The 57,671-nt window shown below is 69.2% G+C and carries 50 protein-coding genes (2 of these 50 running past the window's edge); 27 read left to right on the plus strand and 23 right to left on the minus strand.

Going from position 1 to position 57,671, the window contains the following annotated elements; genetic code table 11:
* From ACFXKA_RS08980 to ACFXKA_RS08990, 3 genes are all read left to right on the plus strand, one after another.
* Positions 1-538 carry the end of an SPFH domain-containing protein gene (locus ACFXKA_RS08980; RefSeq protein WP_379426732.1) on the plus strand. 635 nt of this gene lie to the left of the window's left edge, so the window shows 538 of its 1,173 coding nt (coding positions 636-1,173); its start codon lies off the left edge, out of view; its stop codon occupies positions 536-538.
* Between the two features lie 1,356 nt (positions 539-1,894).
* Entirely contained in the window at positions 1,895-2,920 is a 1,026-nt protein-coding gene (locus ACFXKA_RS08985) for a hypothetical protein (RefSeq protein ID WP_379426733.1), read from the plus strand.
* 24 nt (positions 2,921-2,944) lie between these two features.
* Entirely contained in the window at positions 2,945-3,445 is a 501-nt protein-coding gene (locus ACFXKA_RS08990) for a hypothetical protein (RefSeq protein ID WP_379426734.1), read from the plus strand.
* Between the two features lie 5 nt (positions 3,446-3,450).
* Here ACFXKA_RS08990 and ACFXKA_RS08995 read toward each other — a convergent pair whose 3' ends face one another.
* The 3 genes from ACFXKA_RS08995 to ACFXKA_RS09005 are packed head-to-tail and all read right to left on the minus strand — an operon-like array spanning position 3,451 to position 6,020.
* Positions 3,451-4,146: an HAD family hydrolase gene (locus ACFXKA_RS08995; RefSeq protein WP_379426735.1), complete on the minus strand. Its 696-nt coding sequence runs from the start codon at positions 4,144-4,146 to the stop codon at positions 3,451-3,453.
* Entirely contained in the window at positions 4,143-5,099 is a 957-nt protein-coding gene (locus ACFXKA_RS09000; protein ID WP_379426736.1) for a methyltransferase, read from the minus strand. The genes ACFXKA_RS08995 and ACFXKA_RS09000 overlap by 4 nt, the downstream gene beginning before the upstream one ends.
* Positions 5,100-5,159: 60 nt before the next feature.
* The gene (locus ACFXKA_RS09005; RefSeq protein WP_379426737.1) at positions 5,160-6,020 is read right to left on the minus strand and encodes a YdcF family protein; all 861 of its coding nucleotides are present in this window, start codon (positions 6,018-6,020) and stop codon (positions 5,160-5,162) included.
* A gap of 261 nt (positions 6,021-6,281) precedes the next feature.
* Between ACFXKA_RS09005 and ACFXKA_RS09010 the strand changes: the two genes are divergently transcribed.
* Positions 6,282-7,130 carry a bifunctional 5,10-methylenetetrahydrofolate dehydrogenase/5,10-methenyltetrahydrofolate cyclohydrolase gene (locus ACFXKA_RS09010; RefSeq protein ID WP_379426738.1) on the plus strand — a complete coding sequence of 283 codons (849 nt, stop codon included), beginning with the start codon at positions 6,282-6,284 and terminating at the stop codon, positions 7,128-7,130.
* A 101-nt stretch (positions 7,131-7,231) separates the two neighbouring features.
* On the opposite strand, the gene ACFXKA_RS09015 is transcribed toward ACFXKA_RS09010, so the two are convergent.
* On the minus strand, positions 7,232-7,978 hold the full coding sequence (locus ACFXKA_RS09015; RefSeq protein WP_379426739.1) for a L,D-transpeptidase: 747 nt from the start codon (positions 7,976-7,978) through the stop codon (positions 7,232-7,234).
* 203 nt (positions 7,979-8,181) lie between these two features.
* Complete coding sequence (locus ACFXKA_RS09020) at positions 8,182-8,820, minus strand: cyclodeaminase/cyclohydrolase family protein (protein WP_364618078.1); 639 nt, start codon at positions 8,818-8,820, stop codon at positions 8,182-8,184.
* A 126-nt stretch (positions 8,821-8,946) separates the two neighbouring features.
* Here ACFXKA_RS09020 and ACFXKA_RS09025 point away from each other — a divergent pair, with 126 nt between their 5' ends.
* The gene (locus ACFXKA_RS09025; protein ID WP_354832004.1) at positions 8,947-9,984 is read left to right on the plus strand and encodes an LLM class F420-dependent oxidoreductase; all 1,038 of its coding nucleotides are present in this window, start codon (positions 8,947-8,949) and stop codon (positions 9,982-9,984) included.
* Between the two features lie 93 nt (positions 9,985-10,077).
* On the opposite strand, the gene ACFXKA_RS09030 is transcribed toward ACFXKA_RS09025, so the two are convergent.
* From ACFXKA_RS09030 to ACFXKA_RS09060, 7 genes are all read right to left on the minus strand, one after another.
* Positions 10,078-10,407 carry an STAS domain-containing protein gene (locus ACFXKA_RS09030; RefSeq protein WP_354833096.1) on the minus strand — a complete coding sequence of 110 codons (330 nt, stop codon included), beginning with the start codon at positions 10,405-10,407 and terminating at the stop codon, positions 10,078-10,080.
* A gap of 197 nt (positions 10,408-10,604) precedes the next feature.
* On the minus strand, positions 10,605-12,908 hold the full coding sequence (locus ACFXKA_RS09035; protein WP_379426740.1) for a SpoIIE family protein phosphatase: 2,304 nt from the start codon (positions 12,906-12,908) through the stop codon (positions 10,605-10,607).
* An 87-nt stretch (positions 12,909-12,995) separates the two neighbouring features.
* Positions 12,996-13,649: a SpoIIE family protein phosphatase gene (locus ACFXKA_RS09040; RefSeq protein ID WP_354832009.1), complete on the minus strand. Its 654-nt coding sequence runs from the start codon at positions 13,647-13,649 to the stop codon at positions 12,996-12,998.
* Entirely contained in the window at positions 13,642-14,055 is a 414-nt protein-coding gene (locus ACFXKA_RS09045; RefSeq protein WP_354833098.1) for an ATP-binding protein, read from the minus strand. The genes ACFXKA_RS09040 and ACFXKA_RS09045 overlap by 8 nt, the downstream gene beginning before the upstream one ends.
* A complete protein-coding gene (locus ACFXKA_RS09050; protein ID WP_354832012.1) occupies positions 14,045-14,434 on the minus strand; it encodes an STAS domain-containing protein in 390 nt (129 codons plus the stop codon). Before ACFXKA_RS09050 ends, ACFXKA_RS09045 begins: the two co-directional genes overlap by 11 nt.
* A gap of 14 nt (positions 14,435-14,448) precedes the next feature.
* A complete protein-coding gene (locus tag ACFXKA_RS09055) occupies positions 14,449-15,342 on the minus strand; it encodes an STAS domain-containing protein (protein WP_354832015.1) in 894 nt (297 codons plus the stop codon).
* 166 nt (positions 15,343-15,508) lie between these two features.
* Positions 15,509-16,015 (minus strand): MarR family winged helix-turn-helix transcriptional regulator, encoded by a 507-nt coding sequence (locus tag ACFXKA_RS09060; protein WP_364618088.1) that lies wholly within the window; start codon positions 16,013-16,015, stop codon positions 15,509-15,511.
* Between the two features lie 269 nt (positions 16,016-16,284).
* Here ACFXKA_RS09060 and ACFXKA_RS09065 point away from each other — a divergent pair, with 269 nt between their 5' ends.
* The 7 genes from ACFXKA_RS09065 (at position 16,285) to ACFXKA_RS09095 (ending at position 22,923) form a co-directional block, all read left to right on the plus strand.
* Positions 16,285-17,961: a fumarate hydratase gene (locus ACFXKA_RS09065; RefSeq protein ID WP_379426741.1), complete on the plus strand. Its 1,677-nt coding sequence runs from the start codon at positions 16,285-16,287 to the stop codon at positions 17,959-17,961.
* Positions 17,962-18,087: 126 nt separating this feature from the next.
* Complete coding sequence (locus tag ACFXKA_RS09070; RefSeq protein WP_379426919.1) at positions 18,088-18,549, plus strand: M15 family metallopeptidase; 462 nt, start codon at positions 18,088-18,090, stop codon at positions 18,547-18,549.
* Between the two features lie 98 nt (positions 18,550-18,647).
* Positions 18,648-19,151 carry a M15 family metallopeptidase gene (locus tag ACFXKA_RS09075; RefSeq protein WP_379426742.1) on the plus strand — a complete coding sequence of 168 codons (504 nt, stop codon included), beginning with the start codon at positions 18,648-18,650 and terminating at the stop codon, positions 19,149-19,151.
* A 610-nt stretch (positions 19,152-19,761) separates the two neighbouring features.
* Positions 19,762-20,370, plus strand: coding sequence for a carbonic anhydrase (locus tag ACFXKA_RS09080; RefSeq protein ID WP_354832027.1), 609 nt, complete (start codon positions 19,762-19,764; stop codon positions 20,368-20,370).
* Positions 20,371-20,442: 72 nt separating this feature from the next.
* Positions 20,443-20,913 (plus strand): cyanase, encoded by a 471-nt coding sequence (cynS, locus tag ACFXKA_RS09085; protein WP_364618095.1) that lies wholly within the window; start codon positions 20,443-20,445, stop codon positions 20,911-20,913.
* 127 nt (positions 20,914-21,040) lie between these two features.
* A complete protein-coding gene (locus tag ACFXKA_RS09090) occupies positions 21,041-22,438 on the plus strand; it encodes a metallophosphoesterase family protein (RefSeq protein WP_379426743.1) in 1,398 nt (465 codons plus the stop codon).
* Positions 22,439-22,650: 212 nt separating this feature from the next.
* The gene (locus ACFXKA_RS09095) at positions 22,651-22,923 is read left to right on the plus strand and encodes a hypothetical protein (protein WP_379426744.1); all 273 of its coding nucleotides are present in this window, start codon (positions 22,651-22,653) and stop codon (positions 22,921-22,923) included.
* 304 nt (positions 22,924-23,227) lie between these two features.
* Here ACFXKA_RS09095 and ACFXKA_RS09100 read toward each other — a convergent pair whose 3' ends face one another.
* The 5 genes from ACFXKA_RS09100 to ACFXKA_RS09120 form a co-directional block, all read right to left on the minus strand.
* The gene (locus ACFXKA_RS09100; RefSeq protein WP_379426745.1) at positions 23,228-24,421 is read right to left on the minus strand and encodes a hypothetical protein; all 1,194 of its coding nucleotides are present in this window, start codon (positions 24,419-24,421) and stop codon (positions 23,228-23,230) included.
* Positions 24,422-24,753: 332 nt separating this feature from the next.
* Positions 24,754-29,217 carry an SbcC/MukB-like Walker B domain-containing protein gene (locus ACFXKA_RS09105; protein ID WP_379426746.1) on the minus strand — a complete coding sequence of 1,488 codons (4,464 nt, stop codon included), beginning with the start codon at positions 29,215-29,217 and terminating at the stop codon, positions 24,754-24,756.
* Positions 29,217-30,656: a TIGR02678 family protein gene (locus ACFXKA_RS09110; protein ID WP_379426747.1), complete on the minus strand. Its 1,440-nt coding sequence runs from the start codon at positions 30,654-30,656 to the stop codon at positions 29,217-29,219. The genes ACFXKA_RS09105 and ACFXKA_RS09110 overlap by 1 nt, the downstream gene beginning before the upstream one ends.
* Positions 30,656-32,206, minus strand: coding sequence for a TIGR02677 family protein (locus ACFXKA_RS09115; RefSeq protein ID WP_379426920.1), 1,551 nt, complete (start codon positions 32,204-32,206; stop codon positions 30,656-30,658). The genes ACFXKA_RS09110 and ACFXKA_RS09115 overlap by 1 nt, the downstream gene beginning before the upstream one ends.
* Before the next feature lie 196 nt (positions 32,207-32,402).
* Entirely contained in the window at positions 32,403-32,975 is a 573-nt protein-coding gene (locus ACFXKA_RS09120) for a heme-binding protein (RefSeq protein WP_379426748.1), read from the minus strand.
* A gap of 232 nt (positions 32,976-33,207) precedes the next feature.
* Here ACFXKA_RS09120 and ACFXKA_RS09125 point away from each other — a divergent pair, with 232 nt between their 5' ends.
* The 5 genes from ACFXKA_RS09125 to ACFXKA_RS09145 all read left to right on the plus strand — a co-directional run bounded on the left by ACFXKA_RS09125 (position 33,208) and on the right by ACFXKA_RS09145 (position 37,919).
* Complete coding sequence (locus ACFXKA_RS09125; protein WP_379426749.1) at positions 33,208-34,383, plus strand: sensor histidine kinase; 1,176 nt, start codon at positions 33,208-33,210, stop codon at positions 34,381-34,383.
* Positions 34,380-35,021, plus strand: coding sequence for a response regulator (locus ACFXKA_RS09130; RefSeq protein WP_379426750.1), 642 nt, complete (start codon positions 34,380-34,382; stop codon positions 35,019-35,021). Before ACFXKA_RS09125 ends, ACFXKA_RS09130 begins: the two co-directional genes overlap by 4 nt.
* Positions 35,022-35,284: 263 nt before the next feature.
* Positions 35,285-35,653 (plus strand): YidH family protein, encoded by a 369-nt coding sequence (locus tag ACFXKA_RS09135; protein WP_379426751.1) that lies wholly within the window; start codon positions 35,285-35,287, stop codon positions 35,651-35,653.
* Positions 35,650-36,021: a DUF202 domain-containing protein gene (locus ACFXKA_RS09140; protein WP_379426752.1), complete on the plus strand. Its 372-nt coding sequence runs from the start codon at positions 35,650-35,652 to the stop codon at positions 36,019-36,021. The genes ACFXKA_RS09135 and ACFXKA_RS09140 overlap by 4 nt, the downstream gene beginning before the upstream one ends.
* Complete coding sequence (locus ACFXKA_RS09145) at positions 36,018-37,919, plus strand: alkyl/aryl-sulfatase (RefSeq protein WP_379426753.1); 1,902 nt, start codon at positions 36,018-36,020, stop codon at positions 37,917-37,919. The genes ACFXKA_RS09140 and ACFXKA_RS09145 overlap by 4 nt, the downstream gene beginning before the upstream one ends.
* Positions 37,920-38,048: 129 nt before the next feature.
* On the opposite strand, the gene ACFXKA_RS09150 is transcribed toward ACFXKA_RS09145, so the two are convergent.
* Positions 38,049-38,642 carry a TetR/AcrR family transcriptional regulator gene (locus ACFXKA_RS09150; protein WP_354832058.1) on the minus strand — a complete coding sequence of 198 codons (594 nt, stop codon included), beginning with the start codon at positions 38,640-38,642 and terminating at the stop codon, positions 38,049-38,051.
* A gap of 205 nt (positions 38,643-38,847) precedes the next feature.
* On the opposite strand from ACFXKA_RS09150, the gene ACFXKA_RS09155 reads away from it, so the two are divergent.
* Complete coding sequence (locus ACFXKA_RS09155) at positions 38,848-40,923, plus strand: alkyl/aryl-sulfatase (protein WP_379426754.1); 2,076 nt, start codon at positions 38,848-38,850, stop codon at positions 40,921-40,923.
* Positions 40,924-41,094: 171 nt separating this feature from the next.
* On the opposite strand, the gene ACFXKA_RS09160 is transcribed toward ACFXKA_RS09155, so the two are convergent.
* Positions 41,095-41,895 (minus strand): DUF2127 domain-containing protein, encoded by an 801-nt coding sequence (locus ACFXKA_RS09160; protein WP_379426755.1) that lies wholly within the window; start codon positions 41,893-41,895, stop codon positions 41,095-41,097.
* A gap of 84 nt (positions 41,896-41,979) precedes the next feature.
* On the minus strand, positions 41,980-43,095 hold the full coding sequence (locus ACFXKA_RS09165; protein ID WP_379426756.1) for an XRE family transcriptional regulator: 1,116 nt from the start codon (positions 43,093-43,095) through the stop codon (positions 41,980-41,982).
* A gap of 269 nt (positions 43,096-43,364) precedes the next feature.
* Between ACFXKA_RS09165 and ACFXKA_RS09170 the strand changes: the two genes are divergently transcribed.
* Positions 43,365-43,670 (plus strand): hypothetical protein, encoded by a 306-nt coding sequence (locus tag ACFXKA_RS09170; protein WP_379426757.1) that lies wholly within the window; start codon positions 43,365-43,367, stop codon positions 43,668-43,670.
* Between the two features lie 71 nt (positions 43,671-43,741).
* Here ACFXKA_RS09170 and ACFXKA_RS09175 read toward each other — a convergent pair whose 3' ends face one another.
* The gene (locus ACFXKA_RS09175) at positions 43,742-44,635 is read right to left on the minus strand and encodes a PAC2 family protein (protein WP_040857388.1); all 894 of its coding nucleotides are present in this window, start codon (positions 44,633-44,635) and stop codon (positions 43,742-43,744) included.
* Between the two features lie 116 nt (positions 44,636-44,751).
* Between ACFXKA_RS09175 and metH the strand changes: the two genes are divergently transcribed.
* The 4 genes from metH to ACFXKA_RS09195 all read left to right on the plus strand — a co-directional run bounded on the left by metH (position 44,752) and on the right by ACFXKA_RS09195 (position 51,321).
* On the plus strand, positions 44,752-48,330 hold the full coding sequence (gene metH / locus ACFXKA_RS09180; protein ID WP_379426758.1) for a methionine synthase: 3,579 nt from the start codon (positions 44,752-44,754) through the stop codon (positions 48,328-48,330).
* Between the two features lie 81 nt (positions 48,331-48,411).
* Complete coding sequence (locus tag ACFXKA_RS09185) at positions 48,412-50,121, plus strand: serine/threonine-protein kinase (RefSeq protein ID WP_379426759.1); 1,710 nt, start codon at positions 48,412-48,414, stop codon at positions 50,119-50,121.
* Between the two features lie 82 nt (positions 50,122-50,203).
* Entirely contained in the window at positions 50,204-50,875 is a 672-nt protein-coding gene (locus tag ACFXKA_RS09190; RefSeq protein ID WP_379426760.1) for an HAD family hydrolase, read from the plus strand.
* 74 nt (positions 50,876-50,949) lie between these two features.
* Entirely contained in the window at positions 50,950-51,321 is a 372-nt protein-coding gene (locus ACFXKA_RS09195; protein ID WP_354832078.1) for an MmcQ/YjbR family DNA-binding protein, read from the plus strand.
* A 48-nt stretch (positions 51,322-51,369) separates the two neighbouring features.
* Here ACFXKA_RS09195 and ACFXKA_RS09200 read toward each other — a convergent pair whose 3' ends face one another.
* Positions 51,370-52,494, minus strand: a complete 1,125-nt coding sequence (locus ACFXKA_RS09200) for an epoxide hydrolase family protein (RefSeq protein ID WP_379426761.1) — start codon at positions 52,492-52,494, stop codon at positions 51,370-51,372.
* 117 nt (positions 52,495-52,611) lie between these two features.
* Between ACFXKA_RS09200 and ACFXKA_RS09205 the strand changes: the two genes are divergently transcribed.
* The gene (locus ACFXKA_RS09205; RefSeq protein ID WP_379426762.1) at positions 52,612-53,613 is read left to right on the plus strand and encodes a helix-turn-helix transcriptional regulator; all 1,002 of its coding nucleotides are present in this window, start codon (positions 52,612-52,614) and stop codon (positions 53,611-53,613) included.
* On the opposite strand, the gene ACFXKA_RS09210 is transcribed toward ACFXKA_RS09205, so the two are convergent.
* Entirely contained in the window at positions 53,541-54,563 is a 1,023-nt protein-coding gene (locus ACFXKA_RS09210; protein WP_379426763.1) for a toprim domain-containing protein, read from the minus strand. The genes ACFXKA_RS09205 and ACFXKA_RS09210 overlap by 73 nt on opposite strands.
* 303 nt (positions 54,564-54,866) lie before the next feature.
* Here ACFXKA_RS09210 and ACFXKA_RS09215 point away from each other — a divergent pair, with 303 nt between their 5' ends.
* The 3 genes from ACFXKA_RS09215 to ACFXKA_RS09225 all read left to right on the plus strand — a co-directional run.
* Positions 54,867-55,766, plus strand: coding sequence for an arpA protein (locus ACFXKA_RS09215; RefSeq protein WP_379426764.1), 900 nt, complete (start codon positions 54,867-54,869; stop codon positions 55,764-55,766).
* Between the two features lie 13 nt (positions 55,767-55,779).
* A complete protein-coding gene (locus ACFXKA_RS09220) occupies positions 55,780-56,610 on the plus strand; it encodes a class I SAM-dependent methyltransferase (RefSeq protein WP_379426765.1) in 831 nt (276 codons plus the stop codon).
* A gap of 69 nt (positions 56,611-56,679) precedes the next feature.
* On the plus strand, positions 56,680-57,671 hold the 5' portion of the coding sequence (locus ACFXKA_RS09225) for an NAD(P)/FAD-dependent oxidoreductase (RefSeq protein WP_379426766.1). The gene runs 370 nt beyond the window's last position; the window shows 992 of its 1,362 coding nt (coding positions 1-992); the start codon lies at positions 56,680-56,682; the stop codon falls past the right edge of the window.

Consider the following 57,671-nt stretch of genomic DNA (forward strand, 5'->3'; position numbering starts at 1 on the left):
CGTCACCATGACCATCTCCCTGCCGGAGGAGATCCAGCAGGCCATGACCCGCGGCGTGGCGCGCGGTGTCGAAGCGGGCGGCTTCATGAACAATGTCGACCTCAACCGCTACCAGCAGATGCAGGCCGCCGACGCCATGCTCGCCGCCGCCCAGAACCCCGGCGGCGGAATGGGAGCCGCCATGCAGGCCGGTATGGGCGTGGTCCTCGGCGGGCAGATGGCCGGCGCCATGCAGGGCAGCATCGCCCAGCCCCAGCAGGGTGGCTACGCCCAGCCCGCCGCGCCTCAGCAGGCGGCACCGCCGCCGCTCCCGGGCCAGCAGCAGTTCCACTTCGACAACGCCGGCCAGGCCGCGGGCCCCTTCCCCATCGAGCAACTACGCCAGTACGTCTCGTCCGGTCAGCTGACCCGCGACACCAACGTCTGGACCGAGGGCATGCCCGGCTGGCAACCCGCCGGCTCCGTCCCCGCCCTCCAGCCCCTCTTCGCCACCCCGCCCCCGCTCCCGGGCACCCCGCCGCCCCTGCCCCCGCAGTAGCGGCCTCCCGCCCAGCCCGGCCGACCCGGCCAGCTGCACCCGTCGGCACTTTCGACCGCCGACGGGACCGCCGCCGTACCCCGCTGGAACCCAACGCCCGACAACTCGGTGCGTCCCGAAAGCCCTTCCACCGCAATGCGCGACCCTCGAGTCCGCCGCACCGAGTGAGCCCAGATGAACGACAACCAGCCCCCACACCCCTCCGGCCCGCCGCCGCTCCCGGGCAGCGACCCGGCCACCCCACACCCGGCCGACCCTCAACCCTGGACGCCCCCGCTCGCGGGTCATGATTCGAGCCAGAGCGGTCTCCCGCCGGCGCACGGGATGACGCCGCCCCCACCAGGGCCGAATGCACCCACTGGTGCGCCGCAGTTCGCTCCCGGCGCGGGATCGCCTGTGCCGCCGCAGAATTTCGGGCAGGCTCCGGCCGGTCCGCCTCCGCTGCCGACCTCCGGGCCCGGCGAGGGCGGTGTCCCGCCCACGCCGCAACGCGGGGCGGTCCCGCCTCCGCTGCCAGGTGGCAGAGCCGGACAGCAACAATGGGGGACGCCGGCCGCTTCCGATGCACCGCCGGGACTTCCGCCCGCGCCAGGTGGGCCCGGCGGAGTCCCGCCCATGCCGCAGGCCGCCCCGCCGCAGAACTTCGGTCCGCCACCGGTCGCTGCTGCCGGGCCGGGAACCGTTGCGCCGCCTCCGCTTCCGGGGTCCGGGGCTCCAGCACGAACGTCGGCTCCCATGCCGCCGCCGATCGCCACCGCTGGATCAGGGGTTGCTGCGCCGCCTTCGTCGGGGGCAGGTGGGTTTGGCGGGCCGCCGCCGCTGCCCGGTGGTCCGGGCGAGCAGCAGGGCAGATGGCCGTCGGCGTCCGTTGCGGCGCCTTCGTCTGCTGCGGGGCCGGGAACCGTTGCGCCGCCGCCACTTCCGCACTCAGGGACTCCTCTGCCGTTGCCTGGAACCACGACGCCCGCGGCAGCTGGGCCGGGACCGGTTGCGCCGCCGCCACTTCCGGGCGCCGGAGTAACGGCGGGGCCGCCCTCGCTGCCGGGTGGGTACGGTCATGGGCAGCCGCTGCAAGCGCCCGCGGGTGCACTGCCGCCGCAGGTGATCGTCGCGCCGGTGATCGTGCCGGGTGCCGGGAGTATGGCGCCGGCCGAGGCGGAAAGTCCGGTAGCGCAGCCGGAGGCGGGGGTGCCGGATCGGGCGATGTTGCATCAGACGGAGTTGACTCGGACGTATCCGTGTTCCTCGTGTGGGGCGCAGTTGGTGTTCGATCCGGTGGGGCAGGATCTGCTGTGTCCCAGTTGCGGGAATCGGTCTCCGGTGACGGCGCCGGATGTGGCGGTTCAGGCTCGGGAGTTGGGGCCTGCGATGGCGGCGTTGCGGGAGTTGCAGGCGCATGCGGCGGGGCCGCAGGTGACGGGGGAGTGGGAGGTGAAGTGCCAGAACTGCGGTGGGACGACCGGGTTCAACGGGAGTCTCACCGCTACTCGGTGCCCGTACTGCGCCACGCCCATTCAGCGCGATGATGTGCACAATGCGCCGGCCCGGCTGCCGGTGGACGGTGTGGTGCCGTTCCTGGTGGGGGAGAAGCAGGCTCGGGAACTGGTCGAGAAGTGGGTGTCGGGGCGGTGGTTCGCGCCGTCGAACTTCCGCAAATATCGGCGGATCGGGGCGTTCTCCAGCCTGTACACCGCGTATTTCACCTACGACGCCGATACCCAGAGCTGGTATCAGGGCGAGCGCGGCGACGACTATCAGGTGCGGGTCGGGACGGATTCGGACGGGGATCCGATCTACGAGACCCGGACCCGGTGGTATCCGGTGGCGGGCGAGGTCGCCAATGAATTCGCGGATCTGCCGGTGCTGGCCAATGACAACATGAACCGCGACCGGATTCGGGCGCTGGAACCGTGGCCGGTGGAGCAGGCGCGCGCCTATTCACCGGAATTCGTGGCCGGGCACCTGTGCCGCACCTACGACAATGATGCCGAGCAGTCGCTCCCGGAAGCGCGGCAGCGGATGGAGTCGGCGATCGAATCCACCGTGCGCGGCGATATCGGCGGTGACCATCAGCGCATCGACCAGCTCAACACCAACTGGAACTGGCTGGCGTACAAGCATCTGCTGCTGCCGATCTGGCTGCTGACGGTCGTCTACATGGACAAGACCTACCAGGTGTACATCAACGGCCTCACCGGCCAGGTGTCCGGCGACCGCCCGTGGAGCAAGGTGAAGATCATCGCCGCGATCCTGGCGGTGCTCGCGATCATCCTCACGGTGATCCTGGTGTACAGCAAGGTGCACGGCCATCACACCCCGGCCCATCCGACCGGGCCGAGCCACTCGACCGTCGCCCCGCCGCGCCCCACCACCCATCGCTGACCGACCGACGAAAGTGAGCGGACCATGTTGATTGTCGTGCTGATCGTGCTGATCGCGATCGGGGCCGCCGTGGGTGGTGTGATGCTGGTGTCCTCCCGTCAGAAGACCGCGATCGCGGCCGCCAACCAGGTCGTCCCCGGCACCCCCACCCGCGCCCCCGCCTCCTGGGCGGGCTCGCACGACCCGGAACCGCGCCTGCACCGCCGCCTGCGCGACGCCATGACGGCCCTGCACACCGCCGATGCCCTCGACGACGCCACCACCATCGTGCTGCGCGCCGAACTCGAGCAGGCCGCCCTGGCCTGGGACGACCGCCTGGTCGCCATGGCCGCCCTGCCCGCCGCCGCCCGCGGCGACCAGCTGGCGACCGCGACCACGGCGGTGGAATCGATCGAAGCGGCGGTGGCACAGTACGTTTCGGCCGCCACCCAGCGCACCGCCGCCGACGTGAACGCGGGTCTGACCGCGGCCCGGGCGCAGCTCGAGATCCAGGCCGAGATCCGGAAATCGCTCGAGGCGGGCTGAGCGATTCACCCGGCCGGCGAATCCAGTTCCGCCAGTGAGCGAATGACTGTGATCCCGTCGTCCGGGGCGACTCCCGGACCGCTGCGGACCAGCCAATAGGCCCGCAGCCCCGCATTTCTGGCGCCCAGTGCGTCCCAGTCGTACCGATCGCCGACGTACGCCACCTGCTCCGGCGGCAGCCCGAGCATCTCGCAGCCCGCAAGAAAGATCGCCGGATCGGGTTTGGCCGAACCGAATTCGTCCGAGCACAGGATGGCGTCCCCGAAGTGGTGCAGCAGCCCGACCGTGCGCAGCTTCCCGGTCTGGTACGGCTGGGAGGCGTTCGACACCACGCCGAGCGACCTCCGCCCGGTGAACCGCTCCAGTACCGGCGCGGCATCCGGGAACGCCGACCACGCCGAATCCCGGTGTACCGCATAGCGGGCGAACCACGCGACCGGATCGTCGGCCGTCACACCCAGGTGCGCGAGAAATCGCTCGGTCCGCACCCGCTGCTGTCCCTTGAAGGTGTGCTCACCGGCCAGGAACCGCAGATACTCTTCCTCCTCGATCGCCCGCCACAGCGCCAACGCCGCCTCGGGCGACTCGAAGCGGTCCAGGAGCTGTTCCACCGCGAGATGTCGCAGGAATCCGATCCGCACCGTCGCCGAATAGTCGATGAGCGTGTCATCGACATCGAACAGCACACCGCGAATACTCATGCGCGCGTACCGATCACCACGGTCGCCCCCATGTCCTCACACTCCACGATCCGAGCCGACAGTCCGTACTCCCGCATGATCCCGGCGGCGACCGGAGCCTGCTCCTCGCTCTCCTCCACGAGCAGATGCCCACCGGCACAGAGCCATTCGCCTGCCACGGCGGCAATCCGCCGCAGCACGTCCAACCCATCCGCGCCGCCGTCGAGCGCCCGCCGAGGCTCGTGATCGCGCGCTTCGGGCGGCATCCACGCAATGTCCTCCGACGGCACATAAGGCGTATTCGCCAGCAGAATGTCCACGCGCCCGCGCAGATCCGCGGGCACAGGGTCGAAGAGATCGCCCTCGACGACCCGAGCCCCCGCGGTGCCGAGATTCCTCCGCGCACAAGCCACCGCCGCGGGTTCGATATCGGCCGCAGTCAGCTCGACCCGAATACCCTCCTCCGCCATTTCTTTCGCGAATGCCAATCCCAGAGCACCACAGCCGCAACACATATCGAGCGCGACCAGTGTCGAATCCGCGTGAGCGCCGATGGTCTCGGCCGGGTCGGTCAGCGTCCGTGGCCGGACGGGCTGATGCGCACCGGCACCGGTACGGGCAGCAGCGATGGTGGTGCCGGCAGCAGCGCTGGTGGCCGCGCCGTCGTGTGCGATACCAGCGGACACGGGCGGCCGGATCATGCTGCGGCCCAGGGCAATAGCCTGTTCGACCAGAAAGCTCGTGCGTTGTCGTGGGACGAAAACGCCCGGCCCGACGGCCACCCTGAGGCCGCGGAACTCCGCCCACCCCAGCAGATGTTCCAGCGGGAACCCGTCGATGCGCTGTGTGACAAGCGATTCCAGGTGGTCGGCGTCGGTGGCCGCATCCAGCAGTAGCGCGGCCTCGTCCTCCGCGAACACGCAACCGGCCGCGCGGAGCCGTGCGACCAGCGTTTCGGTGGCGGAAAGAGTCACCACGTCATTGTGCACGCCCGGACGGCCGCCCCGTTCGAGCGGGGGTCCGAGCGTGGGGGATCAGCGTTCGGCGGGGAGCCGCAAGGTGCGGATGGTGTCGAGGTAGATGCCGCGCTGGCTGCTGCGTGCGGGCGGCGGCAGCTGCGAGACGAGCTGCTCGAGGGAGGTGGTCGCGCCGATGACCGGCATTCCGGCGACGATGAAGTCGGCCACCGCGCGGCGAATGTGGTTGGGGGAGGTCACCACAATGGCGCTGGTCGCACCCGCTTCCCTCAGCATCTGCGCGCCGAACAGCGCGTTCTGCACGGTCGACCCGGCACGGTGGTCGGCCACGATGCGGCCGGCGGGAATGCCGTGCCCGATCAGCCAGCCCTGCATGGCCGCCGCCTCGGTGATCCCGTTCTGCGGATTACCGCCGGTCACCAGGATCGGCGACAGGGGCGAGGCGATCGCCTGCAGCCAGGCCGCCTGCATCCGGTTCACCAGCTCGGGCCGCATGGAGCCGTCGGGGAGCAGGCCGTAGCCGAGCACCGCGATGCCGGTCTGCGGTCCCGCGATCGCCGGAATCGGATTGGGCAGCGTGCCCACCGCGGCGCCGATGGCCCGGAACAGCGTCCGGGTGTCATCCGCGAGCCGTCCGTCGATGCCGTCGAGGCGGTTCAGCGCCACCTCGCGGGTGATGATGTCGCCGGTGTAATCCGACCAGATCGCCTGTAGCGCCAGCGCCTGCGCGTCATCCGGTGACTCACTGAGCAATTGGCGCAGGTCGGCCAGCCCGGCCGCCTCATTGCCAGCGGTGAAATTGTCCTGCGCGGAGTTGTACAGCGCTGCGGGGTTCGCGTGCGCGGCGCCGCTGCCGAGGATGGTGAGGGCGGCGGCCGCCGCCGCGAGCATGATGGAAAAACGCCTGGCGATCTGCACTGCTGTCGACCTTTCGGGGGTGTCACGCATTGCTTGGTTGCTGGCTATCCATGGAATTAGCTGGCTATTGGCTCCTATCGAATGGAGACACGATACGACTGACCACCCTGGTTGTCGGGTATTTGCCGAACTGATTTCGCCGTTTTGCCCGAAGTCATGGTGAGAACGCGCCGCGTCACGTGTCGTCGCCGGAACACATCGCCCGCCCGGGCCTCCGGTGTGCGCGGGGAGCGGCCGGGACTCGGGATAAGCTGTGCACCCGTGGATACGACTTCGCTCATCGGCAAGGAACTCGCCGCCGCCATCAACGCCGACACCAAGCAGCGCGCCGCCGCCCTCACCGAGCAGGGCGCCGCCCCCCGCCTGGCCCTCGTGATCCCGAACGACGACCCCGCCAGCGCCTGGTACGTGAAGTCCCTCAACCGTGCCGCCGAGCGCAATGGAATCGCTTGCGAGAACGTCGATCTCGGTGTCGACGCCACTGCCGAGCAGATCCGCGCCAAGCTCACCGAGCTGTCGCAGGACGCGTCGGTTGACGCCATCATGCTGCAGACCCCGCTGCCCAAGGGTGTCGGCCTCGACGACGTCAGCTCCGCCATCGCCGCCGAGAAGGATGTGGACGGCGTCAGCCCGCTTTCACTGGGCCTGCTCGCCGCCGGTCTGCCGGGCTTCCCGCCCGCCACCTCCGAGGCGGTCGTGGAACTGGCCAAGTTCCACGAGATCCCGCTCGCCGGTCGGCATGTTGCGGTCGTCGGCCGCTCCAATGTGGTCGGCAAGCCCCTGCTTCAGCTGCTGCTCGCCGAGAACGCGACCGTCACCATCGCCCACTCCCGTACCACCGACCTGCCCGCGGTGACCTCGGCCGCCGACGTCGTCGTCGCCGCGGTCGGCCGCGCGGGCCTCATCACCGCCGACCACGTGCGCGAGGGCGCGGTCGTCATCGATGTCGGCACCAACGAGGACGAGAACGGCAACATCACCGGCGACGTGAACGCGGCCTCGGTCACGGGCAAGGCCGCGGCCCTGAGCCCCGTCCCCGGCGGCGTCGGGCCCGTCACCACCGCACTGCTCATGCGCCACGTGGTCCAGGCCGCCGAGAACGGCCGCTGACAAGAGCGAATCAGGGAGCTCTCAGCGCGGGAATCCGTCCGATTCCCCGTGCCGGGAGCTCCCTGATCTTGTCATGACCGGTAATGGTCACCCGGTAATGGTCACCAGTGCGTGGTGACGGGGTCGCCGACGGAGACGTTGTCGAAGTACCACTCGGCGTCGGCGGGGGCGAGGTTGATGCAGCCGTGGCTGACGTTCGAGTTGCCCTGGGAATCCACGGACCAGGGTGCGGAGTGGACGTAGACGCCACCCCAGGTCAGGCGCTCGGCGAACTCGCCGGTGAGCAGGTAGCCCTCCGGATCGTTGAGCGGGATGCCGATGGTCCGGGAGTCGAAGGTGACCGAGCGCTCGCGGGACAGCACCGGGAAGGTTCCGACCGGCGTTTCGCGCCCCGGCTTACCCATCGACGCGGGCATGGTGTGGGCGACGCCGTCCACCCAGACCGTGAACGTGTGCGCCGACATGTCCGCATCGGCGGTGGTGCCGCCATTGGTCTGGAACTTGGCCTGCTCGCGTCCGGCGACGACCGTGATCGGCGAGCGGGAGGGCAGGAAGTTCGTGGGTTGCCACATCAGCTGCCGGTCGTCGATCCAGGTGAAGTGGCCGGCGAGGGAGTCCTGCGCGCGGACGTCGACGGAGCGTTCGGCGGCGGCGCGATCGGCGACCGCGTCGGCGAACCGGACGGTCACGGGCGCGGCGACGCCCACCACCTGACCTGAGGCCGGCGTAATGGCTTGGACGGCTGGGAGATTGGGTGTTTCGAGGGCCGCACCCGCGGCTCCGGTTCCGAACGCGGCCGCCGCGGCGACGAAGCTTGCGACGAACAGAGAGCGAATCGGTTTCCGCATTCTTCCATCCCTTCGAGAGGGTGTGGGGCAGGGTTTCTCAGACTATGACTTGGTCATCAGTCCCATCTGGAAATGTACCCGGTTCGTAACCATTGTCCCGGCGTGGGGGTTATGCGAAGTTCGTATCACCAGGTAGAGGGCCGGAAAATGACTGTGCCCCGTTCCATAACGGAACGGGGCACAGTGCAGGCTAATTTGCGCGGTCAGCGGGTGATGGCCGCGACCACATCGTTGTGCAGGGCATCGGCGCGGGCGATGACCTCCTCGATCTGCTTCAACACCGGCGCGAACTCGGCCGCGGCCGTGCCGTCCAGCGATGTCACATTGATGGCGATGTTCAGCTGCGAGCTGGCCGCCGCGGACCGGGCGCAGTCGGCCGCCGCGCCGATGTCGGTCACCACGTTGGGGTTGCCGATGGGCAGCAGTTCCGTTGCCAGGGAGACGATTTCGTCGGCCTCGGCGACCACGGCGGCGGGCACCCGGGCGGCCTGCAGCAGCGCGGCGGTGATGGCCTCGCCGCGGGCGGCCTGCTCGGCCTCGGACTCCTTGGGCAGCTTGTAGGCCGCGCCGACCGCGGTGAAGGCGGCGGCGTCGGCGTCGGCCAGGGCCAGGGAGCGCTCGCGGGCCACGTCCGCGGCGGCAATGATGCGGTCGATGACCGGGCGATTCTCGGCATCCTTGGCCCGGGTGGTGTACCGCGCGACCATGGCGACCAGGGCCGCGCCCTGGGCCGCGTGCAGCGCCGCGACCGCGCCGCCGCCGGGGGCGGGCACCTTGGCGGCCAGTTCACCCAGGTACCCCCGCAGTGTCGAATCACCGAAGGTGGTGGTGTCCTGAGTCATGAGGGGTGGCCTCCCTTGGCAGTACGGCGAATTCAGGTGATTTCGCCGCCTACCGTACCGGTCGCGGGGCCATGTGCGGCAACCCGCCCGCTGTCGGTGTGCCGACCGGTGAGTAAGGTCCCGGACATGCGTATCGGACTGTCGATCAATTACACCGACGGCTTCAAGGAGACCGCCGCCGAGGTCGCCGACCTCGAACGGGCGGGCCTCGACATCGTGTTCGTGCCCGAGGCGTACTCGTTCGACGCGGTGAGCGCGCTCGGATACCTGGCCGCGAAGACCGACCGGGTGCAGCTGGCCTCGGGCATCCTGCAGCTCTACACCCGCACGCCCACGTTGACCGCCATGACCGCGGCGGGCCTGGACTACGTCTCGGACGGCCGCTTCATCCTGGGCCTGGGCGCCTCCGGCCCGCAGGTCATCGAGGGCTTCCACGGCGTGAACTACGACGCCCCCATCGGCCGCACCCGCGAGGTGCTCGAGATCTGCCGCAAGGTCTGGAAGCGCGAACGCCTCGAGCACAGCGGCAAGTACTACAACATCCCGCTGCCCGAGGGGCAGGGCACCGGCCTGGGCAAGCCGCTCAAGCTCATCAATCACCCTGTGCGCGAGAACATTCCGGTGCTGCTGGCCGCGCTCGGCCCGAAGAACGTGGAGCTGGCGGCCGAGATCGCCGAGGGCTGGCAGCCCATCTTCTTCCTGCCCGAGAAGGCCGACCTGGTGTGGGGCGACTCGCTGAAAGCCGGTCTGGCCAAGCGTGATCCGGCGCTGGGCGACCTCGAGGTGTTCGCCGGCCCCGCGCTGGCCATCGGTGACAATGTCGACAGCTGGCGCGACGGGGTCAAGCCGCACCTGGCCCTCTACATCGGCGGCATGGGCGCCAAGGGCAAGAACTTCTACCACGCGCTGGCCACCAAGTACGGCTACGGCGCCGAGGCGGACCGGATCCAGGAGCTGTACCTGGCGGGCCGCAAGGAAGAGGCCGCCAAGGTGGTTCCGGACGATCTGGTCCGCGACATCAACCTGATCGGTTCGGCCGGATTCGTGAAGGAGCGGATCGCGGCCTTCCGCGAGGCCGGTGTCACCGTGCTGAACGTGGTCCCGATGGCCGGCACCGCGGCCGAGCGCGTGAAGCTGATCGAGCAGCTGCGCGAGCTCCTCTGACCGAGCCGTGAACGCCGCGAAGCCGAGTCCGGAATCAACCGGACTCGGCTTCGTCGTTCACGGGCGGCCCGCAGCGGCGTGCGGGCAATACCCTCAGCGCAGCGCGCTGAGCGCTTCGTCCAGGGTGGAATGCAGCGAGAACACCTGGTCCAGGCTGGTCATCTTCAACTGGCGGCCGGTGGCGGGCCCGTCGGCCACCACCACCAGGCGGGTGGCCCCGGCACGCTTGTGGACGCCCACCAGCACGGCCATGCCCGCCGAGGCCAGGAAGCTGACCGCGGACAGGTCGATCACCAGTGCGGCGGGCTTGCCCGCGAGGGCCGCGTCGATCGCGCTCTCGAGGGCGGGGGCGGTCGCCAGATCGACTTCGCCGGTCACGGTGAGCACGATGGCCTCAGCGTGCGGGGTGACCGAGGTGGTCATCGTTTCGGCGAAGGGATAGCCGTCTCCGGAAGTAGTGGTCACATTTGTTAAATCTGCCATGATCCGTCCGTTCGTGCTGCATCGTCTACCACATCGGTACTGGTTCGGTAGCGGGCGTTATAGCGAAAACCGCAGCTACCGCACTCTTTCGGAGTCCTCCGAAACCGCCCGCCGAATTTGTGCCTGCGGGCCCAGATTCACATGCGCCCGGCCGCCGAAAATGAAACGGCCATTAGTCGCACCGACATCCGCACCCGGGTGCCCGGACCGGAATTGTCGATGTCGAGCTCATCGGTGAGCGCACGCATCATGGCGATGCCGCGGCCCCGGTGACCGGGATCCGCGGGCAGCGGCCGCCATACACCGGTATCGGACACCTCGATGGTGAGGGTGTCCACGCCGCAGTCCGCGCTGAGCCGCACCCGGCCGGGCTCGCCGCCCAGATACGCGTGCTCGATGCTGTTGCTACAGGCTTCGTTCGCCGCCGCGACCAGATCGACCGCCGTATCGTGCGGGACCGCGGCGGCGGTGAGCCAGGAACGCAGCGCGCGCCGGATGCCGGACAGCTCACGTGCTTCGGCGGGCACGTCCAGGCGCAACGGCCCGGGCGGCTGCCGGTAGACGACCATGGCCACGTCATCGTCGTAGCCGGCGGCGGGCCGCAGCCGCGACAGCACCGAATCGGCCACCTCACGCGGCAATTGCCCGGCCACGCGCGACAATTCGTCGGCGAGTTCGACGAAGCGATCATCGATGTCGACCCCGCGCTGCTCGACCAGGCCGTCGGTGAACAGGACCAGGGTGGAGCCCGGGGCCATGGCCGTCGTGGCCTCCGGGCGGCGCGGAATATCGAAGGTGGCCAACGGGACTGCGCGACCGCCCTCCAGCAGCCGGCCGCGCTTGGCGGGCTCGGCCAGCACCGGTGGCATGTGCCCGGCATTGGAGTAGCGCACCAGCCCGCGCACCGGGTCCAGGATGGCGGCGCACACGGTCGTGCACATGGCCCCCGGAATGCGGGAGGCCACCGTATCCAGTTCGGCCAGCAGCTGGGCCGGGCCCGCACCGCGCAGCAGCAGAGCCCGTGCGGCCGTACGCAATTGGCCCATCACCACCGCCGCGGAGAGACCACGGCCGACGCAGTCGCCGACCACGACGCCGATGGTGCCGTCCTCGAGCCGCACCACGTCGTACCAGTCGCCGCCGATCTCCAGCGGGGGGAGGGCGGGCTCGTAGTGCACCGAGAAGCGCGGCGGCAGTTCGATCGGGCCGAGCATGGCGCGCTGCAGGGTGAGCGAGGTGGAACGGGCCTGGTCGAAGTTGCGCGCCCGCTGCACGGCCAGGCTCAGATGCCCGACCAGCAGTGAGAACAGGGCCCAGTCGCCGGGTGTGATCACCCGTGGCGCGGCGAAGCGCAGCCACAGCGCCGAGTCGCCACTCTCGCCGAGCGGCGCCACGATGCCCTCCGAACTCGACGCCCCCTCGGGGATGGCGAACATGGTGCGGCCGGGCTGCAATCGGGCGCGGTCGAGCAGGGCGCGGGCCCGGGCGTCCAGGACGCGCCGGGATTCGCCGCCCTCGGCCGGCTCGGCCTCTCCACGTCGGCGGATGGGCTGGGTGTCGTGCGGGGCCAGGCCCGCGCCGGTGTACGGATTGTCCTCGGAGACATACAGTTCCGGGCCGGTGTGATGGTTGGGCCAGACCGAGACCACCGCGGCCTCCGCGCCGATGGCGCGCCGCAGCTCCTCCAGGCCGACGGTGAGCACCTCGACCACGCTGGTGGCCGCACCGACCGCCGTGGCCAGCCGGGAGACCGCCTGGTCGCGGGCCTGGGCGTCGTGCTCGGCGGTCACATCGCGCAGTGTGCCGACGAAGATCCGTTCCCCGTTCTCGGGTTTCACCAGCGAGGACGTCGATACCGCGAGCCACAGCTGCCGCCCGTCGCGGTGGCGGATGGGCATCACGAAGCGGGCCGCGTCGGTGCCCAGATCCGGGTAGCGCGGCGCCTCGGGCACGGTCCAGGGGTGGGGGAGCGGATACGGAATCCCGTCGGGCCCATAGCCGGTGAGCGCGCCGAACGCCGAGTTGACCTCGACCAGCGTGCCCTGGGCGTCGACGACGAAGAACCCGTCCTGCAGCGACTCCACCAGCGCCGTGCGGAAGGCGTCGCGGCCCGCGAGATCGTCGGCGCGCGAACGCTGTTGCTCGTAGCGCCTGGTCCCGTCCAGGAAGCCGCGGGTGGCGACGTCCAGCGCCGCCATGGTCTGCAGCAGGAACTCCAGCGCCGCCTCGGTGCGGTCGGTGCCGTCGGGCGCGGGCCCGAGGCCCTCGAGTTCGAGCAGCCGGAAGTGGTGCTCGGTGAGGTCGAGGATGCTCACGCCCTCCACCAGCGCCCGCCGCCCGAGCTCGTAGCCCTCGGCCAGGGTGTTCTGATTGGGGGCGCGCAGGTGCAGCCGCAGCGCGGCGGCGTACGCCTCGCGAAACGCGGCCAGTACCGTACTCACGCTGTGCTCCATGGGCGTGAGCGCAGGCCCTGCGTGGTTACGCAAGTTGTCGCCTCCGGGCCTCGACCGCTCATGCCGGGTTCTCGCTCATGGCTTCACACTCGGAATGGGTTGGGAGGGATGGGATTGCCCGCGATGGCGGGCCGCGAGCACGAGCGCGTCGTCGGTGTCCTTGGCGTGGCGGGCCAGGATCTCGGCGGTGATCTCCGCGGTCGGCTTGGACAGGTCGACGGTGTCGGAGAAGTGGCTGGTGATGCCGTCGGTGGACATGAGCAGCAGGTCGCCGGGGCGCACGGCCACGGTCTGCGGCTGCAGGTTCGGCGGCAGCAGGTAGCCGACGATGCCGCCCGAGAGCAGGGCCGTGGCGCGGATGGCCGGTTTGCCGGGAGCCGCTGCGACGATGCGGGATTCGACATTGCCGACGCCCAGCCAGTGCACCCGGTCGCGAGAGTCGAACAGCGCCAGCGAGACCGCCGCGCCGCGGGTGTCGGACATGGCGCGATGGCACAGCAGCAACAGCACATCCAGTGGCTCGGCGCGGTTCTCGGCCAGCACCTGCGCCGCCCGATCGGACGCGTCGGCAGCCGCCGCGCCGTGGCCGAGACCGTCCAGCACGGCGAAGAGCACCGAGCCCCCGCCCGCGTCGAGCACGACCGATCGGTCGCCCGAAACCCGTTGCCCGGGCAGTGCGCGACCGGCGACGGCCCACTCGACCGCGCCGATGAAACCGTCCTCACGCACCGGTGGGCACCCACTTCCACATTTCGACGAGGGTGCCGTGTCCCGGCCTGGAATTGATGACCATGCCGTCCATCAGTCGCTTGGCGCCCGGAAGACCCAGTCCCAGACCGCGTCCGGTGGAGAACCCGTCCTCCATCGCGCGCGGAATGTCGGGAATGCCGGGCCCACTGTCCTTGGCCTGCACCACCATCGAGCGCCGGCCGTCCCGATCCTGCACGGCCAGCCGGATCTCCCCGGTGCCCGCGTAGCTCGTGATATTGCGCGCCACTTCGGAAATGGCGGTCGCGATCATGGTGCGATCGGAGAGCGAGAAGCCGAGTTTGGCAGCCAACTCCAGCCCCGCTTGCCGAGCGGTCACGATGTCGTTCGACACGTTCACCGCGATCACCACGTCGTCAGCGGCCACGTTCACGACCGTCTCGTTGGCCTCGGCTCTGCGTCTTCTTGTTCAGCCAGGACAGGCCCTCCTCGAGGTCCAGCGCCGTGTGCATGTCCTCGAAGGTGAGCCCCAATTGCACCATGGCGAAAGCGACTTCGGGCTGTAGGCCCACGATGACCGTTTCCGCGCCCCGCAGCTTGGTCATGTGGGCGATGGTACGCAGCGATCTAGCGGCAAAGGAGTCCATTACGTCGATTGCGGTGACATCGACGATGATGCCCTGGGCTCGGTATCTGCTGACGTAGGTCATCAGATCGTCCTGCAGGCGTTCGGTATCCGCGTCGGTGAGCGCTGACTGCACCGACGCAATGAGATAGGTGCCCTGCTTCAGAATGGGAACCGGCATCTGACCCGCCCTGATTACCGTCCGTCGCGATCGGTGACGCGCGACACCTCGTAGCCGAGCAGCCGCTCCGCTTCCTCGATGCCACCCTGGAGGTCACCGACGGCATTCATCTTCGACAGATCCAGGCCGATGGTCACCAGGGTAAGCGCGATCTCCGACGACAGGCCGGTAATGATGACATTGGCGCCCATGAGGCCCGACGCGTCGACCGTCTGCACCAGGTGGTTGGCGACCGTGGAGTCGATCGCGGGCACACCGGTGATGTCGATGACGACGACCTTGGCGCGGTTCGCGCGAATGGCGCGCAGCAGCTGCTCGGTGAGCTGACGCGCGCGCTGCGAGTCCAGCACGCCGATGATGGGGAGGATCAGCAGCTGCTCACGCACCTGGAGAACGGGCGTGGACAGCTCGCGAATCGCCTCCTGCTGCTGGCGGATGACGCGCTCGCGCTCCTGCACGAAGGACACGGCCACGGTGTTGGCGATGCGGTTCGCGGCCGGTTCGTAGGCGTCGAGCACCAGCTTCAGCAGCTCGAAGTCGGACTGGTACTTCTCGAAGAGGCTGCGCGCCAGCACGTCTCGCAGCAGGAGCACGATGCCGACGACCTCGTCGGTCTCGACTCCTCTGGGGATGATGCGCTCGGACAGGTCGCGCGCGTAGGCCTGCAGGGCTTCGACGCTACCGGTCTCGAGCACCTCGACGTAGTTGTCGTAGACGGAGGTGGCCTCGGAGAAGATTTCCTCGGGCGTCATGGCGGTGAGCAGCTGGGCATCGGTGATGCGACGGGCCCACTCCTCGCGCAGTTCGGTGCGGTTCTGCCGCAGGTGCTCGACGAGCTGCGGAAGCAGGTTGTCGACGGAACCCGCGGGCAGCGAATCCGCCGAGAGACCGATGGACACGTCGGACATGAAAACTCCTGCCCCTTTCGCTAAGGCCAGGTCGGGTGCTCACTTCTACGACCGATAACCGGCCGTGTGCTCGGTGCCGACCGCCGTCGGAAGCCGGTGCCGAGCCTAGTCTTACCCAGTACCCGATGGGTGCCAAACCAAACGCTGGTGGTCTGGGAATTCGGTGTCAGGTGTGCTCGTCGCGGGTTTCCGGTCTGCGGTGATGGGCCAGCAGTGTGTCGTAGATATCTGCCAGCGCCGTGAGCTGGCCACGATCGAGCACATCCACCATGTGACGCCGCACACTCTCGACATGCGAGGGCGCGGCGGAATCGAGCACCTGCGCGCCCTTTTCGGTGAGGACCGCGGCGGTGCGGCGGGCGTCATCGGGAATGGATTCGCGGGCGACCAGGCCGCGCTTCTCCATCCGGGTGATCTGATGCGAGAGCCGGCTCTGCGACCACTCGAGCACGGCCGCGAGTTCGGCGAAACTGCGCCGGTGGTCCGGGGCGTCGGCGAGACGGGCCAGCACGGTGTATTCCACGTAGGTCAGATTGGATTCGCGGAGGGAGTCCCGCCCGACCGCGGCGGCGATGAGGTCGCGGGTGAACACGAATCCCAGCCAGGCGCGCATCTCGACATCATCGAGCCAGCGGGGTTCGGCCACAGTTCCACTCCCGGGTTCCGTTGTCATGCTAAATCCTCCCCGCCGCCGACAAGCGCATCATGCACAGGTAACACCTGCTCGGTTGAAGGTGCAACATGTACCTGTTCGCGGCATCCTGTCGCGGATTGCGGTGTCCTCGACCACGACCCATGGTGTCCGTCGCCGCGTCGTGCGCAGCGTCGAACACACCGAACATGGCCGGGCCTGGTCATCGGCAGGCACGCACGGGTCGGTACAGTCACTCTGCTTGAACCGTCGGCTGACCAGCCCCCAGCCCTGCTCGAGGAGTCCGATTCGTGACCGCGCCTGATTTCCTGTACTCGGATCTGCTGCCCATCGGTACGGACGAGACGCCGTACCGGCTGCTCACCACCGAGGGCGTGAGCACGTTCGAGGCGGGCGGGCGGACCTTCCTGCAGGTGGAGCCCGAGGTGCTGCGCATGCTCACCGCGGAGGCGATGCACGACATCAGCCACTACCTGCGGCCGGCGCACCTGGCGCAGCTGCGCAAGATCATCGACGATCCGGAGTCCAGCGGCAACGACCGGTTCGTGGCGCTGGATCTGCTCAAGAACGTCAATATCTCCGCGGGCGGGATCCTGCCCATGTGCCAGGACACCGGCACCGCCATCGTGATGGGCAAGAAGTCCGAGGGCGTGCTCACCGGAGCCGATGACGCGGAATGGATTTCGCGCGGTGTGTTCGACGCGTACACCAAGCTGAACCTGCGCTACTCGCAGCTCGCCCCGATCACCATGTGGGACGAGAAGAACACCGGCAACAACCTGCCCGCGCAGGTCGAGTTGTACTCGCAGGCAGGCGATCCCGCGCACCCGTCCTACAAGTTCCTGTACATGGCCAAGGGCGGTGGCTCGGCCAACAAGTCGTTCCTGTACCAGGAGACCAAGGCGATCCTGAACCCCGATCGCATGCTGGAGTTCCTGGACGAGAAGATCCGTTCCCTGGGCACCGCGGCCTGCCCGCCGTACCACCTGGCGGTCGTCATCGGCGGCACGTCGGCCGAATTCGCCCTGAAGACGGCCAAGTACGCCTCGGCGCACTACCTGGACAACATGCCGACCGAGGGTTCGATGGCCGCGCACGGCTTCCGCGACCTCGAGCTGGAGGAGCAGGTCTTCAAGCTGACCCAGTCCTTCGGCATCGGTGCGCAGTTCGGCGGCAAGTACTTCTGCCACGACGTGCGCGTGATCCGCCTGCCGCGCCACGGCGCGTCCTGCCCGGTCGCCATCGCGGTGTCCTGCTCGGCCGACCGCCAGGCGCTGGCCAAGATCACCCCCGAGGGCGTGTTCCTCGAGCAGCTGGAACGTGAACCGGCGCAGTACCTTCCGGAGCAGACCGACGCCATCCTCGGTGGCGACGTCGTCGAGATCGACCTGAACCGGCCGATGTCGGAGATCCGCAACGAGCTGTCGAAGTACCCGGTGAAGACCCGGCTCTCGCTGACCGGCCCGCTGGTGGTGGCGCGCGACATCGCGCACGCCAAGATCAAGGAGCGCCTCGACGCGGGCGAGCCGATGCCGCAGTACATGCGCGACATGGCCGTCTACTACGCCGGTCCCGCCAAGACCCCCGACGGCTACGCCTCGGGTTCCTTCGGTCCCACCACCGCCGGTCGCATGGACTCCTACGTCGACCAGTTCCAGGCGGCGGGCGGCTCGCACGTCATGCTGGCCAAGGGCAACCGCTCCGCGCAGGTCACCAGGGCGTGCAAGGAGCACGGCGGCTTCTACCTCGGGTCGATCGGCGGTCCCGCCGCGCGGCTCGCGCTGGACTGCATCAAGTCCGTGGAGGTCCTCGAATACCCTGAACTCGGCATGGAAGCCGTGTGGAAGATCGAGGTCGAGGACTTCCCCGCCTTCATCGTCGTCGACGACAAGGGCAACGACTTCTTCGCCGAGACCTCGAAGCCGATCGCCCTGCGCGTGCGCGAGCGGTCCAAGGAACGCGTCTGACGCCAGGAGGCATGCGAAATGCGGAGGGCTCACCGGATCGAAACTCGGCACCACCCCGATCCGGTGCCTTCCGCCCGGCGTCGCGGCGGCCGCTACGCGGTCCTCGCGCTGGCCGCCGGGGCCGGAATGCTCTGCGGCGCACTGCCCCTCGCGCACGCCGCACCCGCGCCCGCCGTGAGCAGCGGCCCGCTCGCCAGCCCGGTCGCGAGCGAAACCGATGGTCTGGACCCGTGGCTGGCGCTGGCCTACAAATTCGCGCTCGCCGAGGCGCAGGGTCAGGGTGTGTCGTTGTCGATCGTCTCGGGCTATCGCACTCCCGCCGAGCAGGAAGCCCTGTGGGAGGACGGAATTCGCACCTACGGCAGCCCCGACGCCGCTCGTCGGTGGGTGCTGCCGCCCAGCGAATCCACCCACGTCACCGGCCAGGCCATCGACGTCGGCCCGCGTGAGGGCGCGGCCTGGCTGGAGGCGAACGGCAACCGCTGGGGCCTGTGCCGCATGTACGACAACGAATGGTGGCACTTCGAACTGGCCACCCTCCCGGGCTTCGCCTGCCCGTCCCGCCTGCCCGACGCGAGCAGCCGGTGACCGTGACCGTCGAGCCAGGAGGCAAGTGGATGCGCGCGCAGAGCCCTGACCTATCGAGCGCCCGTCGGCGACCGCCGGGAACCCGCAGGGCGGCCGCCGTGGCCGTCCTGGCCGGCGCCGGTCTGATGGGCGGCTCACTCACCGCGGCACACGCTGCCGCCCACCAGCTTTCGGACGCGGCACCCACCGCCGACGGCCTGCCCGCAGCCAAGGCCATCGCCGCCGGCACCGATGGCCTGGCACCCCGCCTCGCCGCCGCCTACAACGCTGCCGCCACCGAAGCCCACAATGCCGGTGTCTCCCTGTGGATCACCTCCGGCTACCGCACCCCCGCCGAACAGGAAGCCCTGTGGGAGGACGGCCTCCGGACCTACGGCAGCCCCGAGGCCGCCCGCCGCTGGGTGCTCCCCCCGAACGAATCCACCCATGTCACCGGCGAAGCCATCGACGTAGGCCCCCGCGAGGGCGCACAGTGGCTGGAGGACAACGGCTCCCACTGGGGCCTGTGCCGCATGTACGACAACGAATGGTGGCACTATGAACTCGCCACCACCCCCGACGGCCCCTGCCCGTCCCGCCTCCCCGACGCCAGCGACCGCTGACCCCCTCGTCCCACGGGGCATAGGACGCAGGCACCGAGGGTGGGGCCGATGCCCTCCCAGCAGTTTTCGACTGTGCGACAACCAATTGCGTTGTGCCCGTGAATCGTTGCGCGCGATCCCGGCACCCGCTCGCGTCGGCGATCACGTAGGTGAGTGCGACGCTGTCGTGCATCGTCCATGCGCCACCTGACAGCACACTGTGCGGCATTGAGGGTGGCCCGTCGGGTGAAGGCGGGCCCTGCGCCGGTCTCGTTCCCCGGCCGGAGGGCAGGTCGAGGCGGGGCGCAGGCGGCGGCGAATTGATGGCGGCTCCCATGGCGATCGGCCGAGGATGGGTAGGGACCCGTGAAAGGCTGCTGACGCCATCGGGCCGTCCCGGCGGCCCAGACCATGGAGTCGCAGGCGAATCGGCTGCTCAGGGTTGGGCTCGGGTGTTCCGCTCCGGAATTCGCGGGGGTGGCAGCGACGATGCGGTTCGGACGTCACGCTCCAGCTATAGATTGCAGTGATCGGCATGATCGATATCAAGTCTTGGACACTATAGCTACAGCTCAGGCACAGTGGAGCAGGTCGGCCCACATGGGTCGTCGAGCCTCGGAGAGGAGTTCCCATGCCGAATCTCGCAGCCGGTCTCGGGCGGTTCCAGCGCGATGTCTTCCCCGCCAAGGCCGGGCTGTTCGCCCGTCTCGCCGGTGATCACCGGCCGGGCGCGCTGTTCGTCGGGTGCTCCGATGCCCGCGTGGTGCCGGAACTGATCACCTCCGCCGAGGCCGGGGAACTCTTCGTCATCCGCACCGCCGGCAATCTGGTGCCGCCGCACACCCCGGGCGCGGCGGACGGTGTGGTGGCGAGCATCGAGTACGCGGTGGGTGTCCTCGGCGTCACCGACATCGTGGTGTGCGGGCACTCGGCCTGCGGCGCCATGACGGCGCTGTCCGAGGGGCAGGACCTGTCGACCCTGCCCGCGGTCGCAGGCTGGCTGGGCCACGCCGACGCCGCCCGGGCGCTGGTCGACCCCGACCTCACCGGTGCCGCAGCGGTATCCGCGCTGGTTCGCCACAATGTGGTGGCACAGCTGGCCAACCTCGCCACCCATCCCGCGGTGGCCCGGGCGCTGTCCCGGCGGACCCTCACCCTGCACGGCTGGGTGTACGACATCGGCACCGGCCGCGTCGAGGCGCTCGGTGCCGGGGGCGAGTTCAGCACTCTCGCCGCCTGATTCCCCGTTCTCCCCGAAATCCGACCTCCGGTTTCGCGTCCGCGAAACGGTTTCCCGAAAGGAGGCACCGCCATGGTGCACGCACAGTTCGATCCGACCGCCCGCGAGGCGCTGGCCGATGCCGCCGTCGCCGCCAAGATCGCCAAGGACCTGACCTGGCAGCAGATCGCCGACGCGGCCGGCCTGTCGGTCGCCTTCGTCACCGCAGCGGTGCTCGGGCAGCACCCGCTGCCGGAGAAGTCCGCGCTCGCGGTGGCCGAACTGCTCGAGCTCGACGACGACGCCGCCCGGCTGCTGCAGACCATCCCGCTGCGCGGCTCGATTCCCGGCGGCGTGCCGACCGATCCGACCATCTACCGCTTCTACGAGATGCTGCAGGTCTACGGCACCACGCTGAAGGCCCTGGTGCACGAGCAGTTCGGGGACGGCATCATCTCCGCCATCAACTTCAAGCTCGACGTCAAGAAGGTCGCCGATCCGGAAGGCGGCGAGCGCGCGGTCATCACCCTGGACGGCAAGTACCTGCCGACCAAGCCGTTCTGAGGCCCGGCCGCCCGGATATGACCTGAATTGTCCGGAACCGGAAGCTGATCGGTCATGTCCGGGCACCTGGCGGTTCAACTGGTGACCGTACCGTCGCGGCTGAGGGATCACGGCGGACGGAGATGTGATGCTGGAACCGCGACTTCGGACCATGTGGCTGGCCAACGCGGCGAGCGGGGCGGCGGCTGTCGCCGTGCGCACGCCGCGCCCGGTGTTCGCCGCCCAGGCCCGGCGGGCGCAGCGCGAGGCCGTGGTGGCCTCGGATCTGGAAGTCGTGACGGTGACCGATCATTCGGCCGTCATCACCTGGACGACCCGGACGCGGAACCGGGCGGGGCGACTGCGGCCCGCGCCCGCCGACACCGAGCTGCGCATCGCTCCCGCCGACGGGCGCGGTGTGCCCCGTGTCCTGGTCTTCGAGGGCATGCGAACGGCGTACCACTATGCCGAGGTCCGGGATCTGGAACCGGGGCGCGCCTATCGATTCGAGGCGTACTCCGACGGGCAGCGCGCCGTGCCCGCCCGGACACTGGTGACGCGACGGTCCGGAACACCTGAATCCACTGGCATTTTCACCACCTTGACGCCGCCGCCGGGGCGGCTGCTGCGGACCCTCGCCCTGGCCAACGACCTGCATTACGGCGAACCGGCCAGTGGGCTGTTCGCGGGACTCTTCGAAGGGCTGCGGCACAGTACCGACGAGTATCCGGAGTTCATGCTGCAGGCCATGCTGGAGGATCTGCGCCTGCCGGATCGTGAGGCGGACCATCTGGTGGTCGCGGGCGATCTGACCGATTCGGGAACGGCCGAGCAGTCGCGCGGAGTCCGGCACAGTCTGGACCAGTGGGGCAATCTGGGCCGGGATTACTTCGTGTGCAGGGGAAATCACGATGTCCGGCCACCGGAGGAGACCGACCACTGGGGTCAGGTGTTCCACGCCCGGGACCGGCTCGTCGAATACTTCGTGGGCGGCCTGCGGCTCATCGGGCTCGACACCACCCGGGCGCGCGGCGCCGGCGGCACCCTCGACCCGGCACAGCTGGCCCACCTGCGCGAACTGCTGCGCGGCGAACCCGACCGGCCGACACTGATCTTCGGTCACCACCCGGTGACCAGGCATGCGGCGGTGAGCAATCCGGGCGGGCCCGGCTTCGTGCTGGATAGGTTCAACGCGGCCGCGCTGCACGCCCTCTACGCCACCGCGCCCGGGGTGTTCCTGCACCACAGCGGCCACACGCACCGGAATCGGCTGAGCCGCCCCGATTCCGGGATCGGTGTGGAATTCCTCGAGGTGGGGGCGGTCAAGGAGTATCCGGGCGGGTACACCCTGGTGCGGATCTACGAGGGCGGCTACATGGTGAACTTCTGCAAGACCCGGTCCGAGGCGGCGCGGCGCTGGAGCACGCGCACCCGCAGCCAGTACCTGGGCATGCACCCCGATCACGCACTGGGCAGTTTTGTCGATCGCAATCACGTCGTCCGGCGTGATTTCTCCGGCCTGTGCGCGGAGCCCAGGGCGAGTTGACCAGCAACACACCGGTTGACGCACCGGTAGGTCCGGTCAATACGCCCACAATTCCCGTGCTGTTCGGCATACTGCCTGATGCGAGTGCGCGCCGCCCCACCTGGATCACCTACCCAGGCCCGATCGGATAATCGCGATGTCCCTTCGTTCACCGCTGTGCGCGCGCCGCGGTTTCGGCATCCCGGGTTCGGCACTTCTCTAGCAACGGAGGCATGGTGGGCAGGCAGGGCGGGCAGTACCGTACGATTCACGGCACACTCCAGCACCAGCGCCCACCCGTTCGCGTCACCCGGCGCCCCGCCCAACCTGCCCGAGATGCCGTATTCGCTACCAGCTGGCTGATTTTCGAACTGCCCACCGCGGTCCTGCTGGCCGTGTTCGTCGGCACCGGCTGGCTCGGCTACCTCCAGCACGCAGGCACCCCGGCCCAGCCGCGCTCTGCCGTAGTGGTGCCCGCCGATACCGCCCGCCCGGGCGCTCACTGAGTCGGTTCGGTACCAGACCCGGCGATCCGACCGGCAGCTCGCGGCCGCGGCGACCAACCGCGAGACCGATTGCGCCACTGAGCGTCCGGGTCGTATTCACCAGCCCGGACGCCGATACCAGCGACGGCACGATCACCGCGCGTCGCGTCACGGCGGCCGCGGTGTGCTCCAGCGGAATGCTGCAGCGGTGGATCAGGCCCGGAAGACGACGCCACCCCGGTGCCGCTGGCTGCGGGTCACCGGGGTGCTGGCGGGCGGATCGGCCGAAGCTGGTGCAGCGGCGGCCGATTCGGCGCGAAGGGTGTCAGTCGTCGAGGGAGCTGCCGTTGCGGGAGCGCGACGCGGCGCGGGCGCGGCGGCGGGCGGCCTGCAGTTCGGCGAGTTCCTGCTCGAGGGTCTCGGCGATCCGGAACTGGCCGGTGTCATAGACATTCAGCGGCGGGACCGGATCGGTGAGATCGGCGAGCGGGGAACGGTCGTCCTCTTCTTCGGTCTTGCGGCTCTTGCCGGTGGCGGAGCGGCGCTCCTTGTCGGCGGGTTTCGCGGTGTCCGACTGGCTTTCGGCCCGGGCAGGTCGCGGCTCGACCACCTGGGCTTCGGCATCGACGGTCTTCTCGGGCTCAGCGGGAGCCGCGGGAAGGGCCGGGGTGGGAGTCGGCACCGCCGAGGGGGAAGGGCGGCCGGGCCAGGAGACGACGGTGGGCATGGAGCGGCGGATTTGTTCGCCCGGGTCCGGCAGATCCCGGATCTGGTCCGTGGCACGCACGATGGCCAGACCGTACCGACCGGCCGCGGCATTGTGGATCAGCAGCGCCACACCGATCATCACCGGTGCGATGGCGTGCACGGCCACTTCATACCAGCTGCCGTTCTTCAGGTACGGGTAGGTGTTGAGCATGACGGTCAGGCCCAGCAGCGCGAACTCGGCCACCACGACCTGCCGGCGGCTGTCGATCACACCCCACTCGGCGACCTTGTTGGTGCCGATCATGATGATCACGAGGCAGACGCTGATCATGCCTTCGAGCAGGTAGCTGAACCAGTAGAGCGGATCGCTCGCCCCGCCCGGGGCGATGTTGTGCTGCACGTTGACCGCGGACCAGAGCATGCCGGCCGCGACCACACCGGCGAGCGCGCGCTGACTCCACGCCCGATGCTTGTACAGGGACGCCAGTTTGGCGTGCGGGCTCGATTCCCGCCGCTGAGCAGCGATCGCCTTGCGCGCCAGCAGCAAGTCGCGAATGTCGGCCTTCTCAATCTCTATGGTGGTCTGTCGGGCCCGATCGGCCGCTGATGCCGCGGCCTCGGCCTGTTTCCAGCGCTGCGCCCGCTCCTGCTCGCGGATGCGCTCGGCCAGCTCGCGCTCGGCGACGAGCTCGGTCTCCGACAGCGCATCGGTGAGAGCGGGATCGTATTGGTATGCCAGCCGTCCCCGGGCCTTCTCGACCCGTTGCGCCAGCTGGGTGACCTCGTCCTCGCGCGGATGTTCGATCGTCAATTGGTCCCCCGTTCAGGGAGTCCCGATGGCTGACAGGTGATTCCGGTAGGCACGGAGAACATTTCTAGTCGATACACGCCCAACCGCGAAACTGTTGATTTGCCGATGGTCCAATCCTTACGGCGCGCCGCGCTGCGACACGCGGAATTGAGTGGGAGTCAGGGCAGTACGAAGACGTCGTCCGATCGGCTGTCCAGAGGGGTTGCCGACCGAAGTTCGGCACCACCATATAGGACCCGGTCGCATCGCGCAGGAACCGCGACCCGCACGGGTGAAGCTGCGTGGGCGAAGGATCGAAAGACGGGCGGACGGTGGGAGATTCGGCGCGGGGGTCAGCTGATCGTCTCGAGTTCCTCGTCCAGCGGGATCGCGCCCTCCAGGCCGTGGGGGAGGCGGCGGCGGTTGGGGGAGCCGAGGGCGGTGGTGAGGTCGGTGCCGTCGTGTTCGGCCAGGAGATCGTCGGAGTCCCAGACCAGCAGGGTTGCGCTGACGGTGTTCTCGGCGGCGGAGTGGGCCAGATCGTAGTGGGCGCAGGCCGGGACGTGGGGGTAGGTGATCCAGAGGTCGTAGCCGGTCATGAAGAGGTCGAGATCGAATTGGACGGACAGGCCGAGGAGTTCGCTGCGGCCGTTGTCGTCGACACCGGCGAAGGCCTCGTCCAGAGCCAGCAGGCGAGGGGCCTGGGGGTCGGCCGAATCGAGCATGACGTGGGCGGCGGCGAAGAGCGGAAGGTGCAGGGACACCGACTGTTCGCCGCCGGAGAGGGCGCTGTGCCGGGCGACGGTGAGGCGGTCCTCGGCGCCGTCGGCGGTGACGATGGTGAACGAGAAGACGCGCCAGGTGCGGTAATCGAGGGTGGCCGCGAGGATCTCGGGGAACGAGCGCTCCGGGTGGGCGGCACGCGCGGTGCGGATCTCCGCGGCGAAATAGGCGCGGATGGTGGACAGGTCCTCGGGGGTGAGCTCGGCGGAGTCGCGGTCCAGGAGCTTGCAGACCGCGCGGGCCGGCTCGGCGAGATTGTCGGCCAGCACCCAGTGCACGCCGATGGTGTTGCCGGAGGACATCCGGCGCTGCCTCATCTCCGCGCCCATGCGGGAGATGAGATCGCGGGCGTCGCAGGTGCGTTCGTGGATCTGCTGGGCCAGCCCGGTCAGCAACGCGTCCTCCAGGATGCGGCGCTCGGCGTCGGTGAGCAGCAGCTCCTGATCGCGGCGGGCCGCGCCGATGCGCTCGGCGAAATCGGCCAGCGCGGACAGGCCGTGGTCGTCGTGCACCTGCACCACGGTGAGGCCGTCGGCGGCATCCCAGTGCAGGCGATAGTCCTGGCGGGCCGCGGTCAGCGCGGCGTCGAACTCCTGCAGGGCGGTGGTGACCGCGCTGCGGGTCGACTTGCGGGCCGCCTCGCCCGCGCGCACCGAAGCGGTTGCGGCGGCGAGATTCTCGAACAGGGCGGACACCTCGGCGGGCAGCACCGTGGGCTCCTGCTCCGGATCGCCGTTCTCGATCCGGTACAGCAGCTGCTCCGGCGTCGACCACGCGGCATCACTGCTGGGCCAGCGGCTGTCGGCGGGGGCGCCCAGCAGGCTCAGCAGATCCGGGCGCGCGTACGGGGCCAGATGACGGACGTCGGCGAGCAATTCGGTGAGCGCGGTGCCCAATGTGTCGTGGGCGGCGCGGTGCGCGCCCTCGGCCGTGCCCACCGCCTCGATGGCCTCGGCCGCGGCCTTGCGGGCCGCCTTCTGCTCCGCCCGCGCCGCCTCGATCTTCTCCCGGGCCGCGTCCAGCTCGCGATCGATATCCGCGGCGCCGGCGCCGAGCGCCTCGCGCAGCGTCTCCAGTTTGCGCAGCTGCTCCTCGTACCCGGCCCGCGCGGCCTCGGCCTCTTCCGCGAATGCCTCGGCCAGGTCCTTGGATTCCTCGAGCCGGTCCCCCGCCTCCCGGGCCCGCTCGTGCTCGCGCTGATGATCGCCGCGCAAGCGCAGCAGCGCCGTCCCGGCGTTCTCGAAATGGCGGACAGCGGCCGCCAGCGCATCCAACTCGGCAGGATCGCGCGGTGCGCGATGATCGGCCGCGATGGCCCGGACCTTCTTGTCCGCGTTGGTGTATTCCGCCACGGCCTGATCCAGATCCCGTTCGGCCTGGCCAGCCGCTTCCGAGCGCGAGCGCAGCATGCCCGCCGCCTCGGCGACGCTCCGCAGCGCGGCGGTGACCGCGGTGGTCCGCGGCAGCGCCTTGGCCGCCGCCGAAATCCGCCCCAGCTCCGCGGTGGCGGCCTGTTCGTCGGCTTCGGCGGTATCGGCCTCGCCCACAGCCGTTTCGATGGCAGCGGCCAGCTCAGCCAGCCGCAACTCGCGCCGGCGCGCGCGGGCGGTGGTGCCGATGAACTCGGCGTCGGATTTGACGTGCCGGCCGACCTGCACCCCCTGCCGGAACCGGCCGTCGGTGGCGATGGTGAGCTGCCCCTCCGCGCCGACAGGGTGTGCCTCGGCCCCGGTGGCAGTGCGCCCCTTGCCATCCGCGCCGGCGGCCGTGATCGACCCGGCGACCTCGTGCAGCGCGATGGACGCCAGAATGCCGGAAACGATCTGGCGCGGCACGGTCAGCGTGCCCGAATCATCCTCGGCGACAAGCACATCGGCGAGCGTGCGGCCGGTGGGGCGCAACTGCGGCGGCAGCGGCGTCAGGAACTGGTCCGAAGTATGGTCCGGCAGTTCGGCATCCGCGCATACCCAGGCGTCGAGCAGGTTGGCGGCCTGTAGCGCCGCCTCGATCCCAGCTGCCTCGTGCGCACCGACGCCGTCGGCGAAACGCACCAATCGCCACAGCGGCGCGCCGGCCCGATCGGGTCGAGCATCGGTACGCGCGGCGAAGGCCGGTGGCGCGTCGTCGCGTTCGGCCGCGACCCGCTCCCGCTCGGCGCGCAGTTCGCCCGCCCGTGCGGTCGCCCGGGCCGCCCGCGCCCGCGCCTCCTGCCGCCGCGCCCGGATCTCCTCGGTCAGCGGTTCGGTGCGTTCGGCGAGCACTTCGGCCGGTGTGGCCGGAACGGAGCCGTCGTCGAACACGTCGACCGGTCCCCGGCCGGTCGCAGCCGTGTCGACGGGTCCGCCGCCATCCGGTCCTGTCGCCGAACGCTTTCCGCCCGCCTTTCCGGTTCCGTCCTGGGCCGCCGAGTCACCGCCGGTGCGAGACCCGGCCCCCATCGCGGCCTTCGTGCCGCCGGCCGGTCGCGGGGGGTGCTCGGTGCCGACGTGCCCGAAGGCGCCGTCGAGCGCCTCGAACAGGCCGTTGCGAATCGGCGCATATACGTCGCGGTGGGTGTCCCACCAATCGCGCAGGGACACAGCGGTGTTCGACCGGGCCAGGGCCACTCCGGCTTCGGCCTCGGCCAGTTCGGCGGCGGCGGATTCGCGCAGCTCCACCGCGCGCTGTGCGGCGCGTTCGGCCCGGGTGCGTTCGGTGACGGCCTGGTCGACCAGGGTGAGGGCGCGGCGGACGGCACGGACGTCGGCATCGCGCTCCTCGGCGTGGGAGCGGACGGTGGTGGTGAGGTGCTCGGCGCGGGCCGATTCGGGCAGGGCCGACCAGCAGATGCCGGCTTCCTCCGCGGCGGTACGGAGTTCGTCCTCGCCGCGGGACAGTGCCGAGGCGGCGTTGGTGACGGCGGCCTGGGCGCGTTCGGATTCCTCGAGCCGCTGGTCCACGGTCTGACGGGATTTGAGGGCCTTGTCGCTGTGTACGGCGGCGGAGGTTTCCAGCCGGCGGACGGCGCCGGCGAGATCGTCGAGCTGCTGCTTGCCCTCGTAAGCGCTGGAACGCTGGAGGGTTTCCCGGTCGGCGAGGGCCTGCTCGTAGGCGCGGTCGGCGTCCTCGGCGCGGGTCTCGGCGGCCGCGCGCTCGGTGTCGCGGCGCTTGCGCAGGGCGGCGGCCGCGTGCAGGGCGGTGCTGGAGTGGGTGACCGCGTCCAGGCGCACCCGCACCTGGTCGATGTCCGTCTTCGCCTGCACGGCAAGGTATTTGCGGTAGACGTTGACGAAATCGCGGGTCGCGGTGTCGGCCTGGACCAGGCCCTCGAGGGTGCGCCCGACCTCCTCCATATCGCTGAAGGAGCGGGCGGCGTCCAGGATCAGCTGCTCGTCCAGCGGGCGCAGACCATCGGTGAGCGCCTGCGAGAGGCCGCGCGGGTCCAGGTTCTTGGCCAGCTGCGGGCGGCGCAGCGTCAGGATCAGATTGATGAGCTGGTCGTAGCGCTGCTGCCCGAGCCCGAACATGCGGGCGTCGATGGCCGCCCGGTACTCGACCGGCCGGTCCACGATGGCGTCGGAGCCGATCTGCTCGGCCAGCTGCTTACGGGTCAGCGGCCGGTCGTCGGGGCCCAGCAGCGAGAAGTCCACGCCCACCCGGCCGTCGGCGACGAAATACCAGCGGGTCACCTTGTCGTTGGAGCGGGTGGCGCGCATGCCGATGCCGATGGTGACCGTCTCCGGCCCGGTCCAGCTGCCGCGCGCGAACTCCATCCACACGTACGAGTAGGCCGATTCCTGCTTGCGGTACAGCAGGTTCGACTTCATGGTGCGTTCTTCACCCGCGAACGGATTGAGCCGCCGCGGCTCGATCCGCCCGTCCAGCACGAACGGGAACAGCACCTCGAGGGCCTTGGTCTTGCCCGAGCCGTTGGGCCCGCGCAGCACCAGCCGCCCGTCGGCGAAGCAGAACTCCTGGTCGCGGTAGTCCCACAGGTTGATGATGCCCGCCCGGGTGGGGACGAAGCGCACTCCACCGTGAATGTGGTCGGCCATCAGTTCCCGGATCCCTTCTCTGTCGAGCTGTCCGCGGGCGCTGTCCTGCTGTCCGCGGGCACGGCGTTCGCGCCGAGTTGTGTGGGGGAGATGAACAATTCGGTCTCCGCGCGGGTGCGGACGGTGACGATCGCGCCCCGGTACCGGGCCAGCGCGGGCAGGATGAGCAGGCCGCCGTCGACCGGCTCCACCAGCCGCAGCCGCTCCAGCAGTGAGACCGCCTCGGCGGTCAGGCCCGGCACATCGGCCTGCCACTGGGCGGCGAAGGTGTTGCCGTACCGGTCGGTCAGCATCTGCACGGTGTCGCGGATCCACGACGACTCGAGGAACGGGAAGTCGGGGATCTCGGGCTCGGCCGCTTCCACGTCCGAATCCTCGTGCGGCCCGAAGACATCCGTCGGATCCGCGAGCGGAGCGAACACGGTACTCGACGGAATGGCGGTGTCGAGCTGCTCCACCAGATCCAGCAGCGGGCGGTCCGGCCGCGGCCGGCGTAGGACCGGATTGTCGATGTCCAGCACCAGATCCGCGATCTCACCCGCCAGCAGCAGCGCCACCTGCGCGAGCGTGCCCGTGCCCGGGAACCGCACATCCGACAGCCGCCCCGAACTGTCGATCAGCGCAACGCCTTCCGCGCGCCGCTCGGCCCGCAGCCCGGTGAGGTACTCGACCTCGGCGACCAGCTTCTCCTGCCCCAGCAGCGAGCGCTGCGGCTCGTCGAGCTCGTCGGCGTAGACCACGGGCTGCTCGACCAGGGCCCGCCGGACCTCGCGCGCCGCCAACGCCAGTGCGGGGGAACGGGTATCGGATCCGCCCGCCTCCTCGCCGAGCAGTCCGGTGACGCTCTGGAGATGCTGCAGCGCCCGCGGCGGCCGGAACAGCGCGAAGACCACCGATCGGTCGATGTCGTAGAGCGCCTCACCGGCCTCCGGGTCGCTCGCCCAGCCCCCGGCGTCGCCGTCGGCGAGGGTGACCGCGCCGCGCGCCGCCAGCCAGCCGACCGCGTCGACGAACGCATCCCGATCCGCGGCCCGATCCGGCGCGAGTTCCAGGCCCTCCACCCGTTCGGTGTAGGCGGCCACCTGATCGGCCAACTCCGACAACGTGATCTGATCCCCGGCGCGACCCAGCGCGGCCAGGGCCAGGGCGAGGTAGGCGTAGCGGCGGCGATCGAACAGCCGGTCACCGGTGGTCCGCGCGGGCCGTCCGGCGTCGAGCCGATCCAGCACCGGGAACAGCCGCGCCGTGGTCTCGGTGACCTCCAGCCGATACCCGAACAGCTCGGCCAGATCCTCCCGCAGCTCCGTCGCCCACCGCCGTAGCAGCGGCAGCGCAATGCGATCCGGATACGTGCGGGTGACCAGGTGATTGGCCAGAATCACCCGCGCCGCACGCTGATAACTGTCCAGCGCGAGCGAATCGATACTTCGCGCGTGCATCAGCCCACCTCCCCGCCGCCGACAGCGCCGCCCGCGGGCGTGACCGACGGATCCGGCCGATTCGACTGCGCGGCAGGGAATTTGCGACCACGCAGGGCAGTGGTCTCGCGGACCTCGAGTCGCCGGTTGTTGAGGTGCAACACGCCCTTGGACGTACGGACGAGTGTGGACCCCTCGTGCTCGGACACGGTGAGTGTCACGCCGTTGTCGGAGCCGGAGGTGCCCGGTACCCGCCCGCTCACCGGCACCCACGCGGTGGAGGCGGCGTCGAGCAGTTTGAGCAGCACCTCGGTCTCGCCCTCGTCGAGCTCCCGCTCGTAGAGGTCGGCGGCGGCCAGCGAGCGTGCGGCCTCCGCGCGGGTGCGCTGGGCATCGAGCTGTACCTGGCGCAGGCGGCGAATCCCCGCGTCATTGCGCTGCAGCCGGGCGGGCGCACCCGGCGTCGGCGGCCGCCCGGTCTCGGCGAGGGTGCGGGCGATCTCCAAAGGTGGTGCGTCCCACCAGGATCGGATGGCCGGAATCACATCGGCGTCCGGGTGCAGCATGGCCAGATGGCGGGGACGGCCCAATCCGAAGACGGCGTCATACAGTGCGTGCGCGGCCTCGGCGGTCGGGGCGGCGGTGAACCATCCGGCGAGGTGTCGCAGCGCCGATTCCCGGCTGACTCCGCCCTTGCGGGTCTCGGTGACTCGGCGCAGCAGCGAGAGCACGGCCGCGATGGCGCTCATGGTCGCTTCGCGCAGCCGCTCGCATTCGGTGAGCCCGCCCTCGTCGTCACTGATGAACCAGCCTCGCAGCCCCTGCCAGCGCGCCCGCCAATCCGCTTGGCGCTCAGCGGTATTCAGCAGCACCCGCTCGTCACAGCGGGCCGCGCGTTCGACGAGATCCTCGACCCCGGTGTGCTCCACCTCACGGATGGCGGTGGCCAGCCGCGGCGCGAAACGCGCCAGGTCCATGGAGAATTCGCGCATGTGCGCCAGCAGTGCGTCCTTGTGCGCGAGGAAGGCTTCGGGGGTGGCCTCGGTGGTCCGCACCAGATCGCCGAGCGTGAGATAGAAGTGCGCCGCCCGCTCGGCCAGATCCGACAGCGCCCGGTCCAGCCGGTTCAGCACCCGGTAGACGCGCGGCGCGTCCGCGCTCTTGTTGGCCTCGGCGAGGGTGTGCAGATCCGCCAGCAGCTCCGGCAGCACCAGCCGCGAGAGCGCGGCCTCGTCCAGCCGCGCCGCCAGCACATCCGAAACCGCCCGATATGCCTGATAACCCGCCTGCGAGAACTGATAGACGAAATGCCGGTTCCGATACTCGGCCAGCGTCGCCGCCCGGGTCCCGTCGTAACTGCGCTCCAGCACACCCCACTGGTGCAGCTGCTCCAGCAGCGGACCCACCTCGGTGGCGGTCAGCGCGGGCGCGCCCGGGCAACGATCGAGCGAGTCGGCGACATCGGAGGCGTGCAACAGCACCACGTAGGCGGCGCGGGCGGTGTCGAAGGCCCGCAACACCCACAGGTAATCGGCCCGTTTCTCGGCGGTGGCGAAGGAGAACAGACGCAGCCGGTCGGCGTCGCTCCGCCTCTCCGCGCTTGGAATCTCCTCGGACCCGACCCCCCTCGGGTCGGGCAGCAATCCGTCAGCGGACTCGGTCACCGGGAGAAGGTTAGTACTCCCTCCCGACCGGTTCGGAATCGTGCCGAGTGTCGGCGCGCCCGATCGGCTCCCCGATGACCGATTCCGGGTCCGCGATCGCCGGTCAGTTACCGAGCGCGGCCACGCCCGCCTGCGCGAGCTTCTCGTCCTGATCACCGCTCGGCGCACCCGCGACCCCGATGCCCGCGATCGGCGCGCCGCCCTTGGCGGCCACCGGGGCGCCGCCCGCGAGGAACAGGGTGCCCTGGATGTCGGCCAGATGCGGCGCACTGTCGAGGCGCTTGGCCAGCTGCGAGGTCGGCGCGTTCCAGGAGACCGCGGTGAAAGCCTTCTGCTGCGCGGACGAGTAGGACTGCGGCCCGGCGCCGTCGCCGCGCAACGTGACGACGGTATTGCCGTCGCGATCCACCACGGCAACCGTCACGTGCTGGTTCTCCTTCACCGCGGCATCCAGCGCGGCCTGCGCGGCCTTGGTGGCGGCCGCAATGGTCAGATGGGTGCTCTGCTGCAGGTTGCCATTGGCGACATCTGCCGCCACCGGGGCCTTGCTGCCCGGATCGGGGTCCTGCGCGTTGACCGACACCACGCCGATCACCCCGGCGGCCACGACCGCCGCGGCCGCGCCGCCGATGACGAGGCGCTTGCGGTTGGAGCTGGACTGCTGCGGGGTGGTCATGATGTCCTCCACGGATTCTCGGGTGAAAGCTGTTCGCTCTGTTCGCATTCCAGCTTGCTGCCCAGACCGGCCGGGCACATCGGCGCAGCGGCTGCGAATTCGCGCGCGGTCCGGCTGATCCCCGTGTCAACCGATCGGATGACCCCGGGAGCGGTGGGGCACGGCAGAATGAGGGTGTTTGTCCATGTCACTGAGTGTTTACCCACGTCACTGCCGCCGAGGAGGTGCCCGCATGCCGTCTCCGGACCGGGTGGGCGTGCAGCCCCGTGACGACACCCGGTTACTGGGCACCATCGTGCACAGCGCCTTCTACGTCCTGCTGGCCGCGTCGATGCTGCGGTTCGTGCTCCGCCACCCCGACAGTGCCCGCATGCCGTGGGTGATCGGACTCTCGCTCGGACTGGCCGTGCTCTATGTGCTGAGCGAACTGCGTGCCTCCCGTCGTGTGCTGCTGTTCGCGCTACTGGTGACCGCGTGGGCGGTATTGGTCGTCCTCGCACCGAGTTTCGCCTGGTGCGCGGTGCCGCTGCTCTACACCGGCCTGCGGATCCTCCCGCTGCGTGTCGCCCTCGCGCTGGTCGCCGGGCTGACCGCGCTCGTGGTCCTCGCTCAGTCGAAGCTCGCGGGCTGGGCCGATCCCAACCTGCTGCTGGCCCCGCCCGCCGTCGCCGCCCTCAGCACCGCGCTGTTCGTCGGCCTGATCCGCCAGACCGAACGGCAGGCCGCACTCATCGACGACCTGCGCGCCACCCGCCGGGAACTCGCGGCCACCGAACGCCGCGAAGGCACCCTCGCCGAGCGGCAGCGTCTCGCCATGGAGATCCACGACACCCTGGCCCAAGGACTTTCGAGCCAGCGCATGCTGCTGCAGGCGGCCGACCGGATCTGGGACAGCGAACCGGACCAGGCCCGCGAGCACGTGCGCAGCGCGGCGGCCGTCGCGGAACACAACCTCGCCGAGGCGCGGCGCTTCGTGCACGACCTCGCGCCCACGGATCTGGCCGCGGGCGGATCGCTGGTCGCGGCGCTGGAGGCGATGGCCGAACGGGAGCGCGGCGACTCGCTCAGCGTGCGCATCCACGTGGAGGGCGCGCCGGTGGGACTGCCCGCGGGCGTGGCGGCGGCGGTCCTGCGAATCGCGCAGGGGGCGTTGGCGAATGCGCGCGAGCACGCCGCCGCGACCGCGGTCACCATCACCCTGACCGACCTCGGTGACCGGCTCGTCCTCGACATCGCCGACGACGGACGGGGTTTCGACCCCGCCGCGACCGCCACCACCGCCGACCGCGGCCACGGCCTGCCCGCCATGCGTGCCCGCCTGCGCCAGCTGGGCGGCACCCTCACCGTCGAATCGGCGCCCGGAGACGGCACCGTCGTCTCCGCCGAAGTCCCCCTGGAGCGGTCGTGACCGAAGCCGAAACCCCTGTCCGCCTGGTGATCTGCGACGACCACGTGGTCGTCCGCGCCGGCCTGCGCGCCCTGCTGGGCAGCACACCCGGCATCGACGTCGTCGGCGAAGCGGGCAGCGGCCCGGAGGTGGTCGCCCTCGCCGAGCGTCTGCAGCCGGACGTCGTGCTCATGGATCTCCAGCTCGGCGGCGACATGGACGGCATCGAGGCCACCCGCCGCATCACCGCGGGCGCTGGTGCGACCCCGCACGTGCTGGTGCTCACCACCTACGACACCGACGCCGACATCACCCGCGCCATCGCCGCCGGCGCGACGGGCTACCTGCTCAAGGCCGAACGCCCCGAGGAGCTGTTCGCGGCGATTCACGCGGCCGCGCAAGGACGTACGGCATTGTCCCCGCCCATCGCGGACCGGGTGCTCAACCGCATGCGAAACCCGCAGCCCGCGTTGACGGCCCGGGAACTGGATATTCTCGGCCAGCTGTCGCAGGGGCTGGGGAATCGGGAAATCGCCCGGGCGCTGCATGTCAGTGAGGCGACCGTGAAGACGCACCTGGGACGAATCTACGACAAGCTGGGCGTCGACAATCGCGCCGCGGCAGTCGCCGTCGTGAACGAGCAACGGCTCCTGAAGTGAGTTCCAGCCCCTTGGGCGCAGCCTGCTGCATGAAACCGAAGAGGTAACCGGCCACGCGCGGCATCTGAATCTCCTCGCTGCGCCGTGAATTGCGGGCGAATGCCCGCAGTTGCGGGTCGGCCCCGCCGGTCGGACTGCGGGGCATGCGTCACTTGCCGTGCCCGTCGTGTGTCGAGTATCGAACCCTGTCGCCGATTCGTGGAATGATCGCCCTTACTGATCATTTGCTGTAGTCGGACCGCGATCGCGACACCGGACAGGTGGTGACAGTGGAGAACCAACCCCAGGACAGCGGCGACACGGAACACCCGGAGCTCGACTACCGGTTCACCCTGGCGAACGAACGAACCTTTCTCGCCTGGATCCGCACCGCGCTCGGTCTGCTGGCCGCCGGTGTCGCGGTGCACACGCTGGTGCAGCCGTTCCATCACGCCGGGGTGCGGCGGCTGCTCTCGCTCAGCTGCATCGTGCTGGCGGTCGTGCTGGCCGCCGGCGCGTACACGCACTGGCGCGATGTCCAGGACCGGATGGTGCGCGGCGAGCCGCTGGGGAACACGATGCTCGTCCCGATTCTCGCGGGCGGCATCGCGATCGTCTCGATCTTCGCGGCGATCGCGACGGTGTGGCCGTGACCGCGCCGCCCACCTATGCCGCCGAGCGCACCGCGCTGGCCTGGCGGCGCACCGCGATCGCCGCGATGGGGACCGGGGTGCTGTTCGTCAATCATGCGGCGACCAGCGGCTGGCATCCGGCCGCTATCGCGCCCGCCCTCGCGGCGGTCGGACTCATGTTCGTCGCGGGGCTCAGCGTCCTGCGCAACAACTCGCTGCATCGCGGGCACTGGGCGCACGGGCAGCGGGTCATCGCCCTCGCGACGGTCGCGGTGCTGGTGGTGTGCGGGGTGGCGCTCGTCATCGGTCTCACCGATCCCGGTAAGCGGCAAGCCTTTTCGATCCCATCGACGCCGGAGATCCCGGCAGTGACAGGAGGCGGACAGTGAGTGCGGTCACCGAACCGAGCACGTTCATCATCGAGCAGAACCAGCGTGCCCGGAAAGAGCTTCCGTTCGACAACACCGCCGACCAGCAGGACGCCGATCGAGGCTTCATCGCCAAGCTGGAACCCGGAATCGTCGAGGACGACAAGGGGACTGTGGTCTGGGACGACGACTCCTACAGCTTCCTGCAGGGCTCCTGCCCCGACTCGGTGCACCCGTCGCTGTGGCGGCAGTCGGGCCTGGTGGTGAAACAGGGCCTGTACGAGGTGGTTCCGGGCATCTACCAGATCCGCGGCCTGGATCTGTCGAATATGACGATCATCGAGGGCGACACCGGTGTCATCGTCATCGACCCGTTGATCTCGGCCGAGACCGCGAAGGCGGGCATGGACCTGTATTTCGCGCATCGCGGCCGGAAGCCGGTGACGGGCATGATCTACACCCATTCGCACGTCGATCATTTCGGCGGTGCGATGGGTGTGATGACCGTGGCGGATGCCGAGTCCGGGCGGGTGCCGGTGGTGGCTCCGGCCGGATTCCTCGAACACGCTGTCGCCGAGAACGTCTACGCGGGCACCGCCATGGCCCGGCGCGCGGCCTACATGTACGGCGCGGCGCTGCCGCGCGGTCCGAAGGGCCAGGTCGGTGCGGGGCTGGGGCAGACCACCTCGACGGGCGTCGTCACGCTGATCGCTCCGACCCTCGACATCACCTACACGGGGCAGGAGCAGACGATCGACGGCGTGCGCATCGTCTTCCAGATCACTCCCGGCACCGAGGCGCCGTCGGAGATGAACTTCCACTTCCCGGGCTTCCGCGCACTCTGCATGGCGGAGAACGCGACCCACACGCTGCACAACCTGCTGACGCTGCGCGGTGCGCTGGTGCGTGACCCGCACGTGTGGTCCACGTACCTCACCGAGTCGATCAACCTGTACGGCCGCGAGAGCGACGTCGTGTTCGCCTCGCACCACTGGCCCACCTGGGGCACCGAGCGGCTGGTCGAGTACCTGGAGTTGCAGCGCGACCTGTACGCCTACCTGCACGATCAGACCCTGCGCCGGCTCAACCAGGGCTACGTGGGCAGCGAGATCGCCGAGATGATGGAAATGCCTCCGGCGCTGGTCGATTCGTGGGCCGCGCACGGTTACTACGGGTCGGTCAGCCACAATGTGAAGGCCATCTACCACCGGTACATGGGCTGGTTCGACGGCAATCCGGCCCACCTGTGGGAGCACCCGCCGGTCGAGGGGGCCAAGCGGCACGTGGAGTTCATGGGCGGCGCGGACGAGGTGCTGCGCAAGGCGCGCAAGTCCTTCGACGAGGGCGACTACCGGTGGGTCGTGCAGGCGGTCAACTACGTGATCTTCGCCGACCCATCCAACCGGGCCGCCAAGGCGCTGCAGGCCGACGCCTTCGAACAGCTCGCCTTCGGCGCGGAGAACGGTCCGTGGCGCAATTTCTTCCTCTCGGGCGCCTACGAGCTCCGCAACGGCACCTTCGGTACGCCCACCAAGGCCGGCTCGCCGTCGATGATGGCGGCGCTCACCGTGGACCAGGTCTTCGACGGCATGGCGCTGCGGCTCGACGGTCCCAAGGCCTGGCACGAAAAGGCCACCAGCGACTGGGTTTTCACCGACGAGAACCGCACCGTCCGGCTGCAGCTGCGCAACGGCGTGCTGTTGCACTGGGATCGGCGCGACGGTGACAAGCTGCCGGCCCCCGACGTCACCTTCACCCTGACCCGGCCCACCCTGATCGGCGTGCTGCTCGCGGGCGAGGACCTGCAGGCGGCCGTGCAGGCCGGACGGCTCAGGATCGACGGTGATGTCCAGTCCTTCGCCAAACTGGTGGGCCTCTTCGACCAGCCCGACCCGGACTTCGACATCGTGACTCCGTAGTCGCGGCGTCATCAGCAACGTAGCGGCAACGCGTGAGGGTTTGCTGAATTCCGGACCCCCGAGTCACCCGCGACGGGTGCGGCGGGGGTCCGTGTGCGGTGCGGCGGTCGCCAACGGTGCTCGGCCGGTTCAGCGTTCGAGGGTGAGCATGGCGGTGAGCGCGCGGCCGACCGCCTCGGAGGCGGCGCGTTTGGACAGGCCGCGCCGGTCCATCAGATGGTGGCGGTACGGCCAGCCCACGGTGGCGTCGACGAGATCGAGCAGCTGCTCGCCCTCGGCGTAGTCCAGTTCCGGTGCGAAGGCGCGGGTGAGCGCGTCCCGAATCCGCTTGTCGGTCAACCGCATCCGGGTGTCCACCGCCGGGGTGCGTAGGGATTCGATGAGCCCGAGCACCCGGGGCTCGCGCTGCAGCGTGAAGATGGCCTCGCTCTGGCGCACCACCGCCTCGATGCGCTGGGCCAGTGGCAGTTCCGGGTCGATCTCGGTCAGTAGCGACTCGACCTGCTCGGACTGCTGATCCACCGCCGCGGTGATCAGCGCTGTCCGGGTCGGGAAGTGCACGAAGATACTGCGTTCCGACACCCCGGCGCGCTCGGCGATGCTACGGGTGGTGGGGTCGAACTCACCGTCGTGGACCGCGGACAGCAGGCCCTCGATGATCGCCCTGCGGGTCTGTTCCGGGTTGCGCCGCCGCCGTGGGCCGTCGCCTTTGCCCTCGCTCATGACGAGAATCCGATCACATCTGGCCGGAGCGCGTGCACGCAGGTCCGGTGGAGAGTTCGCGGGGTCAGGGGTGGTGTCACACAGCCATCGTATTGCAGCATCACTGCAATAGTGATGTACTGTGGCAGCGACGGCAGAACGACAGCGAATGATCGGCTACTCCTGCTGTCCGGCATATCGACCGCATGCAGACAGGAGAGCGCTGATGACCGACGCGGACCTCACGAACAACGGCGACGACCGCGGGCCGGGCGGCTTCACGGTGTCGCGGCGGGGGGTGTTCGGGGTGGGCGCGGCCGCACTGGTGGCCGCCGGTGTCGGAGCCGCGGTCGCCGGATGTGACAGCAACGGCGACAACGGTTCCGCCGCCGAGCGGGCCGGCAAGGATCCGGTCGACCCGAGCGGCCACATCGTCGACCAGCAGCATCGGGCGCAATCCGCATTGCCCTTCGCCGACGAGCAGGACTTCACCGACACCGACAGGGGCTTCATCGCCGGGCTCGAGCCGGACGTGGTGCGGGATGCCACTGGAAAGGTGGTGTGGGACAACGATTCCTACGGATTCATCCAGGGCGCCTGCCCCAACTCTGTGCACCCCTCGCTGTGGCGGCAGTCGCAGCTGGTGGTGAAACAGGGCCTCTACGAAGTGGTTCCGGGCATCTACCAGATCCGCGGTCTCGACCTGTCGAACATGACGATCATCGAGGGCAGAACCGGCATCATCGTCATCGACCCGCTGATCTCGACCGAGACCGCGAAGGCGGGCATGGACCTGTACTTCGCGCACCGCGGTCGGAGGCCGGTGACCGGCATGATCTACACCCACTCCCACGTCGACCACTTCGGCGGCGCCCTGGGTGTCATCAGCCCGGAAGACGCTGCCTCGGGCCGGATTCCGGTGATCGCGCCGCAGGGCTTCGTGGACCACGCGGTCGAGGAGAACGTCTTCGCCGGCACCGCCATGGCCCGCCGCTCGGCCTACATGTACGGCGCGGCGCTGCCGCGTGGTGCGAAGGGCCAGGTCGGCGCGGGCCTGGGCATGACCACCTCGGTCGGCACCGTGAGCCTGATCCCGCCGAACAGGGACGTCACCCACACCGGCCAGGAGGAGACCATCGACGGGATCAAGGTCGTCTTCCAGATCACCCCGGGCACCGAGGCGCCGTCGGAGATGAACTTCTACTTCCCCGACTTCCGGGCGATGTGCATGGCGGAGAACGCCACCCACACCCTGCACAATCTGGTCACCCTGCGCGGTGCGCTGGTTCGCGACGCGCACGTGTGGTCGCAGTACCTGACCGAGACCATCACCATGTTCTCCGACAAGTACGACGTCGCCTTCGCCTCGCACCACTGGCCCATGTGGGAAGCGGACAAGGTCACCGAATGGCTGTCGCTGCAACGGGATACCTACGCCTACCTGCACGACCAGACCCTGCGCATGCTGAACCAGGGCTACACCGGCATCGAGATCGCCGAGATGATCCAGATGCCGCCGGCCATCGAGAGCAAGTGGTACAACCGCGGCTACTACGGGTCGGTCAGCCACGATGTGAAGGCCATCTACCAGCGCTACATGGGCTGGTTCGACGGCAACCCCGCGCACCTGTGGGAGCACCCGCCGGTCGAGTCCGGCAAGCGACATGTGGACGCCATGGGCGGTGCGAGCGGGGCGTTGAAGGTGGCCCGCGAGGCCTACTCCGACGGCGATTACCGTTGGTGCGTCCAGGTTCTCAACTACCTGATCTTCGCCGACCCGGACAATGAGAAGGCGAAGATGCTGCAGGCCAGCGCTTTCGAGCAGCTCGGCTACGGCTCGGAGAACGCCACCTGGCGCAACTTCTTCCTCTCCGGCGCCTACGAGCTGCGCAACGGCGCTTTCGGCACCCCGACCAAGGCCAACTCCGCCGGCATGATCAGCGCCCTGAGCGTGGACCAGGTCTTCGACTCCGCGGCGTTCCTGATCAACGGCCCCAAGGCGTGGGACCTGCACCTGGTCAACGACTGGATCATTACCGACCAGAACCGGACCTACCGCACCGAGCTACGCAACGGCGTGCTCATCCACTACGTGATCCCCGCCGACTTCAAGGGTCCGGCCCCGGACGCCACCTTCACCCTGTCCCGGCTGGAGCTGATCGCCACCATGACCGGAAGCAAGGACATCGTGAAGGAGATCCAGGCCGGCGCGATCAAGGTCAGCGGCGACCCGGCCAAGCTGAAGCAGTTGAAGGACGTCATGGACAAGCCCGACCCGAACTTCAACATCGTCACCCCGTAGTACTCCGCGCGGTGGAATGCCGCGGCGTGACGGGAGTTACCGGGGGCGTCACGCCGCGACACACATGAATAGATGTGGGGGTTACAGCGTTCCCGTTGTGGCCATGAGTCGGCTCATGGCCCACCCTGGCCCACGGTCTCGGTGTGCCCGAGTGACGCGGGCCCGACCGGGTCAGTGTGCGCGCTGGGTGTCGATGCGTTCGGTCGGCCGCTCGGATTCGGCTGCCACGGCGGCGCGTTCGACCGTCATCAAGCTCTCGGAGTGGTGTTCGGCGTAGTACTTGGCGGCACCGCCGTTGAGCCCGAACAGCGATTTGCTCCACAGCAGCCAGATCACCGCCGCCAGGTTGACGATCAGCGCCGCCGCCCGCAGAAAGGTGATCTTCTCGGTGAGTTCGTAGATCTCCAGCGGCAGGAAGATGCTGGTCGCGATGACCGCGAAGTACTCGCCCCAGCGCTTGACCAGCCAGAGGCCCACCGCCTCGGTGAGCTGGATCGCGGCATAGGCGAACAGCGCCACCGCGACCCAGGTGAGCACGGTGGGGGAGAAGGTGAACGCTTTGTCGATGCCCTTGATGATCTTGGAATGGTCAGGGTTGAAACCGATCTGGTCGGCCAGCTGGCGGATGAGCGGAAGATCCTTGTCCCAGTTGGCCTTCCAGTGCTGGCGCGAACCGCGCAGCTTCAGCACGCCCGCGCCCAGCAGGATCAGCACCAGGGCCCGGCCGATGCGCTCGGCCGCCAGCAGGCGCATGATGATCCGGTCGCGCAGTAGATGCCCGCGCGGCACCTCGGGCGCGTCGTCGGCCGGACCGCTGCGACGCGGCTCGCCCGGCACGAAATCCCCGCAGCGCAGGCAGCGCCAGGATTCACCCGCCGGGGTGGCGACGTGGAGGCGTGCCGCGAGCTCGGGCTCGGTGGGGGCGTAGGTCTCGTGCCCGCGGGCAGCGCAGGTCCACAGACTGAAGTCCATGCGCGTGAGCGTAACCGGTGGGCGGGCGCCGAGGGGTGTCTCAGCGTGCCGCGAGGGATGTCTCGGCGCGCTGCGACGGAGGTCTCAGCCCGCGGCCAGTGCGCGCAGCTGATCCAGATAGGTCCGGGTGCGCGGATCGCCGGGGAAGCGCTCGATCATCTCCCGCGCCGTCTCACCCGCGATCCACATGAGCGAGGGCAGCGAGCGGCGTTTGCCGGCGAAGGCCCGCACCCCCTCGTCCAGGGCGAGCTCCAGATTGCGATCGCGGATGGCGACCACGGCCAGCGTCAGGTGCGCCTCGGCGACCCGCATGGGTTTGCGGATGCTGCCGTCGGGGCGGGTGGAGGTCAAGATCACCTGCCGGGCATAGTTTTCCGCCAGCCGGTCCTCCCCGGCTACCCGGCAGCAGTCCATGGCGTAGAAGTCGAACTTCTGCGGATCGACCACGAAGTGATTGTCCAGATCGGACGGATGCTCGATGGTGTCCAGGATCGAACGGCCCTGGGCGAGTGCCTTTTCCACCTCGCGGCGGTCACCGAGCCGCGCCCACGCCTTGGCGCGCTGTGCGGCCAGCTGGACGCCGACACCCAAGTGGTCGGTGGTGCCGTACGCGGCCTCGGCGGTCTCGATGGCGCCCCGGTAGTTGGCCTGCGTGAGTGCGAACCAGGCGGCCATTTCGGCTCCCCAGCCGATGATTTCGGCGTGCTCGGCCTCCTGGCCGAGGGAGAGCGCGGCCCGGCGGGTCGCCTCGGCGGCGGTGCGCCAGCCGAGATCGTAATCGACGCAACCGACCAGCAGCGCAACCCATCCGGCCAGCACCAGGACTTCCCGATGCTGCGCGAGAGTCAAGCGACCGTCCAGTAGCGAAGTGATGCGCCGCAGCCACGCCGTGCCCTCGGCGTGCAACTCGTGCGGATCGGCGCACGGATACTCCGAACACAGCCGATCAGCGGTGATGCGAACGGCATCGAGCGTAGAGGCGGACACATCGGACATACGTAGCCGCCCAATGAATTCCAGCGTGTCCATCCCCGTGGCCGAGAGCATCTCGTCGTCCCGATTGGGGCGCGCCTTGGGAAAGAAGGCGGCCGTCACCGTATCGAAAGCCGCCGCGATGATCGGAGCGTAGAAATCGTCCGGCCGCGATTCCCCGGACTCCCAGCGCCGCCAGTTGCGCAGAAGTGTGCTGTCCGTTGGCAAATTGTGGCTCGATTTGCCCCGCATGGCACGGACCGCATCCGCTTGAGACCACCCCCGAGTATCACGTTCGGCACGCATTCGGACGGCCCAGACAGGTCGATCGTCACCGGCGGACACGCTCTGTAGTATCTCACCAGTTAACGAAGGATGGACCCGGATAGGGCATCTCGATGTCAGTGGGTTGACATCTGCAATTGCATTCGTGATTACGCCAAACTGTTCAACAGGGCACATTCATGACAGCGATCCCCAATCCAACGGAGGTTCGGGTGGAAGCGTTGATCTATGGGTACGTGCGTGACGATCTGGCCGACGGCCGCAGCGAAGAGCTGGAGAACGCCATGTGCGTGCTCGCTCAGTCCGCCGGCCTCTGCTTCGCCGCCACGTTCCATGAATCGACCCCCGGCGACGGCACCGCCTTCGCGGAGCTGACGGCCGAACTCAAGCGTGCCGATGCCCACCACGTGGTGGTGCCGTCGCTCGATCACCTTGCGGGGCAGACCATTCCGCGCGACCTTCTGATCGCGAAGCTGGCCCACGAGGCCTCCGTCAAGATCTGGGCCGTCGAGCACTAGCCGTCGAAACGAACGCCGCACCTGCGCGTGAACGCAGGTGCGGCAATGGATTCGGTGCCGGGGGCCCGGTGTCAGAGACCGAAGCCGCCCCGTCCGCGGCGGCGCAGGTACTTCTCGAACTCGGCCGCGATGGCGTCACCGTCGATCTTGGCCATGGCGTCGTTGATGTCGACCTCGGCATCGCCGCGCTCCTCGAGCGAGCGCACGTACTCGGCGATCTCCTCGTCGCCGGCGGTCATCTCGTTGACCGCGCCCTCCCACTCCTCGGCCTGCTCGGGCAGACCGCCGAGCGGCACCTCGACATCGAGGACGTCCTCGACCCGGTGTAGCAGGGCGATGATGGCCTTGGGGTTGGGCGGCTGGGAGACGTAGTGCGGCACCGCCGCCCAGAAGGAGATGGCCGGGACGCCCGCGCGCACGCACGCGTCCTGCAGCACTCCGGTAATACCGGTCGGTCCCTCGTAACGGGTCTGCTCCAGGTTGAAGCGCTCCGCGGCTTCCTTGTTGTAAGCGGTCCCGGTGACCGGAACCGGCCGGGTGTGCGGGGTATCGGCCAGCAGCGCGCCCAGGATCACCACCGTGGACACCCCGAGCTGCTCGACGAATTCGAGGATGTCGTTGCAGAAGCTGCGCCAGCGCATATTCGGTTCGACGCCCCGCAGGAGCACGACGTCCCGATCGCTGCCCGGGGGCGAGCAGACCGACAGCATGGCCGAGGGCCACTGGATCTCGCGGGTCACCCCGTCCACCTGCCGGACCGTCGGCCGGTTCACCTGATAGTCGTAATAGTCCTCGGAGTCGAGCTCGGCCAGCGGCTGCGCGTCCCAGATCAGTTCCAGATGCTCGACCGCGCCACTGGCGGCATCGGCGGCATCGTTCCAGCCTTCGAAGGCGGCCACGAGCACCGGATCCCGCAGCGTAGGCAGGTCCGATTCGGGTGGCACCGGGGATTCACTGGCGTTCACCCGGTCAGCCTACGGTGTGCGTAGACGCAGTGTGCATGCGACGCGCAATGTAGGAGTCGGGGTAGCACCGCACACCGACGCAGGGATTGTCGGCGTCTCCCACTACTCTTGAGTACATGTCTGTACGCAGCCGCGCCGAATTCGACACCACCCTCTTGGACACGCTCAGACGGCGTGTCGTGATCGGGGACGGTGCGATGGGCACGATGCTGCAGGCCGCGGATCTCACTCTCGACGACTTCCGCGGCCTCGAGGGATGCAACGAAATCCTCAACGACACCCGCCCCGACGTGCTGCGCCACATCCACCGGGCCTACTTCGAGGCCGGCGCCGACGCCGTCGAGACCAATACCTTCGGGTGCAACCTGCCCAACCTGGCCGACTACGACATCGCCGACCGGATTCGCGACCTGTCCGAGCGCGGCACCCGCCTCGCCCGCGAGGTGGCCGACGAGATGGGACCGTCCGCCGACGGGACTCCCCGGTACGTGCTGGGTTCCATGGGCCCGGGCACCAAGCTGCCCACCCTGGGTCACGCGCCCTACGCCGCCCTGCGCGACGCCTACAGCGAGGCCGCGCTCGGCATGCTCGACGGCGGCGCCGACGCCATCCTCATCGAGACCTGCCAGGACCTGCTGCAGGTCAAGGCCGCGGTCACCGGCAGTCACCGGGCCATGGACCAGGCCGGGCGCCGGATCCCGATCATCACGCACGTGACCATGGAGACCACCGGCACCATGCTGGTCGGCTCCGAGATCGGCGCGGCGCTGACCGCGCTCGAGAAGCTCGGCATCGACATGATCGGGCTGAACTGCGCCACCGGTCCGGACGAGATGAGCGAGCATCTGCGGCATCTGTCCAAGCACGCGCAGCTGCCGGTGTCGGTCATGCCGAACGCCGGTCTGCCGATCCTCGGTGCGAACGGCGCGGAGTACCCGCTCACGCCGGAGGAGCTGGCGGTCGCGCTGAGCCAGTTCGTCTCCGAGTTCGGTTTGTCGCTGGTCGGCGGCTGCTGCGGCACCACGCCCGAGCACATCCGGCAGGTGGCCGAGGCGGTGCGCGAGGTCCAGCAGGCCAAGCGGGATCCGGTGCACGAGCCGAGCGTGTCGTCGATCTACAGCTCGGTGCCGTTCGAACAGGACGCCTCGGTCCTGATGATCGGTGAGCGCACGAATGCCAACGGCTCCAAGGCTTTCCGGGACGCCATGCTGGCCGGCGACTGGCAGAAGTGCCTGGACATCGCCAAGGATCAGACCCGCGACGGCGCCCACATGCTGGACCTGTGCGTGGACTACGTGGGCCGCGACGGCACCGCCGACATGACCGAGCTGGCCTCCCGGCTGGCGACCGCGTCCACCCTGCCGATCATGCTGGACTCCACCGAAGCCCCGGTGCTGAAGGCCGGTTTGGAGCACCTGGGCGGGCGCTGCGCCATCAACTCGGTGAACTACGAGGACGGCGCGGGGCCGGATTCGCGGTTCCAGCAGACCATGGCGCTGGTCGCCGAACACGGTGCGGCCGTGGTGGCGCTGACCATCGACGAGGAGGGTCAGGCGCGCACCGCCGAGAAGAAGGTGGAGATCGCCGAGCGACTCATCGCCGACATCACCGGCAACTGGGGGCTCGACGAGTCCGACATCATCATCGACACGCTGACCTTCACCCTGGGCACCGGCCAGGAGGAGTCCCGGCGCGACGGCATCGAAACCATCGAGGCCATCCGCGAACTCAAGAAGCGGCACCCGAATGTGCAGACCACGCTGGGTCTTTCGAACATCTCCTTCGGCCTGAACGCGGCCGCGCGGCAGGTGCTCAACTCGGTGTTCATGAACGAATGCGTCGAGGCGGGCCTGGATTCGGCCATCGTGCACGCCTCGAAGATCCTGCCCATGTCGCGGATTCCGGAGGAGCAGCGGCAGACGGCGCTGGATCTGGTCTACGACCGGCGCACCGAGGACTACGACCCGCTGCAGAAGCTGATGGCGCTGTTCGAGGGCGTGTCGGCGGCCTCGTCGAAGGCGTCGCGGGCCGAGGAACTGGCGGCGCTGCCGCTGTTCGAGCGGCTCGAGCGGCGCATCGTGGACGGCGAGAAGGCCGGTATGGACGCCGATCTGGATGCCGCCATGGCCGAGGTGCCGCCGCTGCAGATCATCAACGAGACGCTGCTGGCGGGCATGAAAACCGTTGGCGAGCTGTTCGGTTCGGGGCAGATGCAGCTGCCGTTCGTGCTGCAGTCGGCCGAGACCATGAAGGCCGCGGTCGCCTACCTGGAACCGCACATGGAGGCCACCGACGATTCCGGCAAGGGTCGCATCGTGCTGGCCACCGTCAAGGGCGACGTGCACGACATCGGCAAGAACCTGGTGGACATCATTCTGTCCAACAATGGCTACGAGGTCGTGAATCTCGGTATCAAGCAACCGATTTCGACGATCCTGGATGCCGCCGTGGACAAGAAGGCCGATGTCATCGGCATGTCCGGGCTGCTGGTGAAGTCCACCGTGGTCATGAAGGAGAACCTCGAGGAGCTCAACGGCCGCGGTGTCGCGGAGCAGTTCCCGGTGCTCCTGGGCGGCGCGGCACTGACCCGCGCGTACGTGGAGAACGACCTCACCGCGGTCTACGACGGCGAGGTGCACTACGCGCGCGACGCCTTCGAGGGCCTGCGGCTGATGGACGAGATCATGACCCTCAAGCGTGGCGGCGCGGCCGACCCGGATTCTGCCGAGGCCATCGCCGCCCGCGCGAAGGCCGCCGAGCGCAAGGCCCGGCACGAGCGGTCCAAGCGGATCGCCGAGCAGCGCAAGGCCGCCGAGGTGCCGGTCGAGGTGCCCGAGCGCTCGGATGTGGCCGCGGAGCTGCCGGTGCCGACGCCGCCGTTCTGGGGTTCGCGCATCGTGAAGGGCCTGTCGGTCAACGAGTACTCGAGCCTGCTCGACGAGCGGGCGCTGTTCCTGGGTCAGTGGGGCCTGCGCGGCCAGCGCGGCGGCGAGGGACCTTCGTACGAGGAGCTGGTGGAGACCGAAGGCCGTCCGCGCCTGCGGTATTGGCTGGACCGGCTGACCGCCGAGGGTGTGCTGCAGCACGCCGCGGTGGTGTACGGCTATTTCCCGGCCGTGTCCGAGGGCGACGATGTGATTGTTCTCACCGAGCCGAATCCCGATGCGCCGGAACGCTTCCGGTTCACATTCCCGCGTCAGCAACGCGACCGGTTCCTCTGCATCGCGGATTTCATTCGCTCACGCGAGTACGCGAAGCAGACCGGGCAGGTGGATGTGCTGCCGTTCCAGCTGGTCACCATGGGTAAGCCCATTGCCGACTTCGCCAATGTGCTGTTCGCGGGCGACAATTACCGCGACTATCTCGAGGTGCACGGCATCGGTGTGCAACTCACCGAGGCACTCGCCGAGTTTTGGCACCGCCGGATTCGGGAAGAGCTCACACTGGAAGGACATTCGGTCGCCGACGAGGATCCCGCCGATGTGTTGGACTACTTCAAACTCGGATACCGTGGCGCACGGTACTCGTTCGGCTATGGTGCCTGCCCGGATCTCGAGGATCGGGCAAAACTCGTGGAACTACTGGACGCCGGCCGGATCGGAGTGATCTTGTCCGAGGAGTTGCAACTGCATCCGGAGCAGTCCACGGATGCGTTCGTGCTGCTGCATCCGGAAGCCAAGTACTTCAACGCTTAGTATTTTCACCAGATTTCCGGGCTTTCGCGCAGAGTTGCAGGGGTGCTCGGCCGCGAAAGCCAGCAGGAGGGGCACAACCACATGAGCGCAGACCGGCTGATTGCGGGGCGGTACCGGCTAACGGATCCGATCGGCACCGGTGCTATGGGGGTCGTGTGGCGCGCGACCGATGTTCGGCTGCGGCGCACGGTCGCGGTCAAGCAATTGCTGCTGACACCGGGGCTGACCCGGTCGCAGGCCGTCGAGGCCAGGATGCGGGCGATGCGTGAGGGGCGCATCGCGGCGCGACTGCATCATCCCAACGCCGTCACCGTGTTCGACGTGGCGGAGGAGGACGGACAGCCCTGGCTCGTCATGGAATACGTGGACGCCGTCAGCCTGGCGGCGCTCATGCGGGAGAAGGGGCGACTCGAGCCGGTCGAGGTGGCGCGGATCGGGGCCAAGGTGGCCGAGGCGCTGGCCGCGGCCCACAAGGCCGGGATCGTGCACCGGGATGTCAAGCCCGCCAATATCCTGGTGGCCGACGACGGAACGGTGAAGATCACCGACTTCGGCATCTCGCGAGCCACCGGGGACGTGACCGTCACCTCCACGGGGTTCCTGGCGGGCACGCCCGCCTACCTGTCGCCGGAGGTGGCGCGGGGCGAGAACCCGGAGCCCACCTCCGACGTGTTCGCCCTGGGCTCAACGCTTTACGCGGCGGTCGAGGGGAAGCCGCCCTTCGGTGAGGGCGACAACCCCCTGGCGGTGCTGCACTCGGTGGCGCGCGCCCAGGTGCCGCCGCCGACCCATGCCGCCGCGCTCGCGCCGGTGCTGATGGACCTGCTCGCGGCCGAGGGCGCGGACCGGCCGACGATGGTGCAGGCGGCGGAACGGCTGCAGGCGGTGGCGGAGGGGCGGGCCCCGGCCGTGCCGATCCAGCAGACCAAGGTGCTGCCCGCGAGGAGTGCCGCTGCCGCCGTGGACGGTTCGGCCGCCACAACGGTGATGTCGACCTCGCGCAGCGGCGCGCCCAGCAATGCCACCGACGCCACCGTGCACGTCGACATGGCCCGGGACGTGTCGCCGCCGCGCGGGACGGTGCCGGGCACGCCGCCGCCGGGCGCGACCGGGGGAGCGAAAACCGGTGGCGCGGACCGGAATCCGCGGCGGCTGGTGCTGGTGGCGGCCGGTGTGGTGGCCGCGCTCGTCGCGGCCGTCGTGATCGCCATGTCGGTCAGCCACAACAGCGGTGGCGGCAACCAGCCGCTGGCGAACAACGGCAGCTCGGTCACAGCGGGGGCCTCGCCGATTCCGGCGACCTCCCCGGACAATATGGGCCAGGCCGACGGCGGCACCCAGCAGCCCACGCGCACCGGCGAGGCGGGTGCGGCCACCCACGCGCCGACCACCACGCCCGCGCCGACTTCGTCGGTGGCACCCACCTCCTCGGCCCGGCCGAGCACGACCACCGTGCCGCCGTCGTCGACCACAGCGTTCGGCCCGCCGCCCGCCGCCTCGGTGACCTCGTTCATCCAGGGCTACTACGCCATGCTCCCGGGCAATGTTGGTGGCGCGTGGTCGATGCTGTCGCCCGGCTACCAGTCCTCCACGGGCGGCTACAACGCGTATGCGCAGTTCTGGGGCGGCATCTCGTCGGTGAGCGTGGGCGCGGTCACGCCCAACGGCGACAACCGGGCGGTGGTGGCGCTGACCTATGTGTCCAAGAACGGGCAGGTGTCCACCGAGAACCGGTGGATCCAGGTCGACTCCTCGACCGGGCACCTGATGATCGCGGCCTCGGGTCTGTGACCGGTCCCCGATAGGCTGAACCGGCTCCGCCCCGCGGCGGAGCCGGTTTTTGGTTCAGGTGGTGTGGAAGGAGTTCGAGTCGGTGGCGCGGTTGGACGCGGTGTTGTGGGACATGGACGGAACGCTGCTGGACTCGGAAAAGCTCTGGGACATGGCATTGCGCGAACTGGCCGGCGAGTACGGGCGGGAGCTGACCGACACGGTCCGGCACGCGCTGATCGGCGCGTCCGGCCCGAACGCTTTCCGGATTCTGTTCGACGGCTTGGGTATCGAGCACACCCCCGAGGCCGTCGCCACGGCCTCGGACTGGATGGAGCGGCGGGTCACCGAACTGTTCCACGGCCCGGTGCCCTGGCGTCCCGGCGCGCGTGAAGCGCTGGAAATGCTGCAGGCCGCGGGCATCCCGATGGCCCTGGTCACCAACACCAAGCGCTCGCTGACGGAGTACGGCCTGAACACCATCGGCCGCGAGTTCTTCGGCGCCACCGTCTGCGCCGATGAGGTACCCCACGGCAAGCCCGCCCCGGACGTCTACCTCCGAGCCGCCGAACTCCTCGGCGTCGCACCGGAAAACGCGGTCGCCATCGAGGATTCGCCCACCGGCTCGATCGCCGCCCAGGCCGCCGGCTGCGCGCTCCTGGTGGTGCCGTGCGAGGTCGCGGTCCCGGACGCCCCGGGCCGAACCTTCCGCGAGAGCCTGGTCGGGCTGACCATGACCGACCTCGGCGATCTCGTCCCCGCCGGAATCGGCTGACTCCGAACACCATGACCCCGCCGGGGTTCCCATTCGTCCAAGGCCGCGGGTCGTTCGTCGCCTAGCCTGCGGGTATGGAGAGCGTGCTGGCGTTGCTGCGGGGTGTGTGCACCGGGCTGCCCGAGGTGACCGAGCGGGTCAGTCACGGGGAGCCGTGCTGGTTCGCGGGCGGGAAGAAGATGTTCGTGATGTTCGCGGATCATCATCACGACGAGCGGGTCGGATTCTGGTGTGCGGCACCGGCGGGGGTGCAGGAGGAGTTGGTGGCCGCTGAGCCGGAGCGGTTCTTCCGGCCGCCGTATGTGGGGCATCGCGGATGGCTCGGCGTGTATCTGGATACGGCCGTGGAGTGGGACGAGATCGGGGAGATCGTCGAGGACGCCTATCGGGTGGTGGCCGCGAAACGGCTTGTGGCGGAGCTGGATCGGCGGATGGCGTCCGAGTGACGAGAACCGGCCCGCCGGTATCGCCGGGCCGGTTCATGCTTTCCGGGATCAGCGCAGGGGGCCGAAGAAGACCTGGAGGTCGCGGGCGAGGTGGGCGGGGGCCTCCATCGCCGGGAAGTGCAGGCCGCGTTCGAATTCGGTCCAGTGGGCGTCGGCGGGGGCGGGGACGACGCGGCGGACGGTCTCGTCAGCGCCGAAGATGGCGAAGCCCTGCGGGACCGACGGGGGAGCGCCCCATTCGGTGGAGTGGGACTGCTCGTAGAGGGTGTGGGCGGCCGACGCGCCGGAGCCGGTGAACCAGTAGAGGCTGACGGTGGTGAGGAGTTGGTCGCGGTCGATGGGGAAGTCGGTCCACGCCTCGAATCTCTCGGCGATCCAGGCCAATTGGAGCAGGGGGGAGTCGACCAGGCCGTAGCCGATGGTCTGGGGGCGGGAATTCTGGATGGCCAGGTAGCCGGAACCCTCGCGGCGGAAGGTGTCCATCCGATCCAGGATGACCTTGTCGATCGGGTCGTTGGGATCCAGGCCGTCGGCCAGACCGGGCAGGAACGTCGCGACATTGGCGGCGGTGAGCGGGTCGGTGACCACATGGATGCCGGTGACGTGCTCAGGGTCCAGGGCTGCGACCAGGCCCGAGACGCCGCTGCCGACATCGCCGCCGTGCACGCCGTAGCGGTCGTACCCCAGGCGGGCCATGAGTTCGATCCACGCGCGGGCGGCGCGGGCCATGGTCCAGCCGACGGCGCTCAGCGGCGTGGACAGGGTGTAGCCGGGCAGGGACGGGGCGATCACATGGAAGGCCGGGCCCTCGGCCGGGTCGGTGAGCAGGCCGATGAGGCCCATGAACTCGGCGATCGAGCTGGGGAATCCGTGGGTGATCAGCAGCGGCCGGGCATCGGGGCGCTCGGAACGGACATGCAGGAAGTGGATGTGCTGGCCGTCGATCTCGGTGGTGAACTGGGGGAAGGTATTGAGCGCGGCTTCCTGTGCGCGCCAATCGAATTCGGTGCGCCAATAGTCGGCCAGCTCGCGCAGGGCGGTTTCGGTGATGCCGCGCTCCCAGCCGGTGCCGGGCAGCTGGGCGGCCCAGCGGGCGCGGTCCAGGCGGTCGTGCAGATAGTCCAGGTCGGACTGGGGGACGTCGAGGGTGAAGGGACGAATCTCGGTGCTCATCAGGCTGTTCCGTTCACTGGGGAGAGCCTCGCCGGAGGCTCTTCGTCTTTCGCTCGACACCACGGTATGGACCATTGCGGAACAGTTCGTTCCGCAATGCGCGGATACCATCGAGAAATGCTGGAAACCTCCGCCCGCCTGCTGCGGCTGCTGTCGCTGCTGCAATCCCGGCGCGACTGGACCGGGGCCGAACTCGCCGCACGGCTCGAGGTCACCCCGCGCACGATCCGCAAGGACATGGATCGGCTGCGTGAGCTCGGCTATCCGGTGGCGGCGCGGCCCGGCGTGGACGGGGGATACCGGCTCGGGACCGGTGGCGCGCTGCCGCCGCTGCTGCTCGACGATGACGAAGCTGTCGCGGTGGCCGTCGGATTACGCACCGCCGCAAGCGGTTCGGTCCTCGGCATCGAGGAGACGTCGCTGCGCGCGCTGACGAAACTGCAGCAGATCCTGCCGTCACGGCTGCGGCACCGGGTCAGTGCCTTCCAGAACGCGCTGCCGGTTCCGATGCGCGGGCCCCGGGTCGGCGCCGACACGCTGATCGCCATCGCCGCCGCGTGCCGCGACCACGAACGCCTGCGGTTCGACTATCGGACCCACTCGGGCGCATCCTCCCGGCGTGTGGTCGAGCCGTACCGTCTCGTCAACCACCGCCAGCGCTGGTACCTGCTGGCGTGGGATCTCGACCGCGGCGACTGGCGGACCTTCCGCGCCGACCGCATGGACCCGCGCCCACCGGCCGGACCGCGCTTCATTCCGCGTCCCCTGCCGCCCGACGCCGAGATCGCGTCCTATGTCGAACGCGGAATCGGCTCGGCGACGTGGCGTTTCCGTGCCCGCGTGATCGTGCACGCCCCCGCCGCTCACGTCCGCGCGCGCATCCCGATCCCCATCGACATCGAGGAACTCGGCGACAACCGCTGCGCCTTCGAACCCGGCTCCGACCACCCCGAAATGCTCGCCCTCTACCTGGGTCTGCTGGACGCCGACTTCGACATCGTCGATTCCCCCGATCTGGTCGCGGCCCTGCGCACCCTGATCGACCGCTACCAGCGTGCCGTCGGCACAGCCGGCCGAGCGACCGCCCGCGACCGTGCTGACCGCCCGCGACCGTGCTGACCGCCCGCGACCGTGCTGACCGCCCGCGATAGTGCTGACCGCCCGCGATAGTGCTCGTCCAGCACGGGCACCGGATCCAGTTCCGACACCTGATGCCCCGCATTGCAGTGATCGGTGAGATCCTTCCCGTCCCGCGCCTGCACCACCCGCAGCTCATCCACGCAATCGATCAGTGACTCGGCAACTTTCGCCGCATGCCGATACCCCGGCGCATCCCGATCGGCGACCACCCACACCCGATGCGCACCCCGCAGCCATTCGGCATGCTCCCGATGCCACCCGTTCGCCCCGCCCGCATTGCAGGTGGCGGTCAACCCGGCACGCGTGGCAGTGAGCACGTCCGCCTCACCCTCGCAGACGACGATGTCACGGCCGTCCTCCACGGCGTCGATCACCTCGGGCAAATGGAACGGAAGCCGCTCGAATCCGCCGTACTCCCAACCGGTTTCGGTCCGGCGCTGCTGATAGAAGCTCTTCACGTACCCCTGTCGATGCAGCGTCCGAACCCGGAACACACACCCCGCCGGACTGCCATCCGGCCACCGGTAGATATACGCCGCCACCCGCCGCGACCGCCCGATCGGCGGACCGAAGTCACGCTTGTGCACCGAAAGTGCCAGCCCCGCAGCCAAAATGGCCCGATCCGCCAGCCCCGTCTCCACCGTCCCCCGCGTCGGTGACCCCCGCCGCTCCGCCGGGGCGTCGAACAGGTCCCGCACCCGCAGCCCGAGCCGCTCCAGCACCTCCTCATCCGAACACCCGGCGAAACACCGGACGACCGTCCGCTGGCGCTGCAGGCTGTACACGACCCCCAGCGACGGCCGATGCCGCCGCCCATCCGCCTCGTGCACCGGACACAGGTAGGTAGTCCACTCGGTGCCGCGCCTCCCCGGCCCGGACACCCGATTCAGCGCCCGGTTGATGGTCTCCCACGATCCCTGACTGCCCATCACGCCGGTCCTCTCAACTACCGGTGTACCCCGTTGAGCAGCGTTGTCAACCGTCATGAATCCGGTTGTAGCGCAACCGGAATCAACCGCCCGATATCCGCGTCGCCCTGGCGCGGGATGGACTCTCCCGGGCGGTGGATATCGGCTGATCCGGATGGCGTGGGGTAGCCGGAGTCGATGGCGGCCGCCACGAAGCGGACGACCGGTACTGCATGAAACCTGCTGGGGCGCAGGAATGGTGAGAATTCACAATCGGAGTGGAACTCGGGCGTGTCGGGCGTTCGGGCGGCAAGAATGGACCGCATGGTTGCGGTCGGGGGTCGGGCAAACTCGTGGGAAGCCGATGCGGCGGCGGGCGGGGGCCCGGTGCCGGGAGTGGATGTCGGGAAGTATCCGCTGGACTCGCCCGGGAGTGCGGCGTGGCTGGCGGCGGTGGGCGAGGCGCGGGCCGAGCTGGCCGCGGATGGATGCTGCGTGCTGCGCGGGTTCATCAGGCCCGAGCTGCTGAATACCTTGCGTGGCGAGGGGGTGGCGTTGGCTCCGCACGCGTATTACACCGTGGAGGACGTCAACGCCTACAACATTCCCCTCGATGCCGATCTACCGCCGGACCATCCGGGGCGGATCGTGCTGCACCGCGGGAACGCGTTCGTGGCAAGGGATCTCATTCCCGCGGACGCGCTGATCCACCGGCTGTACACCGACCGCCGGTTCCAGCGGTTCGTGGCGGACTGCTTCGGGCTGGCCGAGCTCCACGAGTACACCGACCCGCTGGCGGGGTTGTGCCTCAATGTGGTCGCGCCGGGAATGTCGCATCCGTGGCATTTCGATACCAACGAGTTCACCGTCAGCATGCTCACGCAGGAGCCGGAACGCGGTGGGGTGTTCGAGTACTGCCCGAACATCCGGTCGCGGGAGGCGGAGCACCTCGCGGATGTGCGGGACGTGCTGACGGGGCAGGGGGAGCGGTTCGTCCGGCGGCTGGAGTTGCGGCCGGGGGATCTGCAGCTGTTCCAGGGGAGATTCTCGTTGCACCGGGTCGCGCCCGTAGGCGGGACGGTGCAACGGCATTCGGCGATCTTCGCCTACAGCGACACCCCGGGACTGATCGGCACCGCCGAGCGGACCCGGCAGCTGTTCGGGCGGGTACTGCCGGATCATCTGGCCGTCGGTGAGGTCCGCGGCGATCGACTGCTCGACTGAGAGGGAACAGCTCGTGCCGGTTTCGTTACACAGCTCCACCGGAAAAGCCTCGTTCGACCACATCTACGACCGCCCCGATCCACGCGAGTATTACGCGCGCATGGCCGAATTGGATTACCAGATACCGGAATTGGCCAAACCGCATTTCCAGCGGCTACTCGCGGAATATCGGTCGGCCACCGGCATCGCCACCCCCGCGGTCCTCGACATCGGCTGCTCCTACGGCGTGAACGCGGCCCTGCTGCGCCTGGACACCACCATGACCGACCTGGCCGGACGGTACCGCGGCCGCGACAGCGACGACACCGCCGCGCTCATCGATCGCGACCGGCAGCTGCTGCACACCCGCGATCAGCTCCCCGGCGTCCGCTTCATCGGCATGGACGCCTCCCGCCCCGCTCTCGACTACGCCGGCGCCGCCGGCTTCCTCCAGGACGTCGTGCACGCCGACCTGGAGTCGGGCGACCCCACCGAGGCCCAGCGCCGCACCCTCGCCGCCGCGGACCTGGTCATCTCCACCGGCTGCGTCGGCTACGTCTCCGAACGCACCCTGCTGCGGGTGGCCCGCGCCCACGGCGGAAAACTGCCCTGGATGGCACATTTCGTGCTGCGCATGTTCTCCTTCGACCCCATCGCCGCTCACCTGGAGACCCTCGGCTATCACACCGAACGCGCACCCGGCGTGTTCCGCCAGCGGCGCTTCGCCTCCGCGGACGAGCAGGCGCGGGTACTGAACACCCTGGCGGACAGCGGAATCGATCCCGCCGGCGCCGAATCCGACGGGTGGCTCTACGCCCAGCTGTATCTGTCGCGGCCGAAAGTCAGCGTCGCGACCGAACAATGAATCGCGTCGCACATCGAATTCACATCCCGGATTCACCTGAAAACTCCCCGCGATTGTTACGGTGAATCGGTGGCACCAGCGAAGATCGTAATTGTCGGCGGTGGTTTCGCGGGCGTCGAGTGCGCCCGATATCTGGAACGCCGAGTGCGGCCCGACGAGGCGTTCATCCAGCTCGTCTCGCCGGACGCCGGACTGCTGTACCTCCCGCTGCTACCGCAGGTCGCCTCCGGCACCCTCAACCCTCGGTCGGTCTCGGTGTCCCTGCGCCGGATCCTGCGCCGCACCGAGGTGGTGCCGGGCATGGCGGTCGGGGTGGACCACGACGCCCGGCGGGTGGTGGTGCGCCGATCCACCGGCCGCGAAACCGCCCTCGAGTACGACCATCTCGTCCTGGCCCCGGGCTCCATCACCCGGGTGCTGGACGTGCCCGGGCTCAAGGAGCACGGCTTCGGTATGAAGACCCTGCCGGAGGCCATGTACCTGCGCGACCATGTGCTGCGGCAACTGGACGTCGCCGCGCTGCGCGGCGGGCTGGACGCGGACCGGGAGCGGCTCAACTTCGTCACCATAGGCGCGGGCTACGCCGGGACCGAGACCGCCGCGGTCCTGAACAAGGTCTGCCACGCCGCCGCCAAGCGCTTCTTTCCCGAAACCGAACGCGGCATGGTGCGGTGGCACCTGGTCACCCACGGCGACCGCATCATGCCGGAGCTGGGCGAGCGGCTCGGCGCGGAGGCGAAAAGGATTCTGGCCGAACGCGGAATCGAACTCATCTCCGGAGCGTCGGCGGCGGAGGTGACGGCCAACGGGGTGAAACTCACCAATGGGCGATTCATCCCCTCCCGCACCGTGCTGTGGACCGCCGGCGTCACCCCGAGCCCGCTGGCAGGGCACCTCGGCGCGGAAACCGACAAGGGACGCATCATCGCGCACGCCGACCTCTCTGTTCCCGGGCTGGAGGGCGTGTGGGCCATGGGTGACGCCGCCGCCGTCCCTGATTTGACCGACGGCGTCGACAAGGTGTGCGCGCCCACCGCCCAGCACGCCATCCGCCAGGGCCG

This window comes from Nocardia sp. NPDC059228 (genome assembly GCF_042754245.1).
Classification (GTDB): Bacteria; Actinomycetota; Actinomycetes; order Mycobacteriales; family Mycobacteriaceae; genus Nocardia.

Excerpts from the sequence above, each read along its gene's own strand:
- ACFXKA_RS08990 (WP_379426734.1), top strand. The coding sequence starts at position 2,945 with ATGTTGATTGTCGTGCTGATCGTGCTGATCGCGATCGGGGCCGCCGTG.
- ACFXKA_RS09160 (WP_379426755.1), bottom strand. The coding sequence starts at position 41,895 with ATGGACTTCAGTCTGTGGACCTGCGCTGCCCGCGGGCACGAGACCTAC.
- metH (WP_379426758.1), top strand. The coding sequence starts at position 44,752 with ATGTCTGTACGCAGCCGCGCCGAATTCGACACCACCCTCTTGGACACG.
- ACFXKA_RS09070 (WP_379426919.1), top strand. The coding sequence starts at position 18,088 with ATGCTCTGCGGCGCACTGCCCCTCGCGCACGCCGCACCCGCGCCCGCC.
- ACFXKA_RS09060 (WP_364618088.1), bottom strand. The coding sequence starts at position 16,015 with ATGACAACGGAACCCGGGAGTGGAACTGTGGCCGAACCCCGCTGGCTC.
- ACFXKA_RS09185 (WP_379426759.1), top strand. The coding sequence starts at position 48,412 with ATGAGCGCAGACCGGCTGATTGCGGGGCGGTACCGGCTAACGGATCCG.
- ACFXKA_RS09110 (WP_379426747.1), bottom strand. The coding sequence starts at position 30,656 with ATGCACGCGCGAAGTATCGATTCGCTCGCGCTGGACAGTTATCAGCGT.
- ACFXKA_RS09155 (WP_379426754.1), top strand. The coding sequence starts at position 38,848 with ATGACCGACGCGGACCTCACGAACAACGGCGACGACCGCGGGCCGGGC.
- ACFXKA_RS09015 (WP_379426739.1), bottom strand. The coding sequence starts at position 7,978 with ATGCGGAAACCGATTCGCTCTCTGTTCGTCGCAAGCTTCGTCGCCGCG.
- ACFXKA_RS09020 (WP_364618078.1), bottom strand. The coding sequence starts at position 8,820 with ATGACTCAGGACACCACCACCTTCGGTGATTCGACACTGCGGGGGTAC.
- ACFXKA_RS09195 (WP_354832078.1), top strand. The coding sequence starts at position 50,950 with ATGGAGAGCGTGCTGGCGTTGCTGCGGGGTGTGTGCACCGGGCTGCCC.
- ACFXKA_RS09125 (WP_379426749.1), top strand. The coding sequence starts at position 33,208 with ATGCCGTCTCCGGACCGGGTGGGCGTGCAGCCCCGTGACGACACCCGG.
- ACFXKA_RS09050 (WP_354832012.1), bottom strand. The coding sequence starts at position 14,434 with ATGCCGGTTCCCATTCTGAAGCAGGGCACCTATCTCATTGCGTCGGTG.
- ACFXKA_RS09025 (WP_354832004.1), top strand. The coding sequence starts at position 8,947 with ATGCGTATCGGACTGTCGATCAATTACACCGACGGCTTCAAGGAGACC.
- ACFXKA_RS08995 (WP_379426735.1), bottom strand. The coding sequence starts at position 4,146 with ATGAGTATTCGCGGTGTGCTGTTCGATGTCGATGACACGCTCATCGAC.
- ACFXKA_RS09150 (WP_354832058.1), bottom strand. The coding sequence starts at position 38,642 with ATGAGCGAGGGCAAAGGCGACGGCCCACGGCGGCGGCGCAACCCGGAA.
- ACFXKA_RS09105 (WP_379426746.1), bottom strand. The coding sequence starts at position 29,217 with ATGGCCGACCACATTCACGGTGGAGTGCGCTTCGTCCCCACCCGGGCG.
- ACFXKA_RS09090 (WP_379426743.1), top strand. The coding sequence starts at position 21,041 with ATGCTGGAACCGCGACTTCGGACCATGTGGCTGGCCAACGCGGCGAGC.
- ACFXKA_RS09030 (WP_354833096.1), bottom strand. The coding sequence starts at position 10,407 with ATGACCACCTCGGTCACCCCGCACGCTGAGGCCATCGTGCTCACCGTG.
- ACFXKA_RS09120 (WP_379426748.1), bottom strand. The coding sequence starts at position 32,975 with ATGACCACCCCGCAGCAGTCCAGCTCCAACCGCAAGCGCCTCGTCATC.
- cynS (WP_364618095.1), top strand. The coding sequence starts at position 20,443 with ATGGTGCACGCACAGTTCGATCCGACCGCCCGCGAGGCGCTGGCCGAT.
- ACFXKA_RS09215 (WP_379426764.1), top strand. The coding sequence starts at position 54,867 with ATGGTTGCGGTCGGGGGTCGGGCAAACTCGTGGGAAGCCGATGCGGCG.
- ACFXKA_RS09200 (WP_379426761.1), bottom strand. The coding sequence starts at position 52,494 with ATGAGCACCGAGATTCGTCCCTTCACCCTCGACGTCCCCCAGTCCGAC.
- ACFXKA_RS09095 (WP_379426744.1), top strand. The coding sequence starts at position 22,651 with ATGGTGGGCAGGCAGGGCGGGCAGTACCGTACGATTCACGGCACACTC.
- ACFXKA_RS09205 (WP_379426762.1), top strand. The coding sequence starts at position 52,612 with ATGCTGGAAACCTCCGCCCGCCTGCTGCGGCTGCTGTCGCTGCTGCAA.
- ACFXKA_RS09080 (WP_354832027.1), top strand. The coding sequence starts at position 19,762 with ATGCCGAATCTCGCAGCCGGTCTCGGGCGGTTCCAGCGCGATGTCTTC.
- ACFXKA_RS09055 (WP_354832015.1), bottom strand. The coding sequence starts at position 15,342 with ATGTCCGACGTGTCCATCGGTCTCTCGGCGGATTCGCTGCCCGCGGGT.
- ACFXKA_RS09210 (WP_379426763.1), bottom strand. The coding sequence starts at position 54,563 with ATGGGCAGTCAGGGATCGTGGGAGACCATCAACCGGGCGCTGAATCGG.